Raw genomic sequence first — 54,617 nt, forward strand, 5'->3', positions numbered from 1 at the left:
TCGGATCGCCGTCCTCAGCGTGGGGGCGGTGCTGCTGCTGCTGTTCGGCGTGCTCGGCACGACCGTGCCCGTGCCCTACGTGGCGCAGGTCCCCGGTCCCACCTACAACACCCTCGGCGACATCGAGGGCGAGCCGATCATCGCCGTCCAGGGCCGGGAGCGGAACGACGCCGAGGGCAACCTCAACCTGACGACCGTCGGGGTGAGCCGCGGTGGCCTCTCCCTCGTGCAGGCGGTGCGCGGCTGGTTCGACGACGAGGTCGCGGTCGTCCCCGAGGAGACGGTCTACCCGCCCGACCGCAGCGAGGAGGAGACGCGGCGGGTCAACCGCGAGGCGTTCGTGACCTCCGAGCAGGCGGCGGAGAGCGTCGCCCTGGGCGAGCTCGGCTTCCCGCAGAAGGTCGTCGTCCGCGACGTGCCGGAGGCCTCGCCGTCCGAGGGGCGCCTGGAGGAGGGCGACGCGCTGGAGGCGGTGGCCGGGCAGCCGGTGCCCGACTCCCAGGTGCTCGCCGAGGTGCTGACCGACATCCCTCCCGGCACGCCGGTCACCGTCGACTTCACCCGGCTCGGGCAGCCCGGCACGGCCACCGTGACCACCCGGGCGGCCGACGAGCGCGAGGGCTCCCTGCTCGGCGTCTCGGTGCTGGACCAGCCGTCGGCCCCCTTCGACGTCGACATCCAGGTCGCCGACGTCGGCGGTCCGTCGGCGGGCCTGATGCTCACCCTCGGCATCCTCGACCTGGTCGGGGAGGAGGACCTCACCGGCGGCAAGGTGGTGGCCGGGACCGGCACCATCAAGCTCGACCGCACCGTGGGCCCGATCGGTGGGATCGCGCTGAAGATGGTGGCCGCCCGCGAGATCGGTGCCGAGCTCTTCCTGGTCCCGGCCGACAACTGCGCCGAGGCCGCGGCCGCCCCGGACACCGGGGTGCCCATGGCGCGGGTCGCCACGCTCGACGACGCCCTCGAGGCCCTCGCCGACCTGCGCGCCGGCCGGGCCCCCGAGAGCTGCTGACGGAGGTCGGCCCGCACGCCGCGGCGCCCGCGCGGCACGACCTCGCCCCGGTGGGGGAAGCTGGGGCCGGCCCACCGGGAACCCCGCGCCGCCCGGTGCGTTGTCCTGGGAGGGCCGGGGGAGCATCCCGCGTGCACCACCCGACCTTCGCGGTCGATCGTCGCGTGGCCGGTGGCCACGCCCGCAACTGAAGGAGACCGCTCGTGGCCATGCGGCCCCCTGTGCCGGTGCCGACGCTGTCGCGGCGCGCGAAGCTGGCCATCGGCGCCATCGCCGTGCTGCTCGTGCTGTTCACCGTGGTGGGCAGCCTCACCAACGTGTACGTCGACTTCCTCTGGTTCGAGGAGACCGGCTTCACCGAGGTCTTCTGGACCGAGCTGCAGACCCGTGCGCTGCTGTTCGCCGTGGCCGGTGTCGCGACCGGCGGGCTCACCGCCCTGGCCGTCTACCTGGCCTACCGCTTCCGGCCTGCGTTCCGGCCCATGTCGCTCGAGCAGCAGAACCTCGAGCGCTACCGGCAGTCGCTCGAGCCGCGCCGCGGCCTGGTCCTCACCGCCATCGCGGTCGTCCTGGGCCTGTTCGCCGGGTTCACCGCCCAGGCGAGCTGGGAGACCTGGCTGTCGTTCCGCAACAGCACCGACTTCGGCCGGACCGACCCGCAGTTCGGCGTCGACGTGTCGTTCTTCGTCTTCGACTACCCGTTCTACCGGCTGCTCCTGGGCTTCGGGTTCGCGATCGCCATCCTGTCGCTGATCGGGTCCCTGCTCACGCACTACGTGTTCGGCGGCCTGCGCCTGCAGACCCCCGGCCAGAAGCTGACCGCGGCCGCGCGGGTGCAGCTGTCGGTCCTCGTCGGCGTCTTCGTGGCGCTGAAGTCCGCCGCCTACTGGCTGGACCGCTACGGGCTGGTCTACTCCGAGCGGGGCGGGGAGTTCACCGGCGCCAGCTACACCGACGTCAACGCCCTGCTGGTCTCCAAGACCATCCTGGTCTGGGTGGCCGGCGTCTGCGCCGTCGCCTTCTTCGCCAACATCGTGGTGCGCAACTTCCTGCTGCCGGCCATGGCGCTGGTGCTCCTGCTGGTCTCCAGCCTGGTCATCGGCGTGGCCTACCCGGCGATCGTGCAGCAGTTCGTGGTGAAGCCGAGCGCCAACGAGAAGGAGGCGCCCTACATCGAGCGCGCCATCGCCTCGACCCGTGAGGCCTACGGGCTCGAGGACATCGACTACGTCGACTACGCGCGCGACACCGGCGAGCAGGTCGACCCCGAGAAGGCGCTGGCCGAGGTCCGCGCGAACGCCGGGACGATCGAGAACGCCCGCCTGCTGGACCCCAACGTCCTCGAGGGCACGTTCACCGCGCGCCAGCAGATCCGCAACGTGTACGGCTTCCCGGAGAAGCTGGACATCGACCGGTACACGCTGCCCGACCCCGAGACCGGTGAGCCCCGGACCCAGGACTACATCGTCGCCGCGCGCGAGCTGAACAGCGCCGGGCTGTCGGAGAACCAGGCCAGCTGGATCAACCGGCACACCGTCTACACGCACGGCAACGGGTTCGTGGCCGCGCCGGCCAACGAGATCATCGCCGCGCGCGAGGGTGGTGTCCCCGACTTCACCACCCGGGACCTGCCGACCCGGGGCAACATCCAGGTCGACCAGGGCCGCATCTACTACGGCGAGCTGATCCAGGACCAGGGCCAGGACGTCTACTCCGTCGTCGGCGCCCCGGAGGGCAGCGAGCCCCGCGAGTTCGACCGTCCCGAGGACGGGTCCGACGAGGGCCAGATCAACAACACCTACGACGGCGAGGGTGGCGTCGCGGTCGGCAGCTTCTTCCGCCAGCTGACCTTCGCCATCTACTACCGGGAGCGGAACTTCATCCTCTCCAGCGCGGTGAACGACGCGTCGAAGGTGCTCTACGTCCGCGACCCGCGGGACCGCGTGGAGAAGGCGGCGCCCTTCCTGGAGGTCGACGGCGACCCGTACCCGGCGGTCATCGACGGCCGGGTGACCTGGATCCTCGACGGCTACACGACGTCGGACTCCTACCCCTACGCCGAGCAGCGCCAGCTCGGCGAGGTGGCGGCGGACGCCCTGACCGGCACGGGCACGACGGCGCTGCCGGACGAGACCTTCAACTACATCCGCAACTCGGTGAAGGCCACCGTCGACGCCTACGACGGCACGGTCACGCTCTACGCCTGGGACACCCAGGACCCGGTGCTGCAGACCTTCATGAAGGCCTTCCCCGGTGTCGTGGAGCCGCGCGGCGAGATGTCCGAGGAGCTGGTCAGCCACGTCCGGTACCCCGAGGACCTGTTCAAGGTGCAGCGGGACATCCTGACCCGGTACCACGTGGACAACCCGCAGGACTTCTACAACAGCAACGACCGCTGGCAGGTGCCCGACGACCCGACCCGGGGTGGCCAGGCCGACGCGCAGCCGCCGTACTACATCCTGGCCCAGCGGCCGGGCGAGACCGAGGCGACGTTCCAGCTGACGAGCGCGCTCAACGCGTTCAACCGGCAGAACCTCTCGGCGTTCGTGTCCGCGTCCAGCGACCCGGAGAACTACGGCAAGCTGCAGGTGCTCCGGCTGCCGGGCAACACGCCCTTCAAGGGGCCGCAGCAGGTGCAGCAGTCGTTCAACACCGACGACGACGTCGCGCGCGACCTGAACCTGTTCCGGAGCGCGGACTCCAAGCCGGTGTTCGGCAACCTGCTGACGCTGCCCGTCGGCACCAACGGCCTGCTCTACGTGGAGCCGCTGTACGTCGAGGGCACCGGGGAGAACTCCTTCCCGCTGCTGCGGAAGGTGCTGGTCAACTACGGCGACCGGGTCGGCTACGCCGACACGCTCGACGAGGCGCTCGACCAGGTGTTCGGCCCCGGCGGCGGCGACTCCGCGACCGACAGCGAGGACTCGCCGGACACCCCGGCGCCCCCGCCCGCGCAGCCCACCGACCCGGCGACGCCGACCACGCCGCCCGCCGACGGCGGTGGCGACGCCCCGGCGCCGGACCTCGACGCCGCGGTGGCCGACATGAACGCCGCGCTCGGCCGGCTGGCCGACGCCCAGCGCTCCGGTGACTTCGCCGCGCAGGGCCAGGCGCTGGCGGACCTGCAGCGGGCGGTGGAGGCCTACCAGAGCGCGCAGCAGGCGGGCGGCGGCGGCTGACCCGTGGCCGGGACCGGTGGCTTCCCCCTCGGGGGAGCCCACCGGTCCCGGCGCCTGGTAGGCTGTTCCTACCGACGCGGGGTGGAGCAGCTCGGTAGCTCGCTGGGCTCATAACCCAGAGGTCGCAGGTTCGAATCCTGTCCCCGCTACCACCACGAAGGCCCGGTCCCCCAGGGGACCGGGCCTTCGTCGTCGTCGGGGTGCCGCGCTCAGACCGTGCTCAGGCGCTCGTCGTGCTCGTCCCAGGAGTGCTCCGCGGTCCAGCCACGGGACCACGCGTCGGCCTGGTCGACCGGGGTGCGCCGGTACGGCGTGGGCCGCGGCCGGGCCGGTGCGGCAGGGGTCGACGTCCGGGCCGCCGGAGGGGCCGCCGGGGCGGGGACGGGCGAGGCGACCGGCCGGGGCGCGGCCGGCGGGGCGAGCACGTGCGCAGGCTTGCCCGGCCGCGCGCTCAGCCCGGTGAAGTGGTTGTTCGGACGGGTCCGGTCGTCGTCCTCGACGGGTGCCCCCGCGAGGGCCCGGGCCGGGGCGGCCGGGTACGGCTCGCGCCGCGGCGGGTGCGCGGGGTCGGGCAGGCGGAGCTCGGAGAGGTCCTTCCACGTCGAGTGCCGCAGCCCGTCGACGGTGCACCGCACCCGCGCGGACACCAGGCCGTCGGGGGTGTGCCGCCAGCCCAGCAGCTCGCCGGAGTACCAGATCCCGCGGTGGTGGATCTCCACCGGCTGCGGGTCACCGACGAATGCGCTCGTCGTCATGTCCCCCGCCACGAGCCGGACTGTAGGCGCGGGGGAGAGGCCCGCCGGGAAGGCGCGCACTTCTCCTGAGGCGGGTGTGACGGGGCTGCCCCACGGTCCGCAGGAGCACTCGGCGGACGGGCCCGGCCCCGTCGGGGCAGGTGGTCGGGGCGTCGCCGTCGGCGCGGCCGGGGGCCGAGGTCGGCCAGGCCCCCGGAACGGGGTCCGGAACGGGGTCCGGCACGAGTGCTACAGTGGTCCTACCGACGCGGGGTGGAGCAGCTCGGTAGCTCGCTGGGCTCATAACCCAGAGGTCGCAGGTTCGAATCCTGTCCCCGCTACCACCACGAAGGCCCGGTCCCGGCAGGGACCGGGCCTTCGTCGTCCCACCCCGTTCCGTCGCGTGCACTCTGCAACCTTCTTGGGGCGGATGTGGCGTTGTGTGTTGTGCGTCACCCGGGTCGGCTTCTAGCGTGCGGGCACGTCCGATCGCAGGGGAGTGACAGGTGTCCGTCGACGCAGCACCCACGCAGGGAACCGTTCCGCCGCCGCGACGCGCCGGGGCGGAGGACCTCGGGATCGATCTCTCCGACCGCGACTTCTGGCTGAGCCCGCCGGCCGAGCGGCACGCGGTGTTCGACCGGCTGCGGCAGGAGCGCCCGCTCGCGTTCTTCGCCGAGCCGGAGATCCCCAACATGCAGAGCGGCCCGGGCTACCACGCGGTCACCCGGTACGCGGACCTGGAGGCGATCAGCTCGCAGCCGACGGTGTTCTGCTCGGGCAACGGCGCCGTGTCCATCCAGGACATCCCGGCCGACCTCAACGAGTTCTACGGCTCGCTGATCAGCATGGACGACCCGCGGCACGCGCGGATCCGGCGCATCGTCTCCAAGACCTTCACGCCGCGGATGCTGGAGCGGGTCGTCGGCTCGGTGGAGCTCGTGGTCGACGACGTCCTGGCCGAGGCGAGGCGCAAGGCGGCCGGCGGCGACGGCACCATCGACGTCGTCGCCGACATCGCCGCCCCGATCCCGCTGCGGGTCATCTGCGACATGATGGGCATCCCCGCCGAGGACCGGGCGATGGTGCTGGCCAAGTCCAACGTGATCCTCTCCGGCGGCGACCCCGAGCTGGTCGAGGACCAGGACGACCCGCTCACCGGTCTGCTCATGGCCGGCATCGAGCTCGCCGGCCTCATGGAGCGGCTGGCCGCCGAGCGCGTCGTCGAGCCGAAGGACGACCTCACCACGGCGCTGGTCACGACCGAGGTGGACGGCGAGAAGCTCAGCCACCAGGAGATCGCGTCGTTCTTCATCCTGCTGCTGGTCGCCGGCAACGAGACCACCCGCAACGCCATCTCGCAGGGGCTGCTCGCCCTGCAGGAGCACCCGGAGCAGCGCGCCCGGTGGGTCGCCGAGCCGGAGCTGACCCGCACCGCGGTCGAGGAGATCGTGCGCTGGACCAGCCCGATCACCTGGATGCGGCGGACCGCGACGCAGGACACCGAGCTCAACGGCTACCCGGTCCAGGCCGGCGACAAGTTCCTGCTCTTCTACGCCGCGGCCAACCGGGACCCGGAGGTGTTCGCCGAGCCGCACCGGTTCGACCTGGCGCGGGACCCCAACCCGCACGTCGGGTTCGGGTCGAAGGGCCCGCACTTCTGCCTCGGGGCGCACCTGGCCCGGCGGGAGCTGGCGGTCACCTTCCGCAAGGTGTTCGAGCAGCTGCCGGACCTGGAGATCACCGGCCCGCCGGCCAGGCTGCGGTCCTCCTTCGTCAACGGCCTCAAGCGGCTGCCCGCCCGGCTCGGGGGCGCCGCATGACCCGGATCGCCCTGGACGGGGAGCGGTGCGTGGGGTCCGGTGCCTGCGAGTCGCTGGCGCCGGACTTCTTCGAGGTCGGTGACGACGGCATGGTGGCCGTCCTGCGCGCCGAGCCCGGGCCCGGCGAGGAGCGGGACGTGGCGGCGGCGGTGCAGCAGTGCCCGACGCGGGCGCTGGCGCTGGTGGAGGAACAGCCGGCGGGTGCCGCCGGTTGAGCACGCACATGGAGCCCACCGTCATCGACGTCCCCGAGTCCGACCGGTTCGAGATCCGCGACGGTGATCGCGTCCTGGGCCTGGCCGCCTACCAGCGCAGCGGCGACACCCTCGTCTTCACCCACACCGAGGTCGACCCCGACGCCGGCCAGTCGGGCCTGGGCAGCACCCTGGTGCGGGCCGCGCTCGACGAGGTGCGGGCCAAGGGCGGGCACGTCGTGCCCCGCTGCTCGTTCGTCGCCGGCTGGATCGAGCGCCACCCGGAGTACGCCGACCTGGTCGCCGACCGCAGCTGATCCGACCACCGCCGAGGGCGGGACGGCCCAGGCCGTCCCGCCCTCGGTCGTCTCAGAGGACCTGGTGGCCGTACATCTCGCCGAGCGGGTCGGCGATGAGCTCGATGCGGGCGCCGTCGGGGTCGCGGAAGTAGACCGAGACGCCGCTGTGCACCTCGTGCTCGACGCCGGCCTCCGTGAGCCGCTCGACCAGCTTCTCCCAGCGCTCGGGGTCGACGCTGATGGCCATGTGGTGCAGCCCGCCGAGCACCTCGGCGTAGGGGCCGACGTCCAGGCCGGGGAAGTCGAAGAACGCCAGCAGGTTGCCGTTGCCGATGTCGAAGAAGAAGTGCGACGAGCCGGGGTAGTCGCGGTTCTCGATCAGCTCGGTGAGCGGGAAGCCGAGCACGTCCTGGTAGAAGCGCACGGTCCGCTCCACGTCGCTGCTGATCAGCGCCGTGTGGTGGAGGCCGCGCGCGGTCGAGGCGGGGCGCTCGCCGGCCGGGCGCAGGTGCGCCTCGCGGATGCGGGCGCGCGCGGCCTCGAGCGCGTCCAGGTCACGGGTGCTCTCGGTGGTGCTCACGCGGGAGGTCCTCCTCGAAGTCGGCGTCTGACCGGCTGAACTCCTCGTCGCGCGGAGTCCTTCCCGGATGGCTCAGGCGGTGAGCGCCGCGCCGTCCGTGGGCGCGGCGAGGTCCTGCACCAGCCCGTCCAGGGGCAGGTCGAGCGCGGCGGCCAGGGCGGCGACGGTGAAGAACGCGGGCGTCGGCACGCGCCCGGACTCGATCTTGCGCAGCGCCTCGAGGCTCACGCCCGAGGCGGCCGACACCTCGGCGGGGGTCCGGCGGCCACGGGCCTCGCGCAGCAGCGCCCCGAGGCGCCGGCCGCGCTCGCGATCCTCGGCGCTCAGCGGGGGACGGACCATGGCCGTGATAGTAATACCGGGATAGCTTTACCGGAACCCATCGAGGAGAGTGCCGTGATCGAGCTCCGCACCCCCGGCGAGCTGGACGCCATGCGCGCCGCCGGAGCGGTGGTCGCCGACATGCACGCCGCGGTCCGCGCGATCGCGGCACCGGGCGTGCGCCTGACCCAGCTCGACGCGGTGGCCCGCGACGTGCTCGCCGACGCGGGCGCCACCTCGCCGTTCCTCGGCTACGCGCCGCTGCCGACCACCCCGCCGTTCCCGGGGGTGCTGTGCCTGTCGGTGAACGACGTCGCCCTGCACGGCATCCCGACCCCGGACACCCTGCAGGACGGTGACCTGCTCAGCGTCGACGCCGGCGCCGTCCTCGACGGCTGGGTCGGCGACGCGGCCATCACCTTCCCGGTCGGCACCCCCCGGCCCGAGGACCTGGAGCTGGTCGCCACCACCGAGCGCGCACTGGCGGCCGGGATCGCGGCGGCGGTCGTCGGCAACCGGGTCGGCGACATCTCGGCCGCCATCGGCGCGGTCGGGCGGGCCGGCGGCTGCGGCATCAACACCGACCAGGGCGGGCACGGTGTGGGCCGCACCATGCACGAGGCGCCGTCGGTGCCGAACGAGGGCCGCGCGGGGCGTGGCGTGCCGCTGCGGGCCGGGCTGGTCATCGCCATCGAGCCGTGGTTCCTCGCGGGGGGCGACGACGGCTACACCGTCGACGCCGACGGCTGGACGCTGCGCAGCGCCGACGGCAGCCGCGCCGCCCACGTCGAGCACACCGTCGCCGTCACCGCCGACGGCCCGAGGATCCTCACCGCACCTCGCTGACCGCCGGCTCCGGGACAGGTCCCGCAGCGGGACTCGTCCGGCGGACGCCACGACCGGGATGCGGAGCGGGTCTGAGAGGGTCATCGCATGGGCCTCGACCGTGCGGTGCTCTTCCGGATGGCCACCAGCGCGCGGCTCGAGCGTGCTGTGCGGTCCCGCGCGACCGGTGAGCGGCTCGCGTGGCGGGCAGCGTCCCGCTACGTCGCCGGCCGGACCCGCTCCGACGCCCTTGCCGCCGTCGACCGTCTGCTGGCGCAGGGGCACGGCGTGAGCGTGGACCTGTTCGGTGAGCTCGTGACCGACGTGGGCACCGCGACCGACGTGGTCGAGCACTACCGCTCGCTGGCGGTGGCGCTGCCTCCGCCCCCTGCGGAGGTCTGGCTGTCGGTGGACCTCACCCATCTCGCGCTGGACGTCGACCCACCGGGTACGGCGGACCGGCTCGCCGCGATCGCGCAGGCCCTGCCACCGGGACGGCGGCTCCAGGTCGGTGCGGAGGACCTGCGCCGCACCGACGCCGTGCTGTCCTGCGTGCTCGACGTCGCCGGTCGCGGGCTGGCGGACAGGCTCGGAGCCACGGTGCAGGCCAACCTGGTCCGCTCACCCGCCGACGCGGACGCGCTGGCCGCCGCCGGGGTGCACGTCCGCCTGGTCAAGGGGGCCTACGTGGAGGCCTCCGGAGTGCACGCCTACGGGGAGCCGACCGACGTCGCCTACCTCCGTCTGGCCTTCCGCCTGGCCGAGCAGCGTGCCGCATGGTCGATGGCCACCCACGACGGCCGGCTGCGCGAGGCGCTGCTGCTGGCCGTCGGGCCGGTGACGGTGGAGCAGCTGCTCGGGGTGCGGCCCGAGACGCTGGGCGACCTGCGGGAGCGCGGAGTCCCCAGCCGGGTCTACGTCCCCTACGGCCAGGACTGGTTCCGCTACTGGATGCGCCGAGTGGCCGAGTCGCGGGGCGCGTAGCCGAGCCACCGCCCGGCGCCGACCTGCGCGCCCCTGCGCCCGTTCCGGCCGGACCCCGCGGCACGGCCCGTGCCAGCTGACCGGATCAGCCCAGCGCCTGCTCCAGGTCGGCGAGCAGGTCCTCGACGTCCTCGATGCCGACCGACAGCCGGACGAGGTCGGCCGGCACCTCCAGCGGTGACCCGGCGGCGCTGGCGTGGGTCATCCGGCCCGGGTGCTCGATGAGCGACTCCACGCCGCCGAGCGACTCGGCCAGGGTGAACAGCCGCGTGCGCTCGCAGACCCGCAGCGCCGCGTCCTCGCCGCCGGAGAGGCGGAAGGAGATCATCCCGCCGAAGCCGGACATCTGCTTCGCCGCGACCTCGTGGCCGGGGTGGTCGGGCAGGCCGGGGTACAGCACCGTCGCGACGTCCGGCCGGCCGACGAGGAACTCCGCGACCCGGGCGGCGTTCGCGCAGTGCCGGTCCATCCGGACGCCGAGCGTCTTGAGGCTGCGCAACACCATCCAGGAGTCGAACGGTCCGGCGACCGCGCCCATGGCGTTGTGGTTGTAGGCCAGCTGCTCGCCCAGCGCGGCGTCCCGGGTGACCAGGGCGCCCCCGACGACGTCGGAGTGGCCGCCCAGGTACTTGGTCGTCGAGTGCACGACGACGTCGGCGCCGAGGGTCAGCGGCCGCTGCAGGTACGGCGAGGCGAACGTGTTGTCGACGACGAGCAGCGCCCCGGCCTCGTGGGCGATCGCCGCCGTCGCCTCGATGTCGGTGATGTTGAGCAGCGGGTTGCTGGGGGTCTCGCACCAGACCACCCGGGTCGTCGGGCGGATCGCCGCGCGCAGCGCCTCGGGGTCGGCCAGGTCGACCGGAGTGTGCTCCAACCCCCACTCCGACAGCACGCGGGAGATCAGCCGGAACGTGCCGCCGTAGGCGTCCCCGCCGAGGACGACGTGGTCGCCCGACCGGCAGGCGGTGCGCAGCAGGGTGTCCTCGGCGGCCAGGCCGGAGGCGAACGCCAGCGCCGTCGTGCCCTCCTCCAGGGCGGCCAGCGCGGCGTGCAGGGTGTCCCGGGTCGGGTTGCCGCTGCGGCTGTACTCGTAGCCCCCGCGCAGCCCGCCGACGCCGTCCTGCTTGTAGGTGGTCGTCAGGTGCAGCGGCGGGATCACCGCGCCGGTGGCCGGGTCGGGGTCCTGGCCCGCGTGGATGGCGCGGGTGTTGAAGCCGGTCATGCCCCGACCGTAGGCGCGGGGCCGGCGGACGACACACCGGCGAGGTGCCCGAGCACGTCCTGGCGGGTGACGACGCCGGCGGGCTTGCCGTCGACGTGCACCAGCAGCGCGTCGGCGTGCCCGAGCTCGTGCACCGCCACGGTCACCGGCTCGCCCGAGCCGATGATCGGCAGCGGGGGCGACATGTGCTTCTCCACCCGGTCCGACAGCGTCGCCCGCCCGGCGAACACGGCGTCCAGCAGCGTCTTCTCGTCGACCGAGCCGACCACCTCACCGGCGGTGACCGGCGGCTCCGCGCGGACGACCGGCAGCTGGCTGACGCCGTACTCGCGGAGGATGTCGATGGCGTCGCGCACCGTCTCGTTGGGGTGCGTGTGCACGAGCGGCGGGGTCTCGCCGGACTTGTCCAGCAGCTCGCCGACGGTCGTGCCCGACGTGGCCTCGAGGAAGCCGTAGTCGGCCATCCACGTGTCGTTGAAGATCTTGTTCAGGTAGCCGCGGCCACCGTCGGGCAGCAGGACCACCAGGACGTCGTCCTTGGTCAGGCGCTCGGCCACCCGCAGCGCGGCGGCCACCGCCATCCCGCAGGAGCCGCCCACGAGCAGCCCCTCCTCGCGGGCCAGCCGGCGGGTCATGGCGAAGGAGTCGCCGTCGGAGACCGCGACGATCTCGTCGGCGACCTCCTGGTCGTAGGTGGACGGCCAGAAGTCCTCGCCGACGCCCTCGACCAGGTACGGGCGTCCGGTGCCACCGGAGTACACCGAGCCCTCGGGGTCGGCGCCGATGACCTGCACGCGCCCGCCGGACTGCTCCTTGAGGTACCGGCCGACGCCGCTGATCGTCCCGCCCGTGCCGGCCCCGGTGACGAAGTGGCTGATCCGGCCCTCGGTCTGCGCCCAGATCTCGGGGCCGGTGGTCTCGTAGTGCGACCGCGGGTTGTTCGGGTTCGAGTACTGGTCGGGCTTCCAGGCGCCGGGAGTCTCGCGGGCCAGCCGGTCGGACACCGAGTAGTAGGACCGCGGGTCGGCGGGGTCGACCGCGGTGGGGCAGACGACGACCTCGGCGCCGTAGGCCTTGAGCACGTTGATCTTCTCCTGCCCGACCTTGTCGGGGCACACGAAGATGCAGCGGTAGCCGCGCTGCTGGGCGACCAGGGCCAGGCCGATGCCGGTGTTCCCGCTGGTCGGCTCCACGATCGTGCCGCCGGGCCGCAGCTCGCCGCTGGCCTCGGCCGCGTCGACCATCCGCACGGCGATCCGGTCCTTCACCGAGCCGCCGGGGTTGAAGTACTCGACCTTGGCCAGCACCAGTGGGGCGTCGGGGCCCAGGTCGCGGGTCACCGAGGTGAGCCGCACGAGCGGGGTGTTGCCGACGAGCTCGATGACGTTCTCGGAGTACTGCACGTCCCCATCCCACCAGACGACGCGGTGGCGGGTGGCGGAACCGGGCGACGAGGATGCGGCCATGACCTCTCCTGCGGGCCCTCGCACCCTCGGCGACCTCACCGTCTCCGCCCTCGGCCTCGGCTGCATGGGCATGAGCCAGATGTACGGCACCGCCGACCGGACGGAGTCCATCGCGACCATCCACCGCGCGCTGGACCTCGGCGTCACCTTCCTGGACACCTCCGACGTCTACGGCGACGGGCACAACGAGGAGCTCGTGGGGGAGGCGATCGCCGGGCGCCGCGACGAGGTCCAGCTGGCGACGAAGTTCTCGCTGTCGCGGACGCCCGACGGCGGGATGCGCATCGACGGCCGCCCGGAGAACGTCCGCGCGTGCGCCGAGGCGAGCCTGCGCCGGCTGGGGGTCGACGTGATCGACCTCTACTACCAGCACCGGGTCGACCCCCGGGTGCCGATCGAGGACACCGTCGGCGCCATGGCCGAGCTGGTCGAGCAGGGCAAGGTGCGCCACCTCGGCCTCTCGGAGGCCAGCGCCGCCTCGATCCGCCGCGCGGTGGCGGTCCACCCGATCGCCGCGCTGCAGAGCGAGTGGTCGCTGTGGACCCGTGACCTGGAGGTGGCCGGCGACGGCGGGGAGACCGTCCTGGGGGTGGCCCGCGAGCACGGCATCGGCATCGTGCCGTTCAGCCCGCTCGGCCGCGGCTTCCTCACCGGCGCCATCACCAGCCCCGACGACTTCGCCGAGGACGACTGGCGCCGCGGCCACCCCCGCTTCACCGGCGAGGCGTTCCGGAGCAACCTGCGGCTGGTCGAGGCCGTCCGCGAGCTCGCGGCCGCGAAGGGGGTCGCCCCGGGCCAGCTCGCCCTCGCCTGGGTGCTGGCGCAGGGCGAGGACGTCGTCCCGATCCCCGGCACCAAGCGGCGCAGCTACCTGGAGGAGAACGCGGCCGCGGTGGCCGTCGAGCTGTCCGCGGACGACCTGGCCCGGCTGGACGCCATCGCCCCGCCCGGGGTCGCCGCCGGTGGCCGCTACGTCGACTCCGGCTACGCCTACGGCAACAGCCCCGAGCGGTGAGCCGGGACGTCGTCCTCGGCGCCGACCTGGGCACCAGCGGGCTGAAGCTGGTCGCGCTCGACGTCGCCGGTGCCGTGGTGGCCGAGGCGGAGTCCGGCTACGCGCTGGAGCGCCCCGCGCCCGACCGGGCCGAGATCGAGGTCGCCGTCTGGCGGGGGGCGTTCGACTCGGCCCTGGCCGCCCTCGACCTCGAGGGCGGCCAGGTGCTGGCGCTCGGCCTCTCGGGGCAGATGCACGGTGCCGTGCTGGTCGACGACGCCGGCCGGCCGCTGCGGCCGGCCGTGCTCTGGCCCGACGCCCGTGCCGCGGCGCAGCTCGCCCGGTGGCGCCGGCTGCGGCCGGACGACCGCGCGGCGCTGGCCAACCCGCTGGTCCCCGGCATGACCGGGCCGGTCCTGGCCTGGCTGGCCGAGCACGAGCCGGCGCTCGTGCGCCGTGCCGCCAAGGTCCTGCTGCCCAAGGACGCCCTGCGCGCCTCGCTCGTCCCGGGCGGGCCGCTGGGCACCGACCGCAGCGACGCCTCCGGGACGCTGCTCTGGGACGTCCCCCTGGACGCGTGGTCGGGGGCGGCGGCCCGGTCGGCGGGGGTCCCCTTCGACCTGCTGCCGGGGGTGCTGCCCTCGACGGAGGTGGTCGGGACCGCGCCGCTGCCGGTGGGGGAGGTGCCGGTCGTCGTCGGCGGCGCGGACACCCCGCTGGCCCTCCTCGCCGCCGGCACCGGTGACCAGCTGCAGGTGAACCTGGGGACCGGCGCGCAGGTGCTGCTGCCGGGCTGGGCCCCCGCGCCGGCCGACGACCCCGTGGTGCACGGCTACGCCGACACCGGCGAGGGCTGGTACGCGATGGCCGCGCTGCGCAACGGCGGCTCGGCCTGGGAGTGGGTGTGCGGGGTGCTCGGGCTCTCCTGGCCGGAGCTGTTCGCCGCCGCGGCGTCGGTGCCGGACGCCGGGGGAGCGGTGTTCCGGCCGTTCCTCACGGGTGAGCGCGGCGGTGTGGCCGGCCCCGACGACCGCGGGGGGTGGGACGGCCTCGGCGCCGGCACGACCCGGGCGCACCTGGCCCGGGCCGCCGTCGAGGGCGTGGTCCGTGCGGTCGGGGCGGCGGCCGCGCTGCTCGACGCCCCGGACGACGGCGCACCGGTGGTCCTCACCGGTGGGGGCACCCGGTCGGCGCTGGTGCAGCAGCTCCTCGCCGACGACCTGCGCCGCCCGGTGCGCCACCTCGCGCTGCGCAGCGCCTCGGCGGTCGGTGCGGCGCTGCTGGCGGCGTCGGCCGCCGGTCTGCCCGTCGAGCCGGAGCGGGCGCCGGGCCCGGTGGTCGAGCCGCGCGGCTGAGCGCGGCGCATGGAACCCGTGCGCCCCGGGCACCGTTTCCCCACCAGCGGGGCCGACCACGGCTCCGGCGAGGAGAGGAGGCGAGCTTCCCATGGCGTCGCTGTTCAACAAGGTCGTCCAGTTCGCCAACAGCCCCAAGGGCAAGCAGGCGATCCAGCAGGCCACGACCAAGGCGCAGGAGCTGGCCAAGGACCCGAAGACGCGGGCGAAGATCGACGACGTCCGCCGGCGGTTCCAGGGCGGCGGCCGCGGTACCGGGGGCGGCACCGCGCACTGACCGGTCGGGGCCGGCCCGCCGCTCAGGCGGGAGCGGGCCGGCCCGGCGGCCGCAGCAGGCCCAGGGCGGCGTCGTGCAGCTTGCCGTTGCTGGCCAGGGCGCTGCCCCCTGCGGGGCCCGGGGCGCCGGTGACGTCGGTGAACCGGCCACCGGCCTCCCGCACGATCACGTCCAGCGCGGCGAGGTCCCACAGCGAGACCTCGGGCTCGCAGGCGACGTCGACCGCGCCCTCGGCGAGGAGCACGTAGCTCCAGAAGTCCCCGTAGGCCCGGGTCCGCCAGACCGAGCGGGTCAGGTCGAGGAACCCGTCGAGCAGCCCGCGCTCCTCCCAGCCGGAGAGGCTGGAGTAGCTGAGGCTCGCGTCCTCCAGCGCACCGACGTCGGAGACGCGGCAGCGGGTCGCTGACTCCAGCCGGCGACCGGTCCAGGCCCCGACGTCCTTGGCCGCCCACCACCGGCGGTTGAGGGCGGGCGCGGACACCAGGCCCACCACGGGCTCGTCGCCGTCGACCAGGGCGATCAGCGTGGCCCACACGGGGACGCCGCGGACGAAGTTCTTCGTGCCGTCGATCGGGTCGAGGATCCAGCGCCGGGACCCGTGCCCCGTGGTGCCGAACTCCTCGCCCATGACGGCGTCACGGGTGCGGGCGCGGCTGAGCGTGATGCGCAGCTGCTCCTCGACGGCCCGGTCGGCGTCGGTCACCGGCGTCAGGTCGGGCTTGGTGTCGACGGTCAGGTCCTGCGCCTTGAACCGGTCCATGCTGATCGAGTCGGCCTGGTCGGCCAGCACGTGTGCCAGCCGCATGTCCTCTGAGAAGCCCCGACCCGACGTCATGGGCACCCAACCTAGCGGTCGGTCAGTCGAAGACGGCGGAACTGACCCCGCTCGGCCCCTCGTACTCGCGGTCGTCGATCTTCCTCAGCGCGTCGAGCACCTCGCCCGCGCCGCCGTTCCGCTCGGCGTGCTGGACGATCTGCTCCTTCGACGCGGGGTAGTCCATGCCGGACAGGGCCTTCTGGATGTCGATCGGGCTCACCATGCACCGGGTCCTACCCGGGGGCCCCGCCGGGATGCACGGATACCGTCGGGCACGTGGACGCAGCGACGATCGCGGGGCTGCTGGCCGACCCCGTCCGGCTGAAGGTGGTGGCCGCGCTGGCGCTCGGGGCGGGGACCATCGAGCAGGTGGCCGAGGCCTCCGGGCTGGGCCTGAAGGAGGTCGCGCTGGCCGCGCGGCGGCTGGCCCGCGGCGGGCTGGTGCACCGCGACGGGCACGCGCTGGCGCTGAACACCGACCGGTTCGGTGCCGCGGCGCGGGCGGCGGCAGAGGCCGCGCCCCCGCCCGAGCCGCTCTCGGACGACCCGGCGCAGGACGCCGTCCTCTCCGCCTTCGTGCGCGACGGCCGGCTGACCTCCATCCCGGCGCAGCGCAGCAAGCGGCTGCTCGTGCTCGACCACCTCGTGCGCGTCTTCGAGCCCGGCGTCCGCTACCCCGAGCGCGAGGTCAACGCGCTGCTGGCGGTCTGGCACCCCGACGTCGCCGCGCTGCGCCGCTACCTGGTCGACGAGGGGCTGCTGACCCGGGACGCCGGCGTCTACTGGCGCAGCGGTGGGTACGTCGAGGTGTGAACCCGCTCGTCAGCAGGGCGGCGCCCGCGCAAACTGGCCCGGTGCCCGCGCCCGACGCCTTCGCCGCCCTCGCCCGGTCCTCGCCGTGGCGCTGGTCGACGCTGCGCTTCACCGTGAGCTGGCCGCAGAACCCGCACCGGCCGGAGGCGGTGCGCGCCTGGGTCCGGCGACCGGACCTGCTGCGGGTCGAGTCAGCCGGCGGGGAGCTGCTGCGGGCCGAGCGCACCCGCCCGCAGACGGTGGCCGGCTACGGCCCTCGCGGCGGGTCCGTCCACGTGATGACGTGGGCGTCGCAGTCCCCTCCGCCGCCGCTGCGGCCGGACGGGCTGGTCGACGTGCGGCCGGAGAACCCGCTGCTGAGCTACGACGACCCGATGCACAACAGCTACGACTGGGTCGCGATGCTCGACCCGGCGGAGCTCGCCGACGGCCGGGACCAGGACACCTGGGACCGTGCCCCGGCGGTCGCCGCACGGTCGGTGACCGAGGTGCGGCACGCCGGCCGCCCGGCCTGGGAGGCGGTGGTCGTCCCGACCGCGACCTACGAGCCCCGCTGCGGCTGCTGCCCGCTGCTGCGGACCCGGGAGGTGGACCGCCGCGAGTGGGACGGGGACCACCTGCTCGACCGGTACGCGGACGCCTACCGCGTCCGGCTGGACGTGCAGACCGGCGTCTGCGTGCTCACCGAGGAGCTGGGTGGGGAGCGGCCGGGGTTCGGGCACGACCTGCGCATCGAGGCGGTCGACGAGCCGATGGCCGACCGGCTCTTTCAGTAACCGGGCCCGACCTGCCCGACGGCGGCCAGCAGCACCCGCAGCGCGTCGAGCTGCTCCCGCCGTCGCTCCGGTCCCTGGGCCGCCCACGCGTCGAGCGCGCAGTCGGGGTCCTCGGCGGTGTGCCCGCACCCTGGCGGGCACTCGGTCGCGGCCTCGGCGATGTCGTCGAAGGCCACGAGGACGTCGTCGGCGGTGACGTGGGCAAGGCCGAAGGACCGGATGCCGGGGGTGTCGATGACCGTGCCGCCGCCGGGCAGGTCGAAGAGCACGGCCGAGGACGACGTGTGCCGCCCCTTGCCGATCTTGCTGACGTCGCCGGTGGCCCGCAGGGCGTCGGGCACCAGCCGGTTCACCAGGGTCGACTTCCCGACGCCCGACTGCCCGACGAAGACGCTCATCCGGTCGCGGATCCGGTCGAGCAAGTCGTCCAGGGGCAGCTCGCGCGACATCGGGACGGCCTCCAGGTGCAGCCCCGCGTAGCGGTCCAGCAGCGGCTGCGCGGACGCCAGGTCGGTCTTGGTGAGGCACAGCAGCGGCTCGAGCCCGCCGGCGTAGGCGGCGACCAGGCAGCGGTCGAGGAAGCCCAGCGCCGGCTCGGGGTCGGTGACCGCGGTGACGATCACGAGCAGGTCGGCGTTGGCGACGACGACGCGCTCGGTGGGGTCGGTGTCGTCGGCGGTGCGGCGCAGCGCCGTCTGCCGCTCCTCGATGGTCACGATGCGGGCCAGCGAGTCGGTCCGGCCGCTGGTGTCGCCGACCAGCCGGACCCGGTCGCCGACGACGACCCCGTGCCGGCCCAGCTCGCGCGCCCGCATGGCGGTCACGTCGACCGGCCCCTCGGGGCCGTCGATGCGCACGGTCATCCGGCCGCGGTCGACGGCGACGACCAGCCCCGGGACGGCGTCCTCGTGCGCGGGGCGGGTGCGGGTGCGGGGCCGGGTGCCGCGCCGGTTGGGGCGGACCCGGATGTCGTCCTCGTCGACGCGGTGGCCGCGGCGGTTGGTGCTCAGCGGGTCGCTCCGATCGGGTCGCCGAGCAGCCCCGCCCAGCGCTCGCGGAAGTCCGGGAGCGTCTTGGTCACCGCGCCGGGGTCGGCCACGGTGACGCCGTCGACCGCCAGCCCGAGGACGGCGGCGGCCATGACCATGCGGTGGTCGGCGTAGGAGTCCAGCCGGGCCGGGCGGCCGGGGCCGGGCTCGATCTCCAGGCCGTCGGGCAGCTGCCGCACCCGTGCGCCGACGGCGGTCAGGACCTCGTCGAGGGCCTGCAGCCGGTCGGTCTCGTGGCCGCGCAGGTGGGCGATGCCGGTGAGCCGGGAGGGCCCGTCGGCCAGGGCGCACAGCGCCGCCAGCACCGGGGTCAGCTCGCCGACCTCGCCGAGGTCGGCGACCAGGGGGCGGACGGCGCCGGTCCCGGCCACCCGCAGCCCGCCCTCGGCGGTCCGCTCGACGTCGGCGCCCATGTCGGCGAGCAGCCGGTCGAGCTGGGCGCCGGGCTGGGTGGTGACCTCCGGCCAGTCCCGCACCGTGACCTGCCCGCCGGTCACCAGCGCCGCCGCGAGGAAGGGGGCGGCGTTGGAGAGGTCGGGCTCGACGACCCGGTCCAGCGGTGCGACCGGGCCGGGGGCGACCCGCCACCCACGGTCGGTGGCGGCGACGTCGACGCCGTGCTCGCGCAGCGTCGTCACCGTCATCTCCACGTGCGGCATAGACGGGACCCCGCCGGCCAGGGCCAGGTCGACGCCCTCGTCGAAGCGCGCCGCGGCCAGGAGCAGCCCCGAGACGATCTGGGAGGACTCGCTCGCGTCGACGGTCACCGCGCCGCCGCGCACCCGCCCGGTGCCGCGCACGGTGAACGGGGCCCGCCCGCGGCCGTCGTCGTCCACCCCGACCCCGAGGTCGCGCAGCGCCGCGATCAGCCCGGCGTTGGGCCGCTCGCGCAGCCGCGGGTCGCCGTCCACGGTCACGTCGCCGTCGGCGAGCGCGGCCACCGGCGGGAGGAACCGCAGGATCGTCCCGGCCAGGCCGGCGTCCACCGTCACCGGCCCGCGGAGCGGGCCGGGGGTGACCAGCCAGTCGTCGCCGTCGGGCTCGACCCGCACGCCCATCGCCCGGAGCGCGCCGGCCATGAGGTCGGTGTCGCGTGCCCGCAGCGGGCGGACGAGCCGGCTCGGCCCGTCGGCCAGCGCCGCCAGCACCAGCGCCCGGGCGGTCAGCGACTTGGAGCCGGGCAGGGTGACGACGGCGTCGACGGGAGCCGGGTGGTGCGGCGCGGACCAGACGTCTGACACGTGGCCAGTCTGCCCGGTCGCGCGCCGCACCCGATCAGCCCGCCTGCGGCTTGTCGGACTTCTTGGCCGGGACGGTGCGCAGCAGCCGCCGGTTGGCGAACTCGAACATCGCCATCTCCGACAGCTCGCGGCCGTAGCCGGACCGCTTGATCCCGCCGAAGGGCAGCTCGGGGGAGGAGCCGGTCGGCTGGTTGATCCAGACCATGCCGGCCTCGATCCGCTCGGCCACGGCGCGGGCCCTGTCGAGGTCGCTGCTCATGACGGTCGCGCCCAGGCCGTAGACGGTGTCGTTGGCCAGCGCGACCGCCTCGTCCTCGTCCTTCACCTTGTAGATGACGGCGGCCGGGCCGAAGAGCTCCTCGTGGTAGGCCCGCATGTCCGGCGTGACGTCGGCGAGCAGGGTCGCCTCGACGAAGGCGCCGGGCAGGTCGGGACGGCTCCCGCCGGCCAGCACGGTGGCGCCCTTGTCGATGGCGTCCTGGATCTGGGCGTGCAGGTCCGCCGCGGCCTGCTCCGACGACAGCGGGGCCAGCGACGTCGACGGGTCGGTCGGGTCGCCGGGCGCGAAGGTGGCGAACGCCTGCTGCATGCCGGCGACGAAGGTGTCGTAGACGTCCTCGGTGACGATCATCCGCTTGGCGGCGATGCACGCCTGGCCGCTGTTCTGCATGCGCCCGGTGGTCGCGGCCTTGACCGTGGCCGCCAGGTTCTCGGTGTCCAGCACGATGAACGGGTCGCTGCCGCCGAGCTCGAGCACCGACTTCTTGAGGTGCTTGCCGGCCAGCGCGCCGACCGCGCTGCCCGCGCGCTCGCTGCCGGTGAGGGTCACGCCGGCGATGCGCGGGTCGGCGATGACCTGCTCGACGTCCTCGATCTTCAGGAACGTGTTGGTGAAGACGCCCTCGGGGGCGCCGGCGTCGGTGAACAGCTGCTCGATCGCCTCGGCGCACTGCGGGACGATCTCGGCGTGCTTGAGGATGACCGTGTTGCCCAGCACGAGGTTCGGCCCGGCGACGCGGACGACCTGGTAGTAGGGGTAGTTCCACGGCTCGATGGCCAGTAGCGCGCCGACGGGCTGGGTCTCGACGACCGCCTCGCCCCCGCCGAACAGCGGCTGGATGGGGGTGGGCTGCAGGAAGCCGGGGCCGTTGTCGGCGTAGTACTTGAGGATCATCGAGCAGAGGAAGAGCTCGCCGACGGCCTCCTCCGTGCGCTTGCCCATCTCCTTGGTGGTCAGCGCGGCGAGGTCGTGGATGCGCTCGTCCATCAGCTCGGCGGCCCGGCGGACCACGGCGGCCCGGTCCTCGACCGAGCGCCCGCGCCACTCCTGGTAGGCGGCGTGCGCCCGCCCGATGATGCCGTCGATGGCCTCGGTCGGGGTGAAGTCGAACTCCTTCTCCGTCTCGCCGGTGAAGGGGTTGACCGTCGCGTAGCGGCGTGCGGCGCTGTCGCTGGCGGTCTTCGGCTGGTCGGTCGGTGGGTTCTGCGTCACGGTCACGCCGGTGATCCTCGTCTCTCGTCGGGCTTTGCGACAGAGGGCAACTGCCCGCGGCCCGGTGTGCGGCTCGCGCCGCTCGGACGTCGGTGCCCGCACCTAGAGTGCGGGGACGTCAGCCCAGCCCGTCGAGGAGGCGCCCATGTGCGGTCGCTACGCCGCCAGCCGCAAGCCGGAGGACCTGGCGCTGGAGTTCGAGGCCGTCCCCGCGCCGGGGCAGCCGCCGCTGGCCGCCGACTACAACGTGGCCCCCACCAAGGACGTCTACGTCGTGCGGCACGCCAAGGAGCGGGACGCCGAAGGGCGGCCGACCGGGGGAGGGCACCGCGAGCTGCGCGCCGTCCGCTGGGGCCTGGTGCCCTCGTGGGCCAAGGACGTCTCCGTGGGCAACCGGATGCTGAACGCGCGGGTGGAGTCGCTGACGGAGAAGCCGGCGTTCCGCAAGGCGGCGGCCTCGCGCCGGTGCCTGGTCCCGGCCGACGGCTGGTACGAGTGGGCCAAGCGCCTGGACTCACCGACCAAGCAGCCGTACTTCATCACCCCCGAGGACGGGTCGGTGCTCGCCTTCGCCGGGCTCTGGGAGGTCTGGGGGCAGGGCGAGGACCGGCTCTACACCTGCACGGTGGTCACCGCGCCAGCCGTCGGAGCGCTCACCGAGATCCACGACCGGATGCCGCTGGTGCTGCCGCCCGACCGCTGGGCGGAGTGGCTGGACCCGGCCCGCGAGGACGTCGCGGAGCTGGCCGCGCCCACCCCGCCGGAGGTCGTCGCCGCGCTCGAGCTGCGGCCGGTGAGCACGGCGGTGAACAACGTCCGGGTCAACGGCCCGCAGCTCACCGCGCGCGCGGAGTCGGTGGCCGAGCCGGCCGACCAGCCCGCCCTCTTCTGAGATGGCCGCAGCCGCCGACCAGCCCTCGACGGCCGGAGGGACCGCGCTGCCCGGGTGGGTGGCCGCGGCGATCACCTTCCTCTGCTCGGGCGCGGTCCTGGTCCTGGAGATCGTCGGGCTGCGCCTGATCGCGCCCTACGTCGGCGTCACGGTGCAGACCAGCACCGCGGTCATCGGCTTCGCGCTGGCCGCGATCGCGCTCGGGGCCTGGGTGGGCGGTGCCACGGCCGACCGCGCCGACCCCCGCCGGCTGCTCGCGCCGCTCATGGTCGCCGGCGGTGCCCTGGTGGTCGCGGTGCTCCCGCTGGTGCGGTTCACCGGCGAGCTGCTCTCCGGCGCCGACGCCGGGGGAGTGCTGCTCCTGGCCGCCGTCGCCGTGGTGGTGCCGGCCGCGCTGCTGTCGGCCGTCCCGCCGATGGTGGTGAAGCTGCAGCTGGCCAGCCTCGCCGAGACCGGGGCCGTGGTCGGGCGGCTGTCGGGCATCGGCACGCTCGGCGGGATCGCCGCCACCTTCGCCACCGGGTTCGTGCTCGTCGCCGTCCTCCCCAGCAGCGTGATCCTGGTGGCCACGGGTGCGGTGACGGCGGTGGCCGGGCTCGCCGTCGCGGTGCTCCTCCGGCGGGTGCCCGGGGCCGGCCGGGTGCCGGTCGCCCTCCTCGCGCTGGCCGTGGGCGGCGGGGCGCTGGCCGCCGTCGCGCCGACGCCCTGCGAGGAGGAGACCGCCTACCACTGCGCCCGGGTGGTGGCCGACCCCGAGCGGGACACCGGACGGGTCCTGCTGCTCGACACGCTCCGGCACTCCTACGTCGACCTCGCCGACCCGACCCACCTCGAGTTCGAGTACGTGCGGGCGGTCGCCGCCGTCACCGACGCCGCGTTCCCCGCGGGCGCCCCGGTCTCCGCGCTGCACGTCGGCGGCGGTGGGCTCACGCTGCCCCGCTACCTGGCGGAGGTGCGTCCCGGCACCCGCAGCCTGGTCCTGGAGGTCGACCCCGGGGTGGTCGCCATGGACCGCGAGCAGCTCGGCCTGGAGACGTCGGAGGAGTTGGGCGTGCGGGTGGCCGACGGCCGGGTGGGGCTCGCCGAGGAGTCCGCGGGGGAGCGGGACCTCGTCGTGGGCGACGCGTTCGGCGGGCTGTCGGTGCCCTGGCAGCTGACCACCCGGGAGGCCATGGCGCTCGTCGACCGCGCCCTGGCCGACGACGGCGTCTACGCGGTGAACCTCATCGACCACCCGCCGCTGGCCTTCGTCCGCGCCGAGCTGGCGACGCTGCGGGAGGCGTTCGCCCACGTCCTGCTGCTGGCCCGCGTGCCGGTGCTGGCCGGGGAGGACGGCGGCAACCTCGTCGCGGTCGCCTCGCAGCGCCCCCTCCCGGTGGAGGCGCTCACGCGGGCGCTGGGCGACCGCGGCCTCACCTGGCAGGTCGCGGAGGGGGACGAGCTGGACCGGTTCGTGGGCGACGCCGCCGTCCTCACCGACGACTTCGCCCCGGTCGACCAGCTCCTGACCCCCTACGGCTCCTGACCGGCCCCTCGGCCGGCCCCCCTCCCGACCGCTGTCCGGTTCGCGCCTGTTGCCGCGCGGGTCAACCCGCGCGGCCGTCCCCGGAGCCGCGCCGTGGCGCGGCTCGAGGGTCGGCGGTCCGGGTCGAGCCGGGTCAGCGTCCGATGGCCGCGGTGCGCGCCCGGGTCAGGCACACCAGGTCGGCCGGGGCGAGCTCCAGCTGCAGGCCGCGCTTGCCGGCGCTGACCATCACGGTGCCGAACCCCAGGGCCGAGGAGTCGACGACCGTCGGCAGCGCCTTCTTCTGGCCCAGCGGGCTGATGCCGCCCAGCACGTAGCCGGTGGCCCGCTCGGCGTCGGCCGGGTCGGCCATGACCGCCTTGCGGCCGCCCACCGCCGCGGCGAGCGCCTTGAGGTCGAGGGTTCCGCTGACCGGGACCACGGCGACGGTGAGCGCGCCGTCGACGCGGGCGACCAGCGTCTTGAACACCTGCCTCGGGTCGGCGCCCAGCGCGGCCACCGCGGCCTCGCCGTGGCCCTGGTCGGAGGGGTGCTCGGGGTCGTACGGGTGCAGGGTGTGGGCCACTTTCGCCCGCTCCAGGACCCGCACCGCCGGGGTAGCCGCCACGGCGCGGGAGCGTAGCCAGTTCCGCCCCACCGGGAATGACCGCGCCGACGGACGCCGTTGCACCGGCCGTGAGCAGCACCGTCTCCAGCGCCCGCCCGCGGGCCGCGCACCGGCGTCCCCCGGGCCGTCCTGATGCCGCGCGGCTAGGATCGATCGATGTGGCGCCCCGCGTCCCGGGGCTCCGGAGAGGACGGTCGGTGCCTGAAGAGTCCGCGGTGGAGAACCCTGGCCAGCTGCCGGAGGCCGCACCCGTAGAGGTGCCCGAGGCCCGCGAGGGCGGGAGCCGCACGGAGCTCGCCGAGACCCGCGCCGAGCGCGACGCCCGCTTCGAGCGGGACGCGCTGCCCTACCTCGACCAGCTCTACCCGGCGGCTCTGCGGATGACCCGCAACCCGGCCGACGCCGAGGACCTGGTCCAGGAGACGTTCGTCAAGGCGTACTCCGCGTTCCACCAGTTCGCCGAGGGCACGAACCTCAAGGCCTGGCTGTACCGGATCCTGACGAACACCTACATCAACAGCTACCGCAAGAAGCAGCGGCAGCCGCAGCAGTACCCCACCGAGCAGGTGCAGGACTGGCAGCTCTACGCCGCCGAGGAGCACAGCTCCACGGGCCTGCGTTCCGCCGAGATCGAGGCGCTGGACCACCTGCCGGACTCCGACATCAAGGAGGCCCTGCAGCAGCTGCCCGAGGACTTCCGGCTGGCGGTGTACCTCGCCGACGTCGAGGGGTTCGCCTACAAGGAGATCGCCGAGATCATGGGCACGCCCATCGGCACGGTGATGTCCCGGCTGCACCGCGGGCGCCGCGGGCTGCAGAAGCTGCTGGCCGACTACGCCCGTGAGCGCGGCTTCGTCCGCGCCGGAGCCGGTGAGGAGGCGAGCAAGTGACGAGCGACGACGCTGCGCGCGCCGGTGAGCCGATCGAGATCAACTCCTGCGACGACGTCCTGACGCACGTCTTCGAGTTCCTCGACCACGAGACGAACGACGCCCGGCGGGCGGTCATCGCCGAGCACCTCGAGGACTGCTCCTCCTGCCTGCGCGAGTTCGGCATCGAGCAGGAGTTCAAGGCGCTCGTGCGCCGCCGGTGCGGTGGCGACAAGCCGCCGTCGGGCCTGCGCGACCGGATCAAGATGCAGCTGACCAGTGTGTCGTTCGAGGAGGACGGCACCCAGATCAGCGTCGAGCGCGTCACCATCGAGCGCACCGGCGACTAGCCCCCGGACACGCGAACGCCCCGCTCCCGCGCTGCTCGCGGGTGCGGGGCGTTCGTACGTCCGCGGCCTGGGATCAGGCGTTGGGGCGCTTGCCGTGGTTCGCCTTGTTCCCCTTGCGGGAGCGACGCTTGCGTCCGCGCTTGGACATCGCTGCCCTCCTCTCACGTTGCAGGTGGGCCGGGCGGCCCTGGTTCTCGCGGGGCCGGAACGCGGCGCACGTATCGTGCGCGGCGTCGCCGAACCCGCCAAGCTGACGCGACAAGCCTCTCACGGGGAGTCCGGCCGCCGTGCCGGGCAGGGGACAGCAGGAGGAAACACCAGTGCCACAGCTCGACATCGAGAGCGTCCTCGTCGCGGGACGGGGACCGGCCGGCTGTGCCGTGATCCGGGCCTGCGAGCGCTCCGGCGTGAAGGCGGTGGCGGTGCACAGCGAGTCCGAGCGCAGCGCCCGGCACGTCCGCCTGGCCGACGACGCCGTCCTGCTGGGGCCGGCCCCCGCCGCCGAGAGCTACCTGGCCGTGGACCGCATCGTCGAGGCCGCGCGGCGCAGCGGTGTCGAGGCCGTGCTGCCCGTCCCGCCGGCCCTCGCGGGCAACGCCCGGCTGGCCGCCGCCGTCATCGGAGCGGGGCTGCGCTGGGTCGGGCCGGACCCGGAGGTGCTCGAGCGCCTCGGCGGGGACGGTGTCGAGCCGGCCAGCGAGCGTGGGTTCCTCGCCTGGGTCACCGAGGAGGGGCTGCGCTTCACCACCCCGGTCGCCCGCGACCGCGCGGCCGGCATCGCCCGCGTCTCCTGGACCCCCGACGCCTCCGAGCAGCTGCCGGCGGCCGCCCGGCGGCTGCCCGAGCTCGGCTGGCGCGGCCTGGTCACCGTGGGGATCTCACCGGACGGCGAGCTCGCCGAGGTCGCGGCCGGCTTCTCCCTCGACATGGCGGTGCTGGAGCGGGCGCACGGCGTCGACGCCGTGGAGCTCGCCCTGCGCAGCGCCGCCGGCCCCCGGGCCACCGCCGCCGGGCCGCGGGGCTCCGGGCCGCGGTCGGCCGTCGCCGTCCAGCTGCGCTCGACGCTGCCGCCCGGCACGGAGGGGCGGGTCAGCGGCCGGCTCCCCGGCTCCGGCCGGCCCCCGGAGGCGCCGTCCGGGGTGAACCTGGTCGCGGTGACCGGCTACGACCCCGGCGACCGCCTGGACGGCTGGTACGACGCGCTCCTGGCCACGGTCAGCGCCGGGGCGCCGGACGCCGCGACCGCTGCCCGGGCGGCCTCCGAGGCGCTGTCGGGCCTGCCGGAGATCGGCGTCCCGCACGACGGGCCCGAGGTCTGCGCCGTGCTCGGCAGACTCGCCGAGGACCCGGCTCTGCCGCGGCCCTGACGCCGGGGACGCGTGCTTGGATGAGGGCTCGCGAACGGTTGTGATCAGGAGGTCGCGGTGGCGGTCGAGGAGATCCACGCGGAGATGGTCTCCAGCGTCTGGAAGGTGCTCGTCACCCCCGGAGCCGAGGTGTCCGCCGGCGACACGCTGGTGATCCTCGAGTCCATGAAGATGGAGATCCCGGTGCTCACCGAGCACGCGGGGACCGTGCAGGAGCTGCACGTCGTCGAGGGCGAGGTCCTCCAGGAGGGCGACCTCATCGCCACCGTCGCGGCGGCCTAGGACAGCTCGCGGGCGTAGACCACCAGGTCGATGCCCGGCACCGGCGCCCAGTCCCGCTCCGGGAGCCGGGTGAAGCCGAGCCGCTCGTAGAGGCGGTGCGCCGTCGTCATGCGCGTCCCGGTGGAGATGACCACCCGCCGCTTGCCGGCCGCCCGGGCCCGGCCCAGGCACTCCCGGACCAGCGCCGCGCCGATGCCGCGCCCCTGCGCCGCGGGGTCCACCACCAGCATCCGGAAGCCGGCCTCGTCCTCGGACTCGGTGACCTCGCCGAAGTCGCCCTCGAGCACGAGCGCCACGCTGCCGACGACCCGCCCGTCGTGGTCGCGCACGACCAGCAGCTCGGCGCGGGACGCGCGACCGGCGACGTCGGCCAGCTCGGCGGCGTACCCGGCGGAGGCCAGCCCGCCGTCGACGTAGACGCCGACGGTCAGCTCGGCGATGCGGTCGAAGTCCTCGGGGGTGGCCCGGTCGATGCGCACGGCGGGGACTGACACCACGTCCGCAGCCTACGGAGGTGCCGCGCCTAGGCTCGCGGGCACCATGAGCAGCCTCTCCGAGCGCCTCACGCGCGGCACGGCCTCCGACCCCGCCCACGTCGACCACGCCCGGCGGCTGGTCGCCGACTGGCAGCTGCTGGCCGACCTCGCCTTCGCCGACCTGACGCTGTGGGTGCCGCTGGAGTCCGGCGCCTGGTGGTGCGTGGCCCAGGTACGGCCCCTGACGACGTCCACGAGCCGGCCCGAGGACATGGTCGGCGAGGAGCTCGACGGCGCCGCCGCGCAGCCGTTCGCCGTCGCCTACCGGGACGGCCGGCCGGTCACCGACGGCGAGCCGGACTGGTCGGGGCCGGTCCCGCGACGACGGGAGGTCATCCCGGTGCGGCACGAGGGCGCGGTGATCGCCGTCCTGGCCAAGGACACCAACCTGGCGGTCACCCGGTCACCGTCGACGCTGGAGCTGACCTACCTCGACATCGCCGCCGACCTCTGCCTCATGGTCTCGGCGGGCTCCTTCCCGCCGGCCAAGCTCCAGGACGCCGAGATGGGCCCGCGCGTGGGCGACGGCCTGCTGCGGCTCGACGCGACCGGCGCGGTGACCTACGCCAGCCCCAACGCGGTGTCGGCCTACCGCCGGATCGGCGTCACCCGCGACCTGGGCGGCGCGAACCTGGCCGACGTCACCTGCCGCTCGATGACCGACCGGGTGTCGGGCGAGGCGGCCGCGGCCGCCGTGTCCGCGGCGGTGGCCGGCCGCTACCCCGACCCGATGGACGTCGAGGCCGACAGCGCCACCCTGCTGCTGCGCGCGCTCCCGCTCCTGGGCCCGGACGGCGAGCCGGGGGCGCTGGTGCTGGTCCGCGACGTCACCGACGTCCGCCGGCGGGACCGGGCGCTGCTCACCAAGGACGCCACGATCCGCGAGATCCACCACCGCGTGAAGAACAACCTGCAGACGGTGGCGGCGCTGCTGCGGCTCCAGGCCCGCCGCATGACGGAGCCGGCGGCCCGCGCGGCCCTGGAGGAGTCGGTGCGCCGGGTGGCCTCCATCGCCGTCGTCCACGAGACCCTGGCCGGCAGCCGGGAGGACGTCGTCGACGTCGACGACGTCCTGGACCAGGTGCTGCCGATGCTCGGCGACCTGACCTCGGTGGGCCCCGCGGCGCGGACGCGGCGCACCGGGTCCTTCGGCGAGCTGCCCGCCGCGGCGGCGACCCCGCTGGTGCTGGCGGTCACCGAGCTCCTGCACAACGCCGCGGAGCACGCCTTCCCCGAGGGGGAGCCAGGCATCATCGAGCTGGTGGCGCAGCGGTCCGGCGACGACCTCGTCGTGCGGGTGCGGGACAACGGGCGGGGGCTGCCGGAAGGCTTCGACCCGGCGGCCAGCGACGGGCTGGGGCTGCAGATCGTGCGCACGCTGGTGACCAGCGAGCTCGGCGGCACGCTGACGATGGGCGCACCCGAGGACGCGCAGGGCACCGAGGTCGTGCTCGGCCTCCCCGGGAGCGCCTGGCCGCGCCGCTAGCGGCGCAGGCGCCGGAAAGCGCCGAGGCCGGCCCGGGAGCTCCCGGGCCGGCCTCGTGGCGGTCAGTGCGATCGCGGTGGTGCGTGGGCTGCTCGGCAGCCCGTCGTGCCGGTTCTCAGGCGGTGCGGACCCGGGTCCGAGCCTGACGGCGCTTCAGCGCGCGTCGCTCGTCCTCGGAGAGACCGCCCCAGACCCCGGAGTCCTGGCCCGAGCGGAGAGCCCAGTCCAGGCACGACTGCACCACCGGGCAGCGCTGGCACACGGCCTTCGCCTGCTCGATCTGGACGGTGGCCGGGCCGGTCGTCCCGATCGGGAAGAACAGTTCCGGATCCTCGTCCCGGCAGAGCGCGCGGTGGCGCCAGTCCATGGCTTCGTACTCCTCGATGTCGTCTAGCGTTCGGTGCGTCAGTCGCCTGCTCGGTCCGCCTCGCCGGGCCGACACCGGTTACCCAGCGCCATGGCGGCAGCGACTGCCTGCCTTTGTTACCGGCAGGTTGCGTTCCTCCAGCGATGTTTTCACGGGAAAGTCGCAAGTCAAGGGAATCAGCCCCACCCCGGACCCCCGCGTGAGCAACCTCACCACGCGCGTGATAGGCCCGCCACTCGGCGGGGGGAATGCCCTCGCGAAACGCTCAAGAACCTGCTCAGGCGACCACGCGCAGCGCGTTCGGGACGTCCTGGATCCGCACCCCCGTGGCCGTTCCCAGGTGCTCGCCGTCGACCTGCCAGCCCTGCGGCCGGACGGCGCTGAGCGAGAGCTCCGGGAGGTCGTGCCAGCGGTGCAGACCGCGGCCGCGCAGGTCCGGCTCGCGGGAGAGCGTCTGCCGCAGCGCGCGCAGCATGCGGGTGGTGCTCGTCCGGCCGAGGGCGAAGACGTCGAGGCCGGTCTCGAAGGACGCCTCGGGGGTCGGGTTCACCGGCCGGGCGCCCAGGTAGGTCCAGGGGCTGACATTGGACACCAGGCAGAGGAACAGCTCCTCCACGGAGGGCTCGCCGGGGACCTGCAGGGTCATGGCGGGGCGCCGCCGCTCGCGGCCGAAGAGGAAGGCGCTGGTCGCCTCGCGGACGTAGAGGGCGCCGGTGGAACGCCGGCCCTCCGCCCGCCGCGCCTCGACCCGGGCGATGACCTCGGCGTCGAAGCCGAAGCCGGCGGCGAAGACGAACCAGCGGGGCGCCGTCCACTCGTCGTCGCGCCGGTCGGCGTCGGCCTCGGCCGCGCCGGGGGCCACGCCCGTGACGGCGGCGGTGCTGGTGCCCGCGGCGCTGATCGTCCCGAGCGAGACCAGCCGGGTGCGGCCGGCACGGAGGGAGGCCAGGATCTCCGCGGTCGCCTCCACCGGGTCGCGCGAGCGGCCCAGGGCCCGGGAGAAGACGTTGGTCGACCCGCCGGGCACGACGGCCAGGGTCGGCAGCCCGGGGCGCGGTCCGCCGCTGAGCAGCCCGTTCACCACCTCGTTGACGGTGCCGTCGCCACCCACGGAGACCACGACGTCGACGCCGTCGGCCGCCGCGCGGGCGCCGAGCTCGCGGGCGTGCCCGCGGTGGGAGGTCTCGGCGACGTCGAGCTTGAGCTCGCTGGCGAGGGCGCCGACCAGCACGTCCCGCATCTTGGCGGAGGTGGTGGTCGCCGCCGGGTTGACGACCACGAGCGCGCGCATGCGGCCAGGCTAACCAGCGCGGACCCGTCCTCGCGGGAGGACGACGGGGCAGCGAGGGCCGGGTGGCGTCGGCCCCCGCGTAACCTCGGCGCCGTGACCGAGGACCGAGGGGCGCCGTCGAAGCCGCCCCGCAGGCTTGCCGACCGGCTGTTCGGCGCGGCCGCCGCGGAGCCCGCGCCCCGTCCCGCACGCCCGGTGGCCGTCGCCCCGCCGTCGCTGCGCCGCGCCGCGCTCGTGGTCGGTGTGGAGGCCGCCGCGTTCGCCGTCGGCACCCTGGTCCTGCTCTACCTGACGGTGACCGGCGACCCGGACAGCACCGCCCGGGCACTGGCCGAGGTCGTCCTCGCCGCGCTCGCGGCTGGCGTCCTCGGGGCCGGCGCCGTCGGCCTCTCGCGGGTCTCCGAGTGGGCCCGCGGCCCCGTCATCGCCCTGCAGCTGTTCCTGGGCATCGCCGGGTTCACCCTGGCGTTCTCGGCGCAGCTGCCGCTGGTCGGGCTGCCGGTCCTGGCCCTCGTGGTCGCCGTGCTCTACCTCCTGGCCGCGCCGGAGTCCCGGCTGGCCTACGAGGACCGCTAGCGCTCAGACCAGCTCGATCACGTCGGCGTTCGACGTGCAGACCCGGCTGGGCCGGAACGGGAAGCGGCTGACCTCCTCGGCCGAGGTCGACCCGGACAGCACCAGCACGGTCTCCAGACCGGCCTCGATGCCGGCCACCACGTCGGTGTCCATCCGGTCGCCCACCATGATCGTGGACTCCGAGTGGGCCTCGATCCGGTTCATGGCGCTGCGGAACATCATCGGGTTGGGCTTGCCCACGAAGTAGGGCTTCGCGCCGGTGGCGGCGGTGATCATGGCTGCCACCGAGCCCGTCGCCGGCAGCGGCCCCTCCGTCGAGGGGCCGGTGACGTCGGGGTTGGTGGCGATGAACCGGGCGCCGTCGCCGACCAGCCGGATGGCGCGGGTGATGGCCTCGAACGAGTAGGTCCGGGTCTCACCGAGGACGACGTAGTCGGGGGCGGTGTCGGTCAGCGTGTAGCCGGCCTCGTACAGCGCCGTCGTGAGGCCGGCCTCCCCGATGACGTAGGCCGACCCGCCGGGCAGCTGCGAGCTGAGGAAGTCCGCCGTCGCCAGGGCCGAGGTGAAGATCGCCTCCTCCGGCACCTGCAGGCCACCCCGGGCCAGCCGGGCGGCGAGGTCGCGGGGCGTGAAGATCGAGTTGTTGGTCAGCACGAGGAACCGGCGACGTCGCTCGACGAGGCGGTCCAGGAACTCCTTGGCGCCGGGGAGGGCCAGGCCCTCGTGGACCAGCACCCCGTCCATGTCGGTGAGCCAGCACTCGATGGGTCCGCGGTCGGTGGTCATCCAGGTCCTCCGGTGGTCATGGCCAGATGCGCGGGTCGGCGTCGGACTCGTCGGGCTCTCCCAGCGTCACCGTGCGGCGCAGGAGGCGCCGCCCGAGGGAGTACGGCGTACGGATCCGCAGCTGACCCTCGCAGGCGCGGTGCTCGAGGTCGACCCGGACCGCGTCGGACCCCAGCCAGGTGATGTCCATGACCAGGGCCACTGCCCGCAGATCGTCGCGGGCGGCCAGCAGGCTGCCCTCCACGACGTCGATCGCGTCGAGCGGGGTGAGCCGGCGTCCGGGCACCGGGTCGGGCAGGTGGTACTCGAGGGTCCCGGAGCGGTCGATGGACAGGCCGACGGGGAAGAAGCCGCCACGCCGTTGCAGGGAGGTGACGGCGGCCCGGAGTGCCGCGGACCGCAGGTGCGCGACGTCCTCGCACACGGCGGCGGGAACCGCGGGGCTCCGAGTCGTCACACCCCGAACTTCGGCACCTGCGCCAGGATCTTGATCCGGGCGGCGCAGTTCGCGGGCTAGCGCGCCGCGGCGGCGAAGGTGCTCAGGGCGTCGTCGGTCAGCCGGAAGACCGTCCACTCGTCCATGGGGACGGCGCCGGCGGCGCGGTAGAAGTCGATCGACGGGGTGTTCCAGTCGAGCACCGACCACTCCAGGCGCGAGTAGCCGCGCTCGACGCAGACGGCGGCCAGCGTGCGCAGCAGCTCCCTGCCCAGCCCGCTGCCGCGGTGCTCCGGGGAGACGTAGAGGTCCTCGAGGTAGATGCCGTGGGTGCCGCGCCAGGTGGAGAAGTTGAGGAACCACAGGGCGATGCCCACGACCCGGCCCTCGTGCTCGGCGACGTGCCCGAAGAGGGCGGGGGAGTCGCCGAAGAGGCAGGCGGTGAGCTGCTCCTCGGTGAGCCGGACCTCGTGCAGCGCCTTCTCGTACTCGGCGAGCTCGCGCACCAGGCCGACGACGGCGGGCACGTCCTCGCGCCGCACCGGGCGCACGCTCACGACAGGGCCTCCCTCAGCCGCGCCGGCACCAGCTTGGCCAGGGGTGCGACGACCGGCACCAGGATCGGCGCGAGCAGGTAGCCGTAGGCGAGCACGATCCCGGTGACGACGGGGGCGACGGCGAAGCCGACCACCAGCAGCACCGCTGTCGCGACCAGCCCGTAGGGGCGGCCGCTCTTCGGGCTGACCAGCGACCGGAACGACCGGAAGCGGATGTTCGTGACCATCAGCAGCGCCGGCACGGCGACGATGAGCAGCACCCACAGCCGGTCGCGGCCCTGCATGTCGTCACCGAAGGCGAAGACCGAGGCGAGGACCACGCCGGCGGCCCCGGGGCTGGGCATGCCGATGAAGTACCGCTTGTCCGCCGTCGGGTCGATCGTGGTGTTGAACCGGGCCAGCCGGATCGCCGCGCAGGCCACCCACAGGAAGCAGACCACCCAGCCGAGCGGGTCCCACCCGTCCTGGCCCTCGGAGAACAGCGTGAAGGCCAGCAGCGCCGGTGCCAGGCCGAAGGAGACCAGGTCGGCCAGCGAGTCGAACTGCAGGCCGAAGGGGGTCACCGCGCCCACCAGCCGGGCCACGGCGCCGTCGGTGATGTCGAAGAGCACCGAGAGCCCGACCAGCACCGCGGCCAGCGTGTGGTCGCCCCGGATCGACACCAGGATGGCGAAGAACCCGCAGAACATGTTCCCGAGCGTGAAGAGGCTGGGCAGGCTGGCCAGCGCCCGTCGCCGGCTGCCCCGGACCGATCCCCGGACGAACTCGACGGTCGCCGTGCGCCGCGTGGGCACCGCGGGCCTCAGCGGGTCGAGGGCCAGCGGGCGATGACGGTCTCGCCGCCGCGCACGCGCTGCGCCTTCGTCACGGTGATCTCGCACTCCGGGGGGAGGAAGACGTCCATCCGGGAGCCGAACTTCATCAGGCCCATCCGCTCGCCGGTGGCCAGCGTCTGGCCGACGCCGGTGCGGGTCACGATGCGGCGGGCCAGCACGCCGACGATCTGGCGGAAGACCACGGTGCGGTCGGCGGGGCCGCTGGAGTCGCGCAGCCACAGCTCGCTGCGCTCGTTCCGGTGCGCCGACTCCTTGCGGTAGGCGGCCAGGAAGCTGCCCCTGCGGTAGGAGCTCTCCACGACCTCACCCCGGTACGGCGAGCGGTTGACGTGCACGTCGACCACCGACAGGAAGATGCTGACCTGCTGCCACGTCCCCTCGGGCGCGACGCCCTCCTGCGGCTCGCCGGACACCATGACGACGCCGTCGGCGGGGGAGAGGACGACGTCCGGGTCCGGCGGCGTCACGTCGCAGCGCCGGTCCGGGTCGCGGAAGAAGAGGGCCATGTAGGCGGAGAGGCCCAGGAACGGCCACGCCGCCGCGCGCGCCCAGCGGCGGCCGGTGAGGCGGCCTCCGGCGGCGAGCAGGGCGGCAGGGGCCAGCGGTCCGGTGATGAAGGGCCACCCGGCGGGGTCGATGCGCATGGTCCTCGAACCGTACCGGGCGGGCGGGGGTCGTCACCCGCTGTGCCGCCGTCGGTCGGCGCGCCGGAACGCGAACGGCGCCGGTCGGTGGCGATCCACCGGCCGGCGCCGTCCGCGTGCGCGGGAGGTCAGGCAGCTGCCTTGGTCTCCCAGAAGATCTTGTCGATCTCGGCGATGTAGTCGAGCAGCTTCTGGCCCTCGGCGGGGTCCATGCTGCCCTTGCCGCCGGCCGCACCGGCCTGCTTGGTGGCCTTGTTGAACAGCTCGTGCAGGTGCGGGTACTTCTCGAAGTGCGGGGGCTTGAAGTAGTCGGTCCAGAGCACCCACAGGTGGTGCTTGACCAGGTCGGCGCGCGCCTCCTTGATCAGGACGGCGCGCATCTTGAAGACCTCGTCGTCGCTGGCCTGGTACTTCTCCTGGATGGCCTTGACCGACTCGGCCTCGATGCGGGCCTGGGCGGGGTCGTACACGCCGCAGGGGAGGTCGCAGTGCGCGGTGGCCTCCACGGCGGAGAACATGCGGGTGAGACGCATGGAGGTGCCTCCGGGGTTCGTGGGGATCTGTCGTCTGCGACCCTACTCGCGGTGATCCAGGAGGACAGCGCGAGAGAGCCCACGGCGGGCCTGCCGACCCCGTGGGCCCTGGTGCGGGTCAGCGGGCCGTCGATGTCGCCGACCGTCCGCGACGGCGACCGGCTGATGGCCCGGCGGGTGCCGGACCCCGCCCGGGTGCGTCCCGGGGACGTCGTCGTCGCCCGGTTTCCCGCGCGGCCGGAGCTGCTGGTCGTCAAGCGGGTGCGCCGCGCCGTCGACGGCGGGCACTGGGTCGAGGGCGACAACCCGTTCCTCACCGACGACAGCCGCTCCTTCGGGCCCGCCGTCGTCGTGGGTCGCGTGCTGGGCCGGCTCTGGCCGCGGCCGGGCCGGCTGGCGGCCCGGCCCGACCTCGGCTCAGACCTGGCGTAGCTGCGCGTAGCGCGCGGCGCACTCCTCCATCGTCGGCAGCAGCCCCTGCTCCCGGGCCTGCGCGAGGGTCGGGGCGGCGCGGTCCTTGGCCGACAGCTCCAGCTGGACGTCCGACGGCCACGGGAGGGCGAGGTCGGGGTCCATCGGGTCGACGCCGAACTCGCGGGAGGGGTCGTAGCCCGAGGACACCAGGTAGGTCACCGAGCTGTCGTCGGCCAGCGCGAGGAAGGCGTGGCCGAGCCCCTCGGCCAGGTAGACCGCACGCGGCTGGTCGCTGTCGAGCACCACCGCGTCGTGCACGCCGAAGGTGGGCGAGCCGACCCGCACGTCGACGACGACGTCCAGCACCCGCCCGGCGGGGCAGTAGACGTACTTGGCCTGCCCGGGAGGCACCAGGGCGAAGTGCACCCCGCGCAGGACCCCCCGCGCCGAGACGCTGTGGTTGGCCTGCGCGAGCGGAAGTGCGTGTCCCACTGTCTGGGAAAGAGCGTCGGCCCGGTACCACTCGGTGAAACGCCCCCGCGTGTCGCCGTGCGGCACGAGGTCGACGACGTAGCTGTCGGGGACGGCGAGCTCGGTGATCTCCACGACGGCACCGTAGCGACAGGCGCCCCGACGGGCCGGTCTACTCTGCTGTGCCCATGAGCGGAAACCCGGCGCCCGAGCAGCCCACCGACCGCTTCGCCGACGACCCGGCGTTCGCGGTGCACGAGGGCGGCAAGCTCTCCGTGGCCTCGACCCGCTCCATCGGCTCGATCGACGACCTCGCGCTCACGTACACCCCCGGCGTCGCCCGCGTCTCCAGCGCCATCGCCGCCGAGCCCGAGCTCGCGCGCCGGTTCACCTGGGCCCCTCGCGTCGTCGCAGTCGTCTCCGACGGCACCGCGGTGCTCGGCCTCGGCGACATCGGGCCGGCCGCGGCGCTGCCGGTGATGGAGGGCAAGGCCTGCCTGTTCAGCGAGTTCGCCGGCCTCTCCTCGGTGCCGATCGTGCTGAGCACCACCGACGTGGACGAGATCGTCGACACCGTCATGGCGATCGCGCCGTCCTTCGGCGGCATCAACCTCGAGGACATCAGCGCCCCGCGCTGCTTCGAGATCGAGGACCGGCTGCGCGAGCGGCTCGACATCCCCGTCATGCACGACGACCAGCACGGGACGGCGATCGTCGTGCTGGCCGCCCTGCGCAACGCCGCCAAGGTCGTGGGCCGCGAGATCGGCGACCTGCGGGTCGTCGTCTCCGGGGCCGGAGCCGCGGGCGTGGCGTGCACCAAGATCCTGCTCGAGGCCGGCGTCGGCGACATCTCCGTCGCGGACTCCCAGGGCATCCTGCACGCCGGCCGCGAGGTCACCGGCAGCAAGCAGTGGCTGGTGGAGAACACGAACCAGGCCGGCTTCGCGGGCACCATGGTGTCCGCGCTCGAGGGCGCCGACGTCTACCTCGGCGTCTCCGGCGGCTCGGTGCCCGAGGCGGCGATCGCCTCGATGGCCGAGAACGCGATCGTCTTCTCGCTGGCCAACCCGACGCCCGAGGTGGACCCGGAGATGGCGGCCAGGCACGCCGCGGTCGTCGCCACCGGCCGCAGCGACCTGCCCAACCAGATCAACAACGTGCTGGCCTTCCCCGGCGTCTTCCGCGGCGCCATCGACGCCGGCGCCACGAAGATCACCGAGGAGATGAAGCTCGCGGCCGCCACCGCGATCGCCGACGTCGTCGGCGAGGACCTGCGGCCGGACTACATCGTGCCCAGCCCGCTGGACCGGCGGGTCGCCACCGCGGTCGCCGAGGCCGTGGCCGCCGTCGCCCGCGAGCAGGGCGTCACCCGCTGAGGTCCGGCGTCAGTCGCCCTTGACGTTCACCAGCTGGCGCAGCGTGTGCCTGATCTCGACCAGGTCGGCGGCGTCCCTCATGACGACGTCGACGTCCTTGTAGGCAGCGGGGATCTCGTCGAGGAAGGCGTCGCTGTGCCGCCACTCGATGCCCGTCATCGCCTTCTCCAGCTCGGCGCGGGTGAACGTGCGCCGCGCCCTGCTCCGCGAGTACACCCGGCCGGCGCCGTGCGGTGAGCTGTTCAACGACTCCGGGTTGCCCCTGCCGACGACCACGTAGCTGGCCGTGCCCATCGAGCCGGGGATGAGGCCGGGCTGGCCCTTCCTCGCCTCGATGGCCCCCTTGCGGGAGACCCACAGGTCGACGCCGTCGTGCCGCTCCTGCTGGGTGAAGTTGTGGTGGCAGTTGATCCGCTCGAGCTCGGGCGTGCTGTCGGCCCGCATGTGCGCCGCGAGCGCGTCGGCGACCCGGTCCATCATCTCCTCGCGGTTGAGCAGCGCGAAGTGCTGCGCCCAGCGCAGCTCGGCGATGTAGCGGTCGAACTCCGGCGTGCCCTCCTCCAGCCAGGCGAGGTCCCGGTCGGGGAGGTCCAGGTGCTCGTCCCGCGCCCGCTGCTGGGCGATGGCGATGTGCTTCTGGGCGATCTTGTTGCCCACGCCCCGGCTGCCGCTGTGCAGGAAGAGCCACACCCGCTGCTGCTCGTCGGCGGTGACCTCGATGAAGTGGTTGCCCGAGCCCAGGCTGCCGAGCTGCAGCTGCCAGTTCGGGGCGGTGCCGGTGACCGAGCCGAGCACCTTGGGGCCGAGCTCCTCGGCCTTGGCCTCCAGCTCCTCGACCCGGCGCCGGGCGGTCGCGGTCAGCTTCTTGTTGTACCTCCCGGCCGACAGCGGCACGTTCCGCTCGATGTCGCCCCGCAGCGGCGCCAGCGACCCGCGGCCGCGCACCTCCTCGACCGACCACGGCGTGCGGACGGCGATCATGCCGCAGCCGATGTCGACCCCGACCGCGGCCGGGATGATCGCCCGCTCCGTCGGCAGCACCGAGCCGACGGTCGCACCCTTGCCGAGGTGCGCGTCGGGCATGAGCGCCACGTGGGGGCGGATGAAGGGCAGCGTGGCGGTGCGCTCGGCCTGCCTCAGCGTCTCGTCGTCGAGGATGCTGGCCCAGTTCAGCAGCTTGTCCGACAGTCGTTCCACAGCGACGAGTCTGCGGGGCGCGGGCGGCGACCGCTTCGCGGGCGTCAGCCGCCGGCGAGGACGCGCTGGACGATGGGGTCGACGGCGACGTGCAGGCCGGTGTTGGCGTAGGCGAAGAAGCACGCCGCGATGCCGAAGGCCGGGACCAGCGCCACCTTCTCCAGGGTCGCGCCCGTGCGCAGCGGCAGGACCGTCAGCCGGCGGCGGGTGACCAGCCACAGGACCGGCACCGGGACGCCGGCGGTGGTGAGCGCGTCGCCGAGGACGTGGGTGAGCACCCCGGCGGCCACCGCCCACGGCAGCCAGCCGGGAGTGGGCATGTGCGTCAGCAGCAGCCAGGCGCCGCCCCAGGAGAGCACCAGGTTGCCCAGGATCGTGGTCTCCGCGCGGCCGGGGATCACGAAGTGCAGCGCGTGCAGCGCCAGGCCGATCGCCAGCGCCAGGACCAGCAGGCTGGACCAGAAGGCGTTCGCGGCCAGCATCGCCAGGGCGCCGAAGGCCAGCGGCGCGAGGACGGCATCGTGGGTGCCCCAGCGGTGGCCGCCGGTGACGGCGCCGATCCCGCCCGAGGGGACGTCGGTGACCGGCCCCCACATGTCCGACACCGTGGAGCCGCGGTGGTCCAGGTCGGGCAGCATCGCGAAGCCGCCCACCGCCGCGATCCAGGCGCCCTGCGCTACGGCGCCGTGCACCGGCGCCCAGGGCAGCGTGGCGGCGCCGACGGCGAGTCCGGAGAGCGCGTGGGTGTGGCCGAGCATGCACCCAGGGTCGCGCCGGGCCGTCCTCCGGGCCGGGAGGCGCGCTGGCGGTCAGTCCGGGAGCAGGTGGCGCAGCAGCCGCTGGGGGTCGTCGAGGAACGCCCGCCAGTCCTGCACGAGGTCCAGCCGCTCCCACTCGCACGGGGCGAAGCCGTCGTCGTCGAGCTCGTACACCAGCGCGCCGGGCAGCGCGGCCAGCAGCGGCGAGTGGGTGGCCAGGAGCACCTGCGAGCCGGCCGCCACGACGCCGTCCAGGAGGGCCAGCAGCCGCAGGCACGAGGAGAACGACAGCGCGGACTCCGGCTCGTCGAGGACCCACAGCCCGCGCTCGGTCTTGCGCTCCTCCAGGAAGGCGAGGAAGCCCTCCCCGTGCGACCGGGCGTGCAGCGGCCCACCGAAGGCGCGCACCCCGTGCGGTCCCTCGTCCAGGGAGCTGAAGTGACCGTGCATGGCCTCCGCGCGCAGGAACGCCCCGCCCTGCGGCCGGGGGAGCTGCCCGTGCAGCTCGAGCTCGCCCCACAGGTCCGACTCGTCGGGGGAGGGGAGCGGGCCCCAGTGCTTCACCGCAGCGGTCAGCGACCGCTGCCACGCGCGGGCGACGGCCTCCACCAGCGTGGACTTGCCGCTGCCGTTCTCACCGACCAGGACGGTGACCGGGGCCAGGTCCATACCGTCGGCCCGCAGCTGCGCGACCGCGGGCACGTCCCAGAACCAGGCACCGGGCGACCGGAGGTCTCGACGCACCTCGGCCCGCGCCAGCGGCAGGGGTGCCGCCGGCGCGGGTCCGTTCATTCGTCGAGGTCGTCGTCGTCCGTGCCGCCGCGGGCCAGCCAGGTGGCCAGCCGCTCGACGGGAACCTCGAAGTCGGGGTTCTGGTCGACGAACGCCTGCATCTGGTCGGCCAGCCAGGCGAGGCTCACCTGCTCCTCGCCCCGCCGCTGCGCCAGCTCCTCGAGCCCCCGGTCGGTGAAGTACACGTGCAGCCCCGAGGTCAGGAGGTGGCGAAGGCCTCGGCGACCAGCTTGCGCTGCTCGACCTCGTGCACCTTCGCCGACCCGACGGCCGGGCTGGCCGACGCGCGACGGCTGACCCGGCGCAGCGTGCGACCCTCCGGCAGCTCCTCGGGCAGGTTGACCGCCATGAACTGCCAGGCGCCCATGTTCGCCGGCTCCTCCTGCACCCAGACGACGTCCGAGGCGTTCGGGTAGCGCTCGAGCTCGGCCCGGATCTGCTCGGCCGGCAGCGGGTACAGCTGCTCGACGCGCACGATCGCGGTGTCGGCCGTGCCTTCGGACTCCCGCTGCGCCATCAGGTCGTAGGCGACCTTGCCGGAGCAGAGCAGCACCTTGCGGACCGCCGAGGCGTCCAGCGGCTCGCCGCCGACCCCGGTGTCGGGGAGGACCGGGCGGAAGCTCTGCTCGGTGAAGTCGGCGACCGCGCTGACCGCCACCTTCGCCCGCAGCAGCGACTTCGGCGTGAAGACGACCAGCGGCCGGTGCACGTCCGACAGCGCCTGGCGGCGGAGCAGGTGGAAGTAGTTGCCCGGCGTCGTGCAGTTGGCGACCGTCATGTTGTTCTCGGCCGACAGCTGCAGGAACCGCTCGATGCGACCGCTGGAGTGGTCGGGGCCCTGGCCCTCGAGGCCGTGCGGCAGCAGCATGACCACGCCGGAGCGCTGGCCCCACTTGGCCTCGCCGGAGCTGATGAACTCGTCGATGACCATCTGCGCGCCGTCGACGAAGTCGCCGAACTGCGCCTCCCACAGCACCAGCGCCTTGGGGTTGGCCACCGAGTAGCCGTACTCGAAGCCGAGCGCGGCGTACTCGCTCAGCAGCGAGTCGTAGACGAAGAACTTCGCCTGGTCCTCGGTGAGGTTGGCCAGCGGCGTGTACTCCGAGCCGTTCTCCCGGTCGATGAGCACCGAGTGGCGCTGCACGAACGTGCCGCGGCGGGAGTCCTGGCCGGCCAGCCGGACCGGGACGCCCTCCATGAGCAGCGACCCGAAGGCCAGCAGCTCGCCCATCGCCCAGTCGATGCCGCCCTCGCTGGCCATCGCCGCGCGGCGCTCCAGCATCTTCTGCAGCTTCGGGTGCGGGGTGAAGTCCGGCGGGAACGAGACGTGCGCGTCGCCGATGGCCTTGAGCACCTCGGGCGTGATCGCCGTCTTCACCATCGACTGCTGCGGCGTGCGCGGGTCCATGACCGGCTCCGGCTTGGAGGCGTCCTTGGCGTCGTGCGTCTCGGCGAAGGCCCGCTCCAGCTGGTCGCGGTAGTCCTTCAGCGCCTCCTCGGCCTCCTGCAGCGTGATGTCGCCACGGCCGACGAGCGCCTCGGTGTACAGCTTCCGGACCGAGCGCTTGCGGTCGATGATGTCGTACATCTGCGGCTGGGTCATCGACGGGTCGTCGCCCTCGTTGTGCCCGCGGCGGCGGTAGCAGACGAGGTCGATGACGACGTCCTTCTTGAACGCCTGCCGGTAGTCCACGGCCAGCCGCGCCACGCGGACGCAGGCCTCCGGGTCGTCACCGTTGACGTGGAAGACCGGCGCGTTGACCATCCGCGCGACGTCGGTCGAGTAGAGGCTCGACCGGGCCGAGGCCGGGCTGGTGGTGAAGCCGACCTGGTTGTTGACGACGACGTGCACCGTGCCGCCGGTGCGGTAGCCGCGCAGCTGGGAGAGGTTCAGGGTCTCCTGCACCACGCCCTGGCCGGCGAACGCGGAGTCGCCGTGCAGCAGGACCGGCAGCACGGTGAAGCCGCTCTCGCCCTTGTCGATCATGTCCTGCTTGGCCCGGACCACGCCCTCGAGGACGGGGTTGACCGTCTCCAGGTGCGAGGGGTTGCTGGCCAGCGAGACGGCGATCTCGGCGTCGAGCTTGAACGGGTTGGTGAACGTGCCCGTGGCGCCGAGGTGGTACTTCACGTCGCCGGAGCCCTGGACCGTGCCGGGGTCGATGTTGCCCTCGAACTCGCCGAAGATCTTGGCGTAGCTCTTGCCGAGCACGTTGGCCAGCACGTTGAGCCGGCCGCGGTGCGGCATGCCGATCGCGACCTCGTCGAGGCCGTGGTCGGTACCGGCGAGCAGGACCTCGTCGAGCACCGGGATGAGCGACTCGCCGCCCTCGAGGGAGAAGCGCTTCTGGCCGACGTACTTGGTCTGCAGGAAGGTCTCGAAGGCCTCGGCGGCGTTCAGCCGGCCCAGGACGTGCTTCTGCTTCTCACGCTCGGGCTGCTCGTGCTTGACCTCGATGCGCTTCTGCAGCCACTCGCGCTCCTCGGGGTCGGTGATGTGCATGTACTCCACGCCGACGGTGCGGCAGTAGGAGTTGCGGAGCACGCCGAGGATGTCGCGCAGCGCCATCAGCTTCTCGCCGGCGAAGCCGCCGACGGGGAACTGCCGGTCGAGGTCCCAGAGGGTCAGACCGTGCTGGAGGATGTCGAGGTCGGGGTGGGTGCGGACCTTGAACTCGAGCGGGTCGGTGTCGGCCATGAGGTGGCCGTTGCGCCGGTAGGCCTCGATGACCTCGATGACGCGGGCTTCCTTGTCGATCTGCCCCTCGCGCGTGATCCGCACGTCCGGCATCCAGCGCACCGGCTCGTAGGGGATGCGCAGCGAGCGGAAGACCTCGTCGTAGAAGCCGTCCTCGCCCAGCAGCAGGGCGTGCAGCCGGCGCAGGAAGTCGCCGGACTCCGCGCCCTGGATGATCCGGTGGTCGTAGGTCGAGGTCAGCGTGATGATCTTCGAGACGGCCATCTCGGTGAGCGCGTCGGGGTTCATCCCCTGGAACTCGGCCGGGTACTCCATGGCACCCACGCCGATGATCGCGCCCTGGCCGGCGGTCAGCCGCGGCACCGAGTGGTTGGTGCCGATCGTGCCCGGGTTGGTCAGGCTGATCGTGGTGCCGGAGAAGTCCTCCATCGTCAGCTTGTTCTGCCGGGCGCGGCGGATGATGTCCTCGTAGGCGGCCCAGAACTGGGCGAAGTCCATCTCCTCGGCGGCCTTGATGGAGGCCACGACCAGCGAGCGCGAGCCGTCGGGCTTCGGCAGGTCGATGGCCAGGCCGAAGTTCACGTGCTCCGGCGTGACGAGCACCGGCTTGCCGTCGACCTCGGCGTAGCTGTTGTTCATGTTCGGGAACGCGTCCAGCGCGCGGACCAGCGCGTAGCCGATCAGGTGCGTGAACGAGATCTTCCCGCCCCGCCCGCGGGCCAGGTGGTTGTTGATGACGATGCGGTTGTCGGCCAGCAGCTTGGCCGGCACCGCGCGCACGCTCGTCGCCGTCGGCACGGTCAGCGACATGTTCATGTTCTTGACGACGGCCGCGGACGCACCGCGCAGCGGCGACTGCTTGCCGGCGCCCACCGGAGGCTTCGGGGCGGCGGCGTTCGAGCTGGTGGTCTGCACGGGTGCGCTCCCCGTCGGCTGGGACCCGGCGGCGGCCGGGCGCTGGACGTCGGGCTTGGCGGGGGCGGGCGCCTGCTGCGGGGCCGCCTGCTTCGCGGGCGCCTGCTGGGCGGGCGCCGCGGGCTGGGCCGGGGCGGCGCGCTTGGCCGGCGCGGCCGCGGCAGCGCCGTTGCCCTTGCCCGCGTCCTCGCGGTCGCCGCCGTCGACCGGGCTGCCCGGGCGGTAGTCGGCGAAGAACTCGTGCCACGCCTGGTCCACGCTGGACGGGTCGGCCTGGTACTGCTGGTACATCTCCTCGACCAGCCACTCGTTGGTGCCGAAGCCGGCGACCTGGGACGAGGGGGACGAGGGCCGGGATGAACTCACGCTTGACACGGGGTCGAGTGCCTTCTTCGTCTTGGGGCTGCGTCTGAGGGGCGTCGCTGGACCGGGTGGCGAGTCTACGCCCGTGGGCGGCGGTCGTCCGGGTGCGGATGAGGACAGGCGTGCCTCGCCCACCGGACCGTCAGTGCGTCGCGCCGTGCGCGACCAGGAGCTCGACCAGGGCGTCGTTGCCGGTGGCCGCCTGCTCGTCGGCCCGGCGGTGCCGGGCGGCGGCCACGCGGCTGATGTCGAGGGCGCTGGCGCCGTCGTGGGTGGTGGCGTCCACGTCGGCCCCGGAGTCCAGCAGCAGCCGCACGATCTCCGGCGCGTCGCCGGCGGCGCCGGCCGCCACCGCCGAGTGCAGCGGGGTGCGACCGGTGTCGGCGTCCCGCCCGTCGACGTCGGCCCCGGCCTCCAGCAGCAGGCGGACCAGCTCCAGGTGCCCGGCCGTGGTGGCCGCGTGCAGGGCCCCGCCGTCGGCGTCGGCGCCGCGGTCCAGCAGCAGCCGGGCGGTGCCGGCTGCACCGCCGAAGGCGGCCCAGGCGAGCAGGTCGACGCCGGTGGTCGGGTCGGTCAGGGCGGCACCGCCGTCGAGCTCGGCGGTGAGCCGCTCGACGTCGTCCAGGTAGGCCGCGCTGGGGGCGTCGACGGGGGCACCGCGCGAGACGAGCAGCGGGACCAGGTCGGGCGCGTGCTCCAGGGCCACGTGCAGCGGGGTGCGGTGGTGCTCGGTCCGGGCCGAGAGGTCCGCGCCGGCGTCCACGAGGACGTCGACCACCTCGGCCCGGCCGCCGGCGACGGCGAGGTGCAGGGGGGTCCAGCCGTCCTGGCCCTCGTGCTCGACGGTCCCGGTGAGCAGCCGCGGCGCCTCGGCGACGGCTGACCGGACGGCCTCGACGTCCCCGTCGGCGATGAGCCGGCCGAGCCGCTGGACTGTCATGCGGGTGGTCACGCGGTCTCCAGTTCTCCCGGGCGGGGGCTCAGCCGACGTCGCGGCGGACGGCGAACAGGGCCCCCAGCAGTGCGGCCACCAGACCGTAACCGAGGAGCAGCAGGGCGCCCTGCCACGGTTCGAGCAGCTCCGGTGCCTGGAAGTCGGAGGTGACCGCCTGGACCGCGCCGCCGGGCAGCCACTTGTAGACGCCCTGGATGGCACCGATGAGGGCCACCAGCGGCTCCACCACGTACAGGTAGACCAGGGCACCCACGACCGCGCCGACCTGGCTGCGGACGAGCGCGCCCACCCCGACCCCGATCACCGTGAAGAGCACCAGGACCAGGCCGGACATGGCCACGGTCCGCACGTTGTCACCGGTCAGCGAGGGGGCGTCGCCCCGGGCGCCCGCGGCGACGGCGACGACCGCGACGTTCACCGCGAGGAGCAGCAGCGTGAACGGCACCGCCACGACGGCGTAGGCGAGCAGCTTGGCGGCGACCACCCGGCCGCGGTCCGGGGTGGTCAGGAAGGTCGGGACGGCGGTCTTGTGCCGGTACTCCTGCGTCATCCCGATGATCCCGAGGATCAGCAGGAAGACGCTGGCGTTGGCGGCGACGGAGAGCGCGAGCTCCTCGAACGCCGGGGTGCCCACCTCCGGCAGGGCCGGCTGCCCCTCCTGCGCCACCCCGGCCAGCGCGGTGAACAGCACCGAGAAGCCGGCGGTCATCAGGCAGCCGCCGATCAGCACCCCGATCCAGAAGCGGGTGGAGAACAGCTTCAGCCACTCCGCGCGCACCAGCCCGGTCATCGCGTGCCCTCTCCGGCGGCAGGGGCCGCGTACTGCTCCTGGCCGGCCGTCAGCTGGAAGTAGATCTCCTCGAGCCCGCTGCTGTGCGGGCGGAGCTCGTGCAGCTCCACGCCCGCCGCGAAGGCCCGGGCGCCCACGTCGGCGCTGCTCCGGCCGTGCACGGTCAGCCCGCCGTCCTCGCCGGCGGACACCTGCACGCCCTCGGCCCGCAGCAGCTCGGCGAGCCGCGCCGCCTGCGGGCTGCGCACCAGGACCGTCCCGGCGCCCTCCGCGCCGGAGCGGAGCTGGTCCATCGACCCCTCGCGGACCAGCCGGCCGGCGCCGACGATGACCACGCGGTCCACGGTCTGCTCGACCTCCGACAGCAGGTGGCTGGACACCAGCACCGTCCGGCCCTCCTCGTGCGCGAGGTAGCGGAGGAACCCGCGCAGCCACTGGATGCCCTCGGGGTCCAGGCCGTTGGCCGGCTCGTCGAGCACCAGGACGGCGGGGTTGCCCAGCAGCGCCGTGGCCAGCGCCAGGCGCTGCCGCATGCCGAGCGAGTAGCCGCCGGCGCGGCGGCCACCGGCGTCGGTCAGGCCCACCTGGGCGAGCACCGCGTCGGCGCGCTCCTGGGGCAGCCCGGCGGCGCGGCAGTACACCCGCAGGTGGTTGAGGCCGGACCGCGCCGGGTGGAACGCGGTCTCCAGCACCGCACCGACGGTGTGCACCGGTGCGGGCAGCGCCGCGTAGGGGACGCCGTCGAAGGTCGCCGTGCCGGAGTCGGGCCGGACGAGGCCGAGCAGCATCCGCAGCGTCGTGGTCTTTCCGGCGCCGTTGGGGCCGAGGAAGCCCGTGACCGAGCCCGGCTCCACGGTGAACCCCAGGTCGGACACCGCGCGCACCGCGCCGAAGGACTTGGTGAGCCCGCTGACCTCGACCCGCACGGGGCCTGGCGCAGGGGCGTGGGCGGTCGGAATGGCGCACTCCTCGTCGTCGGCGGGACCGGTACCGCCATCCAATCGCACCGAGAGGCCGGTACGGGGTCATTTGGGTGAGCGGGGGCACACGACACGCCGACGTCACATAGAGTGCGCGCCGTGAGCGATGCCGCGAGCACCTACTCCACGGTCGTCGTCGGAACCGACGGGTCGGAATCGTCCCTGCGCGCGGTCGGCCGCGCCGGGGCCCTCGCCGGCGCGTGCGGAGCGACGCTGGTGATCGCCTGCGCCTACCTGCCCCTGGAGGGCGGGGACCGGGAGATGGCCCGCGCGCAGGACGTCCTGGGCGACGAGGCCTACCAGGTGGTCGGGTCCCACCCCGCCGAGGACACCGTGCGCACCGCGGCCGACCGTGCCCGCGCGGCCGGGGCGAGAGAGGTCCGCACCGTCGCCGTCGTCGGCTCGCCGGTGGAGGCCCTCCTCGACGTGGTGCGGCGGGAGGACGCCGACCTGCTGGTCGTCGGCAACCGCGGGCTGAACGGCATCAAGGGCCGGCTGCTGGGCTCGGTGCCGGCCGACGCCACCCGCCGGTCCCAGTGCGACGTGCTCGTCGTGCACACCACCGACTGAGGTCTCCGACGGGGATGGACGAGGCAGGGGCCCCGCTCCCGGGCCCCGGTGCGCGGGAGGCCCTGGAGCGGCTGCTGCTCGGGGGCCCGCGGCGGTACACGCGGCTGCAGGTCGGCGCGCAGGCCGGCATGCCGCCGGAGCGCACGCAGCGGCTCTGGCGGGCGCTGGGCTTCCCGGACGCCTCCGACGACGACCCCGCCTTCACCGATGCCGACGTCGCGGCGCTGGGGGTCCTCTCCACGCTGATCGACTCGGGGTTCATCGGCCCGGACAGCGAGGCCTCGATCGCCCGCGCCATGGGGCAGTCGCTGTCCCGGCTGGCCGACTGGCAGACCGACATGCTGGCCGACGCGCTCTCCGGCAACGCCGACCGCAGCGGCCGGGAGGTGAGCACCGAGGAGGCCGTGGACGCCGCCGAGGCGCTGCTACCGCGGCTGCGGGAGGTGCAGGACTACGTCTGGCGCCGGCACCTGGCGGCCAACGTGGACCGGCTGCTCGCCGCCGGCGGTCCCGGTGACCGGCGGGAGCTCGCGGTGGGGTTCGCCGACCTGGTCGGCTACACCTCGCGCAGCCGCGGCATGGGCGGGCGCGAGCTCGGCGCCATGGTCGAGGACTTCGAGAGCACCGCGGCCGAGGTCATCGCCCGCCACCACGGCCGGGTGGTGAAGACGGTGGGCGACGGCGTGCTCTTCACCGCCGCCTCGGCCACCGACGCCGCCGACATCGGGTTGGAGCTGCCCCACGCCTGGGACGCCGCCGAGCGCCCGCCGCTGCGGGTCGGCGCCGCCTACGGTGCGGTCCTGACCCGGCTGGGCGACGTCTACTCGCCGGTGGTGAACCTGGCCAGCCGGCTCACCTCGCTGGCCCGGCCGGGCGCGCTGCTGGTCGACCGCGAGCTCGCCGACCGGCTGCGGGAGACCGAGCGCTACCGGGTGCGGCCGCTGCGCCGGGTCTCCGTCCGCGGCTACGACCACCTGCAGCCCTGGCTCGTGCGCCGGCCGCGGACGACGGGCGACGCCGACCACGACGGCGGCTACGACGAGGACGCCTTCGACCCCGGGGACGGGCCCGGCGACTGACCGCGGGTGAGGGCCGGTGGACCGGCCTTGGCAGGCTGTGGGGGTGAGCGCCACCCTCGTCGCGCGCGGACTGGCGGCCGGACACGGCGCCCGCGTGCTGTTCTCCGGCCTGGACCTCGTCGTCGCCCCGGGCGACGTCGTGGGGCTGGTCGGCGTCAACGGAGCCGGGAAGTCCACCCTGCTGCGCACCCTCGCCGGGGAGATCCCCGCCGAGGCCGGCAGCATCGCGCTCAGCCCGCCCAGCGCCACCCTCGGCTACCTCCCGCAGGAGCACGAGCGGCGCGAGGGCGAGACGGTGCTCGCCGCGCTCGCGCGGCGCACGGGGGTGGCCGCCGCGCAGGAGGCCATGGACGCCGCGACCGAGGCGCTGGCGGCCGGCGAGCCGGGCGCCGACGACGTGTACGGCGACGCCCTCGAGCGGTGGCTGGCCCTCGGCGGGGCCGACCTGGAGGAGCGGGCCGCGGAGGTGGTCGCCGAGGTCGCCCCCGGCGTCGCCCTGGACGCGCCGACCACCGGCCTCTCCGGCGGGCAGGCGGCCCGGGTCGGCCTGGCGACGCTGCTGCTGTCGCGCTACGACGTCCTGATGCTCGACGAGCCCACCAACGACCTGGACCTGGCCGGCCTGGAGCAGCTCGAGCGGTTCGTCACGGGCGCGCGGTCCGGGGTGGTCGTGGTCAGCCACGACCGCGAGTTCCTCGCCCGCACGGTGAACCGTGTCGTCGAGCTGGACCTCGCCCAGCAGCTGGTGCGGGTGCACGACGGCGGCTACGAGGCCTACCTGACCGAGCGCGAGGTGGCCCGCCGGCACGCGCGCGAGGAGTACGAGGAGTTCGCCGACACCAAGGCGGCGCTCGAGGCCCGCGCGCAGATGCAGCGGAACTGGATGGCCAAGGGCGTCCGCGACTCGATCAAGAAGTCGAAGGACGGCGACAAGCACATCAAGGCGGCGAACCGGGCGTCCTCGGAGAAGCAGGCCGCCAAGGCCAGGCAGACCCAGCGGATGATCGAGCGCCTCGACGTGGTCGAGGAGCCCCGCAAGGAGTGGGAGCTGCGCATGGAGATCGCTGCCGCCCCGCGGTCCGGCGCGGTCGTCGCGACGCTGCGCGGCGCCGTCGTCCGGCGCGGCGGCTTCACCCTGGGGCCGGTGGACCTGCAGGTCGACGGGGGTGACCGCGTCGCCATCACCGGGGCCAACGGCTCGGGCAAGTCGACCCTGCTGGCCGCCCTCCTCGGTCGCGTGCCCCTGGACGAGGGGACGGCCTCGCTGGGGCCGTCGGTGCAGGTCGGCGAGATCGACCAGGCCCGTGGCCGGTTCTTCGGCGCCGAGCAGCTGCTGGACGCCTTCGGTGCCGAGGTGCCCGACTGGCCGACGGCGGAGGTGCGCACCCTGCTGGCGAAGTTCGGGCTGACCGCCGACCACGTGCTGCGGCCGGCCGTGACGCTCTCGCCCGGCGAGCGGACCCGTGCGGCCCTGGCGCTGCTGCAGGCGCGCGGGGTGAACGTGCTGGTCCTCGACGAGCCGACCAACCACCTGGACCTGCCGGCTATCGAGCAGCTGGAGCAGGCGCTGGCGGGCTACACCGGCACGCTGCTGCTGGTCACCCACGACCGCCGGATGCTGGCGGCGGTGCGGACCGACCGCCGGCTGGAGGTCGACGGCGGGCGGGTCACCGAGCGCTGAGAGCGGTCCCGCGCGGCGCGCCCACCGCGACCGCGAGGGTGGCCGCGGCCAGGCCGGCGGCGCCGAGCAGCAGCACCCAGTAGGGGACCAGTGCGGCCAGCAGCGAGAGCAGCACCGGCGCGGCGAAGCCCACGTAGGTGAGCGCGTAGTAGACGGCGGTGAGGCCGGCGAGCTCGCCCGGTGCCGCGATGCGCTGGGTCTGGATCAGCCCCGAGACCAGGCAGCAGCCGTACCCCGTGCCCAGGACGACGGCGGCCGTCGCCACGAGCCAGGGCGACGTCGTGGCCGCGGCGGCGGCCGCGGTGCCGAGGCCGACGACGACGGCGGCGAGCCCGCACACCACGCCGCGGCGGGGGGAGGCGGCGGCGATCCGGCGCGCCGTCGGCTGGACGAGGAAGCCGGTGCCCAGCGTGACCCCCGCGACCAGCGAGCTGAACGCGACGGTCCAGCCGGCGGTCGTGCCGGTCACCAGCCCGGGCAGGACGGCGATGGAGATCGTGGCGGCGCCGAACACCCACGGCGCGACGGGCGCCACCGAGCGCCGGAACCGCGGGTCGGCGGCCGAGCGGACGCGCAGCCGGGCCAGCGGCGAGCCCGCGGCGGGGGAGACCCGCGCCGGGTCCACCGTCTCCGGCGCCCGCCACAGTGGCACGAGCACCGCGAGGACGACGACCAGGTGCGGCAGGTAGGCGGTGACCAGCGGGGCGGGCGCCCACTGCGCCAGGAGGCCGGCCACCACCGGCCCGAGGCAGAACCCGGCGGTCAGCGACATCGCCGCCCGGCGGGCACCGGCCCCCTCGCGGGCGTCGGGGTCCCAGTGCTTCGTGGAGAGCTCCTCGACCCAGGCGCTGCCGGCGGCGAAGGCGGCGCCGCTGGCCAGCCCGGCGAGCAGCCGGCCGGCGTAGAGCGCCCACAGGTCGCCGACCATCAGCACCGCCGTCGCCACCAGCGACACCACCGCGGCGGCGCGCAGCACGGGGGTGCGGCCCCGGCGGTCGGAGATCGGCCCGAGCACCAGCAGCGCGGGGATCAGGCCCAGCGCGTAGGCGCCGACCAGGGCGTCGACGGTGCTGACCGAGAAGCCGGAGCGCTCGCGGTAGGCCACCAGCAGGCTGACGAACTGGTTGGCGCCCCAGCCGATGGCGAACATCGTCAGCGCCACCGGGAGCCAGGCGCGGCGGGTGGACCGGGGAGGAGCGACCGTCACCGGGCCAGCGTGCCGCGCGGGCGCCGCCCGGTCTCAGGCGGGGTCGGGTGCGCCGTCGCCGTCGAGCGCCTCGGGCAGCCCGAGGGTGTCCATCGCCGACCAGGTGGCGTCGACCCGGTGGGCGAGCACCAGGAGGTCGCGCAGCTGCCCGGACCGGTCGCGGATGTGGTCCTCCAGCAGCGCCTCGCCGCGGAAGCCCAGTGCCGTGAACAGCGCCAGCGCGGCGCCCTGCTCGGCCACCACCTCCACCACGAGCTTGGTGGCGCCGGAGGCGATGGCCTCGGTGACCGCGTGCCGGGCCAGCACCCGGCCGAGCCCGGACCCGCGGCGGCGGGGACCGACGACCAGCCGCAGCTCCGCGACGTGGTCGGACCAGCCGGAGAGCCGGCGGACCGCCACGTAGCCGTCGATGCCGCCGTCCGGCCCGGTCGCCACCCAGCGGGCGGTGCCGTCCTCGGCCCACGCGCGCACCGTCGCGGGGTCGGTGACGTCCTCCTTGATGAACGTGCGGTCGCCCTCGGGCAGGCCGGCGAAGAAGCGCTGCAGCGCGTCGGCGTGCCCTGCGCCGAGGGCCTCCACCGTCACCGACGGGGTCTCCACGTGGTCGGTCACCTCAGGCTCCCCTCGCCAGGTCCGGCCGGTCCACGGCGTCGCTGCGCCGCCGCAGGAAGTCGATGATCGTGGGCACCGTCGTCTTCGCCGCGGTACGGCCCACGACCAGCCCCATGTGCCCGGCGGGCAGCACCAGCTCGTGCTTGTCCGGTGACCCGACGAGGTCCATCAGCGGGGCGCTGGCCGCCGTCGGCACGATGTGGTCCCGCTCGGCGCGCACCGTCAGGAAGGGCACCCGGATGTCGGACAGGTGCACCGGGTCGCCGCCCACGGACAGCCGGTCGTTCACCATGCCGTTGTCGCGCACGAGCATCCGCACGGTCTGCCGGGCGGCCCGGCCGGGGAAGGGCACGTGGTCGTCCGACCAGCCGGTCATGGCCTGGTAGGAGGCGACGTACTCGTCGTTCCAGAGCCGCTCCCACAGCGTCACGTACCGGGTCACCTCCGCCGTGGGGGTGAGGGTCCGGAAGCCCTGGACGACGACCTGCGGCGGCACGTTGCCGTTCTCGTCGACGACCGAGTCGACCTCCAGGCCGCCGACGGCGAAGACGTCGGCCAGCGGGCCCATGTGCCGGAAGTCCACCGGCGTGGCCAGGACCGTGAGGCTGCGCAGGGGCGAGTCGGGGTGGTGCGCCGCGTGCAGCAGCGAGAGGTCGCCGCCGAAGCAGTAGCCGAAGAGGTTCACCTCGTCGGCCCCGGAGAGCTCGAGCACCCGGTCGATGGCGGCCGGGATGTAGTCGTCGGCGTAGTCCTCCAGCCCGTTCCCGGCGTCGCGCTCGTCGGGCTCGCCCCAGTCGACCAGGTACACGTCGAACCCGGCCCGGAGCAGCTGCTCGACGAAGCTGTTGCCCGGTGACAGGTCGAGGATGTAGCTGCGGCTGATCAGGCTGAAGACCAGCAGCAGGGGAGGGGAGTGCCGCACCCCGCCGTGGGTCTCCGGGTCGTTGCGGTAGTGCCACAGCTGGGTGCGGCCGCGCTCCCAGACGACGTCCTTGGGCGTGCAGCCCACGCCGGGGCGGTCGACGCCGGCGACCAGCCGGATCCCGTTACGTGCCCGTAGGGCGTTGCGCTCCACGTCGCGCCGGACGCGGTCGAGGATCGTCTGCGGGCTGGGCACGGTCGGCATGGCTGTCCTCCGGGGTCCGGGGCTCGGCGGGTCGTGCGGGGAGCGCGCGGCGTCGTTCGGCCTCGAGGGCCACGGTCAGCCGGCGGACCTCCCGGTCCAGCGCACCCACCTGGGCGCGGAGCCGGTGGACGTCGCTCCCGGCGGGCAGGTTCACCAGGTGCCAGGCCCGGGCGGTGAGGTCCTGGGCGGAGGACCGCGCGACCGTCGTCGCCCGCCGCAGCAGCGCCACCCCCAGGGCGAAGCCGGGGGTGCGCACCAGGTGCTCCGCGCGCGGGGTGACCGCGCGGTCGACGGCGTCGTAGGCCTGCCGCCAGAGGGGTGGCTCGCTCACCGGGACCCCACCTCGGCCGGCACCTCGACCGCGCGGCGGAGGATCTTGCCGGTCGGGCCCTTGGGCAGGGCGTCGACCAGCCACAGGTGGCGCGGGTACTTGTAGGCGGCCACGCGGGCCTTGACGAACTCGCGCAGCTCGTCGGCCTCGGCGGTGGCACCGGGCTTGAGCGCGACGGCCGCGGCGACCTCCTCGCCCAGGTCGGGGTGGGAGACGCCGATGACGGCGACCTCGGCCACGGCCGGGTGCTCGTAGAGGGCTTCCTCGATCTCCCGCGGGTACACGTTGTACCCGCCGCGGATGATCATCTCCTTCTTCCGGTCGACGATGAAGTAGTAGCCGTCGTCGTCCCGGCGGGCCAGGTCACCGGTCCGGAACCAGCCGTCCGGGATCGCCTTGGCCGTCTCCTCCGGCCGCTGCCAGTAGCCCTTCATCACGTTCTCGCCGCGGATGGCGATCTCGCCGACCTCGCCGGGCGGCACGTCGTTGCCGTCGTCGTCGACCAGGCGCATCTCCACCCCGCGGATCGGGGTGCCGATCGAGCCGGGCTTGCGCTCGGCGTCGGGGTGGTTGAAGGAGGCCACCGGCGAGGTCTCCGACAGCCCGTAGCCCTCCAGCACGATGCAGCCGAACCGCTCCTCGAAGGCCCGCATGATCTCCACCGGCATCGCCGAGCCGCCCGAGACGCACAGCCGGAGGCTGGAGACGTCGTGCTGCTCGGCGTCGGGCTGGTGCAGCATGGCGGCGAACATCGTCGGCACGCCCTGGAAGATCGTCACCCGGTCGCGCTCGATGACCTGCAGCGCCTTGCCGCCGTCGAAGCGGGGGATGAGGGTCAGGCAGGAGCGGGCGATCACGCCGGCGTTGAGCGAGCAGGTCAGGCCGAAGACGTGGAACAGGGGCAGG

General features: G+C 74.3%; 59 protein-coding genes and 2 tRNA genes (2 of these 61 running past the window's edge). 27 read left to right on the forward strand and 34 right to left on the reverse strand.

Features of this window, described 5'->3' with window-relative positions; genetic code table 11:
* The 3 genes from E4P43_RS06470 to E4P43_RS06480 all read left to right on the forward strand — a co-directional run.
* A protein-coding gene (locus E4P43_RS06470) for a S16 family serine protease (protein WP_135144592.1) crosses the window boundary here: on the forward strand, positions 1–1,015 show its 3' portion. Its footprint begins 8 nt before the window's first position; the window shows 1,015 of its 1,023 coding nt (coding positions 9–1,023); its start codon lies off the left edge, out of view; its stop codon occupies positions 1,013–1,015.
* Positions 1,016–1,224: 209 nt separating this feature from the next.
* Positions 1,225–4,194 carry a UPF0182 family protein gene (locus E4P43_RS06475; protein WP_245158975.1) on the forward strand — a complete coding sequence of 990 codons (2,970 nt, stop codon included), beginning with the start codon at positions 1,225–1,227 and terminating at the stop codon, positions 4,192–4,194.
* A gap of 75 nt (positions 4,195–4,269) precedes the next feature.
* Positions 4,270–4,346: transfer RNA gene (locus E4P43_RS06480), tRNA-Met, on the forward strand.
* Positions 4,347–4,403: 57 nt separating this feature from the next.
* On the opposite strand, the gene E4P43_RS06485 is transcribed toward E4P43_RS06480, so the two are convergent.
* Positions 4,404–4,949, reverse strand: a complete 546-nt coding sequence (locus tag E4P43_RS06485) for a hypothetical protein (RefSeq protein WP_135144594.1) — start codon at positions 4,947–4,949, stop codon at positions 4,404–4,406.
* 246 nt (positions 4,950–5,195) lie between these two features.
* Between E4P43_RS06485 and E4P43_RS06490 the strand changes: the two genes are divergently transcribed.
* The 4 genes from E4P43_RS06490 (at position 5,196) to E4P43_RS06505 (ending at position 7,262) form a co-directional block, all read left to right on the forward strand.
* Positions 5,196–5,272: transfer RNA gene (locus tag E4P43_RS06490), tRNA-Met, on the forward strand.
* 162 nt (positions 5,273–5,434) lie between these two features.
* On the forward strand, positions 5,435–6,751 hold the full coding sequence (locus E4P43_RS06495) for a cytochrome P450 (RefSeq protein WP_135144595.1): 1,317 nt from the start codon (positions 5,435–5,437) through the stop codon (positions 6,749–6,751).
* Entirely contained in the window at positions 6,748–6,966 is a 219-nt protein-coding gene (locus E4P43_RS06500; protein WP_135144596.1) for a ferredoxin, read from the forward strand. Before E4P43_RS06495 ends, E4P43_RS06500 begins: the two co-directional genes overlap by 4 nt.
* An 8-nt stretch (positions 6,967–6,974) precedes the next feature.
* Positions 6,975–7,262, forward strand: a complete 288-nt coding sequence (locus tag E4P43_RS06505; RefSeq protein WP_135144597.1) for a GNAT family N-acetyltransferase — start codon at positions 6,975–6,977, stop codon at positions 7,260–7,262.
* A gap of 52 nt (positions 7,263–7,314) precedes the next feature.
* Here E4P43_RS06505 and E4P43_RS06510 read toward each other — a convergent pair whose 3' ends face one another.
* Positions 7,315–7,824 (reverse strand): VOC family protein, encoded by a 510-nt coding sequence (locus E4P43_RS06510; protein WP_135144598.1) that lies wholly within the window; start codon positions 7,822–7,824, stop codon positions 7,315–7,317.
* Between the two features lie 72 nt (positions 7,825–7,896).
* Complete coding sequence (locus tag E4P43_RS06515; protein ID WP_135144599.1) at positions 7,897–8,166, reverse strand: helix-turn-helix domain-containing protein; 270 nt, start codon at positions 8,164–8,166, stop codon at positions 7,897–7,899.
* Between the two features lie 54 nt (positions 8,167–8,220).
* Between E4P43_RS06515 and map the strand changes: the two genes are divergently transcribed.
* Positions 8,221–8,991, forward strand: coding sequence for a type I methionyl aminopeptidase (map, locus tag E4P43_RS06520; RefSeq protein WP_135144600.1), 771 nt, complete (start codon positions 8,221–8,223; stop codon positions 8,989–8,991).
* An 87-nt stretch (positions 8,992–9,078) separates the two neighbouring features.
* On the forward strand, positions 9,079–9,954 hold the full coding sequence (locus E4P43_RS06525; protein ID WP_135144601.1) for a proline dehydrogenase family protein: 876 nt from the start codon (positions 9,079–9,081) through the stop codon (positions 9,952–9,954).
* An 85-nt stretch (positions 9,955–10,039) separates the two neighbouring features.
* Here the strand turns inward: E4P43_RS06525 and E4P43_RS06530 are convergent, their stop codons facing one another.
* Entirely contained in the window at positions 10,040–11,176 is a 1,137-nt protein-coding gene (locus E4P43_RS06530) for a cystathionine gamma-synthase (protein ID WP_135144602.1), read from the reverse strand.
* Complete coding sequence (locus tag E4P43_RS06535) at positions 11,173–12,579, reverse strand: cystathionine beta-synthase (protein WP_135144666.1); 1,407 nt, start codon at positions 12,577–12,579, stop codon at positions 11,173–11,175. Before E4P43_RS06535 ends, E4P43_RS06530 begins: the two co-directional genes overlap by 4 nt.
* 61 nt (positions 12,580–12,640) lie before the next feature.
* Between E4P43_RS06535 and E4P43_RS06540 the strand changes: the two genes are divergently transcribed.
* The 3 genes from E4P43_RS06540 to E4P43_RS06550 all read left to right on the forward strand — a co-directional run bounded on the left by E4P43_RS06540 (position 12,641) and on the right by E4P43_RS06550 (position 15,268).
* Positions 12,641–13,657 (forward strand): aldo/keto reductase, encoded by a 1,017-nt coding sequence (locus E4P43_RS06540; RefSeq protein ID WP_135144603.1) that lies wholly within the window; start codon positions 12,641–12,643, stop codon positions 13,655–13,657.
* Positions 13,654–14,991 carry an FGGY family carbohydrate kinase gene (locus E4P43_RS06545; protein ID WP_135144604.1) on the forward strand — a complete coding sequence of 446 codons (1,338 nt, stop codon included), beginning with the start codon at positions 13,654–13,656 and terminating at the stop codon, positions 14,989–14,991. Before E4P43_RS06540 ends, E4P43_RS06545 begins: the two co-directional genes overlap by 4 nt.
* 91 nt (positions 14,992–15,082) lie before the next feature.
* Positions 15,083–15,268: a hypothetical protein gene (locus tag E4P43_RS06550; RefSeq protein WP_135144605.1), complete on the forward strand. Its 186-nt coding sequence runs from the start codon at positions 15,083–15,085 to the stop codon at positions 15,266–15,268.
* 22 nt (positions 15,269–15,290) lie between these two features.
* On the opposite strand, the gene hisN is transcribed toward E4P43_RS06550, so the two are convergent.
* Together hisN and E4P43_RS06560 are read right to left on the reverse strand one after the other, a co-directional pair.
* Positions 15,291–16,103 carry a histidinol-phosphatase gene (gene hisN / locus E4P43_RS06555; protein WP_135144606.1) on the reverse strand — a complete coding sequence of 271 codons (813 nt, stop codon included), beginning with the start codon at positions 16,101–16,103 and terminating at the stop codon, positions 15,291–15,293.
* Between the two features lie 22 nt (positions 16,104–16,125).
* Positions 16,126–16,308: a DUF2795 domain-containing protein gene (locus E4P43_RS06560; protein ID WP_135144607.1), complete on the reverse strand. Its 183-nt coding sequence runs from the start codon at positions 16,306–16,308 to the stop codon at positions 16,126–16,128.
* Between the two features lie 53 nt (positions 16,309–16,361).
* Here E4P43_RS06560 and E4P43_RS06565 point away from each other — a divergent pair, with 53 nt between their 5' ends.
* Both E4P43_RS06565 and E4P43_RS06570 read left to right on the forward strand, forming a co-directional pair.
* Entirely contained in the window at positions 16,362–16,898 is a 537-nt protein-coding gene (locus tag E4P43_RS06565) for a DUF2087 domain-containing protein (RefSeq protein WP_135144608.1), read from the forward strand.
* A 41-nt stretch (positions 16,899–16,939) separates the two neighbouring features.
* Complete coding sequence (locus E4P43_RS06570; RefSeq protein WP_209313754.1) at positions 16,940–17,674, forward strand: hypothetical protein; 735 nt, start codon at positions 16,940–16,942, stop codon at positions 17,672–17,674.
* Here E4P43_RS06570 and rsgA read toward each other — a convergent pair.
* The 3 genes from rsgA to E4P43_RS06585 form a co-directional block, all read right to left on the reverse strand.
* Positions 17,668–18,537, reverse strand: coding sequence for a ribosome small subunit-dependent GTPase A (gene rsgA / locus E4P43_RS06575; protein ID WP_245158969.1), 870 nt, complete (start codon positions 18,535–18,537; stop codon positions 17,668–17,670). The genes E4P43_RS06570 and rsgA overlap by 7 nt on opposite strands.
* Before the next feature lie 143 nt (positions 18,538–18,680).
* Positions 18,681–19,964 carry a 3-phosphoshikimate 1-carboxyvinyltransferase gene (gene aroA, locus E4P43_RS06580; protein WP_135144610.1) on the reverse strand — a complete coding sequence of 428 codons (1,284 nt, stop codon included), beginning with the start codon at positions 19,962–19,964 and terminating at the stop codon, positions 18,681–18,683.
* Between the two features lie 34 nt (positions 19,965–19,998).
* On the reverse strand, positions 19,999–21,462 hold the full coding sequence (locus tag E4P43_RS06585) for an NAD-dependent succinate-semialdehyde dehydrogenase (protein WP_135144611.1): 1,464 nt from the start codon (positions 21,460–21,462) through the stop codon (positions 19,999–20,001).
* A 139-nt stretch (positions 21,463–21,601) separates the two neighbouring features.
* On the opposite strand from E4P43_RS06585, the gene E4P43_RS06590 reads away from it, so the two are divergent.
* Positions 21,602–22,348 carry an SOS response-associated peptidase gene (locus tag E4P43_RS06590; RefSeq protein WP_135144612.1) on the forward strand — a complete coding sequence of 249 codons (747 nt, stop codon included), beginning with the start codon at positions 21,602–21,604 and terminating at the stop codon, positions 22,346–22,348.
* Between the two features lies 1 nt (position 22,349).
* Positions 22,350–23,873, forward strand: a complete 1,524-nt coding sequence (locus tag E4P43_RS06595) for a fused MFS/spermidine synthase (protein ID WP_135144613.1) — start codon at positions 22,350–22,352, stop codon at positions 23,871–23,873.
* A 133-nt stretch (positions 23,874–24,006) separates the two neighbouring features.
* On the opposite strand, the gene ybaK is transcribed toward E4P43_RS06595, so the two are convergent.
* Positions 24,007–24,480, reverse strand: a complete 474-nt coding sequence (ybaK, locus tag E4P43_RS06600) for a Cys-tRNA(Pro) deacylase (protein ID WP_135144614.1) — start codon at positions 24,478–24,480, stop codon at positions 24,007–24,009.
* Positions 24,481–24,677: 197 nt separating this feature from the next.
* Here ybaK and E4P43_RS06605 point away from each other — a divergent pair, with 197 nt between their 5' ends.
* The 4 genes from E4P43_RS06605 to E4P43_RS06625 all read left to right on the forward strand — a co-directional run bounded on the left by E4P43_RS06605 (position 24,678) and on the right by E4P43_RS06625 (position 27,348).
* Positions 24,678–25,370, forward strand: a complete 693-nt coding sequence (locus E4P43_RS06605) for a sigma-70 family RNA polymerase sigma factor (RefSeq protein WP_113798823.1) — start codon at positions 24,678–24,680, stop codon at positions 25,368–25,370.
* A complete protein-coding gene (rsrA, locus tag E4P43_RS06610; RefSeq protein ID WP_135144615.1) occupies positions 25,367–25,699 on the forward strand; it encodes a mycothiol system anti-sigma-R factor in 333 nt (110 codons plus the stop codon). Before E4P43_RS06605 ends, rsrA begins: the two co-directional genes overlap by 4 nt.
* A gap of 320 nt (positions 25,700–26,019) precedes the next feature.
* A complete protein-coding gene (locus E4P43_RS06620; RefSeq protein ID WP_135144617.1) occupies positions 26,020–27,066 on the forward strand; it encodes a biotin carboxylase N-terminal domain-containing protein in 1,047 nt (348 codons plus the stop codon).
* A gap of 57 nt (positions 27,067–27,123) precedes the next feature.
* Positions 27,124–27,348 (forward strand): biotin/lipoyl-binding carrier protein, encoded by a 225-nt coding sequence (locus tag E4P43_RS06625; RefSeq protein ID WP_135144618.1) that lies wholly within the window; start codon positions 27,124–27,126, stop codon positions 27,346–27,348.
* On the opposite strand, the gene E4P43_RS06630 is transcribed toward E4P43_RS06625, so the two are convergent.
* A complete protein-coding gene (locus tag E4P43_RS06630) occupies positions 27,345–27,845 on the reverse strand; it encodes a GNAT family N-acetyltransferase (RefSeq protein WP_245158970.1) in 501 nt (166 codons plus the stop codon). The genes E4P43_RS06625 and E4P43_RS06630 overlap by 4 nt on opposite strands.
* Positions 27,846–27,888: 43 nt before the next feature.
* Here E4P43_RS06630 and E4P43_RS06635 point away from each other — a divergent pair, with 43 nt between their 5' ends.
* Positions 27,889–29,370, forward strand: coding sequence for a sensor histidine kinase (locus tag E4P43_RS06635; RefSeq protein ID WP_135144619.1), 1,482 nt, complete (start codon positions 27,889–27,891; stop codon positions 29,368–29,370).
* Positions 29,371–29,485: 115 nt separating this feature from the next.
* On the opposite strand, the gene E4P43_RS06640 is transcribed toward E4P43_RS06635, so the two are convergent.
* Positions 29,486–29,737: a WhiB family transcriptional regulator gene (locus E4P43_RS06640; protein WP_113798835.1), complete on the reverse strand. Its 252-nt coding sequence runs from the start codon at positions 29,735–29,737 to the stop codon at positions 29,486–29,488.
* 277 nt (positions 29,738–30,014) lie between these two features.
* A complete protein-coding gene (locus E4P43_RS06645; RefSeq protein WP_135144620.1) occupies positions 30,015–31,028 on the reverse strand; it encodes a diacylglycerol kinase family protein in 1,014 nt (337 codons plus the stop codon).
* Positions 31,029–31,121: 93 nt separating this feature from the next.
* On the opposite strand from E4P43_RS06645, the gene E4P43_RS06650 reads away from it, so the two are divergent.
* Positions 31,122–31,604, forward strand: a complete 483-nt coding sequence (locus E4P43_RS06650; RefSeq protein ID WP_135144621.1) for a hypothetical protein — start codon at positions 31,122–31,124, stop codon at positions 31,602–31,604.
* 3 nt (positions 31,605–31,607) lie between these two features.
* On the opposite strand, the gene E4P43_RS06655 is transcribed toward E4P43_RS06650, so the two are convergent.
* The 6 genes from E4P43_RS06655 to sodN form a co-directional block, all read right to left on the reverse strand.
* Positions 31,608–32,390 (reverse strand): HAD-IIA family hydrolase, encoded by a 783-nt coding sequence (locus E4P43_RS06655; RefSeq protein ID WP_135144622.1) that lies wholly within the window; start codon positions 32,388–32,390, stop codon positions 31,608–31,610.
* Positions 32,391–32,406: 16 nt separating this feature from the next.
* Positions 32,407–32,847 (reverse strand): hypothetical protein, encoded by a 441-nt coding sequence (locus E4P43_RS06660; protein ID WP_135144623.1) that lies wholly within the window; start codon positions 32,845–32,847, stop codon positions 32,407–32,409.
* 56 nt (positions 32,848–32,903) lie between these two features.
* Positions 32,904–33,383, reverse strand: coding sequence for a GNAT family N-acetyltransferase (locus tag E4P43_RS06665; RefSeq protein WP_135144624.1), 480 nt, complete (start codon positions 33,381–33,383; stop codon positions 32,904–32,906).
* The gene (pssA, locus tag E4P43_RS06670) at positions 33,380–34,177 is read right to left on the reverse strand and encodes a CDP-diacylglycerol--serine O-phosphatidyltransferase (RefSeq protein ID WP_135144625.1); all 798 of its coding nucleotides are present in this window, start codon (positions 34,175–34,177) and stop codon (positions 33,380–33,382) included. Before pssA ends, E4P43_RS06665 begins: the two co-directional genes overlap by 4 nt.
* A gap of 8 nt (positions 34,178–34,185) precedes the next feature.
* Complete coding sequence (locus E4P43_RS06675) at positions 34,186–34,863, reverse strand: phosphatidylserine decarboxylase (RefSeq protein WP_135144626.1); 678 nt, start codon at positions 34,861–34,863, stop codon at positions 34,186–34,188.
* Between the two features lie 128 nt (positions 34,864–34,991).
* Positions 34,992–35,396 carry a superoxide dismutase, Ni gene (gene sodN, locus E4P43_RS06680; RefSeq protein ID WP_135144627.1) on the reverse strand — a complete coding sequence of 135 codons (405 nt, stop codon included), beginning with the start codon at positions 35,394–35,396 and terminating at the stop codon, positions 34,992–34,994.
* Positions 35,397–35,447: 51 nt separating this feature from the next.
* Between sodN and E4P43_RS06685 the strand changes: the two genes are divergently transcribed.
* Positions 35,448–35,828: a S26 family signal peptidase gene (locus E4P43_RS06685; RefSeq protein ID WP_245158971.1), complete on the forward strand. Its 381-nt coding sequence runs from the start codon at positions 35,448–35,450 to the stop codon at positions 35,826–35,828.
* On the opposite strand, the gene rfbC is transcribed toward E4P43_RS06685, so the two are convergent.
* Positions 35,814–36,416 carry a dTDP-4-dehydrorhamnose 3,5-epimerase gene (gene rfbC, locus E4P43_RS06690; RefSeq protein ID WP_135144629.1) on the reverse strand — a complete coding sequence of 201 codons (603 nt, stop codon included), beginning with the start codon at positions 36,414–36,416 and terminating at the stop codon, positions 35,814–35,816. The genes E4P43_RS06685 and rfbC overlap by 15 nt on opposite strands.
* A 53-nt stretch (positions 36,417–36,469) precedes the next feature.
* On the opposite strand from rfbC, the gene E4P43_RS06695 reads away from it, so the two are divergent.
* A complete protein-coding gene (locus E4P43_RS06695) occupies positions 36,470–37,657 on the forward strand; it encodes an NADP-dependent malic enzyme (RefSeq protein ID WP_135144630.1) in 1,188 nt (395 codons plus the stop codon).
* Between the two features lie 9 nt (positions 37,658–37,666).
* Here the strand turns inward: E4P43_RS06695 and E4P43_RS06700 are convergent, their stop codons facing one another.
* From E4P43_RS06700 to E4P43_RS06735, 8 genes are all read right to left on the reverse strand, one after another.
* Positions 37,667–38,854: an RtcB family protein gene (locus tag E4P43_RS06700; RefSeq protein WP_135144631.1), complete on the reverse strand. Its 1,188-nt coding sequence runs from the start codon at positions 38,852–38,854 to the stop codon at positions 37,667–37,669.
* Between the two features lie 44 nt (positions 38,855–38,898).
* The gene (locus tag E4P43_RS06705) at positions 38,899–39,612 is read right to left on the reverse strand and encodes a metal-dependent hydrolase (protein ID WP_135144632.1); all 714 of its coding nucleotides are present in this window, start codon (positions 39,610–39,612) and stop codon (positions 38,899–38,901) included.
* Between the two features lie 51 nt (positions 39,613–39,663).
* Complete coding sequence (locus tag E4P43_RS06710) at positions 39,664–40,404, reverse strand: ABC transporter ATP-binding protein (protein WP_167759092.1); 741 nt, start codon at positions 40,402–40,404, stop codon at positions 39,664–39,666.
* Positions 40,401–40,589, reverse strand: coding sequence for a DUF6104 family protein (locus E4P43_RS06715; protein ID WP_135144633.1), 189 nt, complete (start codon positions 40,587–40,589; stop codon positions 40,401–40,403). Before E4P43_RS06715 ends, E4P43_RS06710 begins: the two co-directional genes overlap by 4 nt.
* 14 nt (positions 40,590–40,603) lie before the next feature.
* The gene (locus tag E4P43_RS06720) at positions 40,604–44,383 is read right to left on the reverse strand and encodes a multifunctional oxoglutarate decarboxylase/oxoglutarate dehydrogenase thiamine pyrophosphate-binding subunit/dihydrolipoyllysine-residue succinyltransferase subunit (RefSeq protein WP_167759093.1); all 3,780 of its coding nucleotides are present in this window, start codon (positions 44,381–44,383) and stop codon (positions 40,604–40,606) included.
* A gap of 139 nt (positions 44,384–44,522) precedes the next feature.
* Positions 44,523–45,332 carry an ankyrin repeat domain-containing protein gene (locus tag E4P43_RS06725; protein ID WP_135144635.1) on the reverse strand — a complete coding sequence of 270 codons (810 nt, stop codon included), beginning with the start codon at positions 45,330–45,332 and terminating at the stop codon, positions 44,523–44,525.
* 28 nt (positions 45,333–45,360) lie between these two features.
* Positions 45,361–46,125 (reverse strand): ABC transporter permease, encoded by a 765-nt coding sequence (locus E4P43_RS06730; protein WP_135144636.1) that lies wholly within the window; start codon positions 46,123–46,125, stop codon positions 45,361–45,363.
* On the reverse strand, positions 46,122–47,051 hold the full coding sequence (locus E4P43_RS06735; RefSeq protein WP_245158972.1) for an ATP-binding cassette domain-containing protein: 930 nt from the start codon (positions 47,049–47,051) through the stop codon (positions 46,122–46,124). The genes E4P43_RS06730 and E4P43_RS06735 overlap by 4 nt, the downstream gene beginning before the upstream one ends.
* Before the next feature lie 153 nt (positions 47,052–47,204).
* On the opposite strand from E4P43_RS06735, the gene E4P43_RS06740 reads away from it, so the two are divergent.
* Genes E4P43_RS06740 through E4P43_RS06750 form a run of 3 tightly spaced genes read left to right on the forward strand, consistent with a single transcriptional unit; the run spans position 47,205 to position 50,435 of the window.
* The gene (locus E4P43_RS06740) at positions 47,205–47,675 is read left to right on the forward strand and encodes a universal stress protein (protein WP_135144637.1); all 471 of its coding nucleotides are present in this window, start codon (positions 47,205–47,207) and stop codon (positions 47,673–47,675) included.
* Between the two features lie 14 nt (positions 47,676–47,689).
* Complete coding sequence (locus tag E4P43_RS06745) at positions 47,690–48,754, forward strand: adenylate/guanylate cyclase domain-containing protein (protein ID WP_135144638.1); 1,065 nt, start codon at positions 47,690–47,692, stop codon at positions 48,752–48,754.
* A 43-nt stretch (positions 48,755–48,797) separates the two neighbouring features.
* Complete coding sequence (locus E4P43_RS06750) at positions 48,798–50,435, forward strand: ABC-F family ATP-binding cassette domain-containing protein (RefSeq protein WP_135144639.1); 1,638 nt, start codon at positions 48,798–48,800, stop codon at positions 50,433–50,435.
* Here E4P43_RS06750 and E4P43_RS06755 read toward each other — a convergent pair.
* The 5 genes in view from E4P43_RS06755 to E4P43_RS06775 are tightly spaced (at most 33 nt apart) and all read right to left on the reverse strand, a layout consistent with a single transcriptional unit that may run on beyond the window.
* Positions 50,422–51,642, reverse strand: a complete 1,221-nt coding sequence (locus tag E4P43_RS06755; protein WP_135144640.1) for an MFS transporter — start codon at positions 51,640–51,642, stop codon at positions 50,422–50,424. The two genes, E4P43_RS06750 and E4P43_RS06755, sit on opposite strands and share 14 nt — an antisense overlap.
* 33 nt (positions 51,643–51,675) lie before the next feature.
* Complete coding sequence (locus E4P43_RS06760; RefSeq protein WP_245158973.1) at positions 51,676–52,254, reverse strand: GNAT family N-acetyltransferase; 579 nt, start codon at positions 52,252–52,254, stop codon at positions 51,676–51,678.
* 1 nt (position 52,255) lies between these two features.
* Complete coding sequence (locus tag E4P43_RS06765) at positions 52,256–53,380, reverse strand: alpha/beta fold hydrolase (protein WP_135144641.1); 1,125 nt, start codon at positions 53,378–53,380, stop codon at positions 52,256–52,258.
* On the reverse strand, positions 53,301–53,711 hold the full coding sequence (locus tag E4P43_RS06770; protein WP_135144642.1) for a hypothetical protein: 411 nt from the start codon (positions 53,709–53,711) through the stop codon (positions 53,301–53,303). The genes E4P43_RS06765 and E4P43_RS06770 overlap by 80 nt, the downstream gene beginning before the upstream one ends.
* Positions 53,708–54,617 carry the 3' portion of a long-chain fatty acid--CoA ligase gene (locus E4P43_RS06775; protein WP_135144643.1) on the reverse strand. Its footprint extends 593 nt past the window's final position, so only the last 910 of its 1,503 coding nucleotides appear in the window; its start codon lies off the right edge, out of view; the stop codon is at positions 53,708–53,710. The genes E4P43_RS06770 and E4P43_RS06775 overlap by 4 nt, the downstream gene beginning before the upstream one ends.

This window comes from Blastococcus sp. TF02A-35 (assembly GCF_004571075.1).
Classification (GTDB): Bacteria; Actinomycetota; Actinomycetes; order Mycobacteriales; family Geodermatophilaceae; genus Blastococcus.

Bases quoted from the DNA above. Each gene is read 5' to 3' on its own strand.
- E4P43_RS06475 (WP_245158975.1), top strand. From the start codon at position 1,225: ATGCGGCCCCCTGTGCCGGTGCCGACGCTGTCGCGGCGCGCGAAGCTG.
- E4P43_RS06485 (WP_135144594.1), bottom strand. From the start codon at position 4,949: ATGACGACGAGCGCATTCGTCGGTGACCCGCAGCCGGTGGAGATCCAC.
- E4P43_RS06500 (WP_135144596.1), top strand. From the start codon at position 6,748: ATGACCCGGATCGCCCTGGACGGGGAGCGGTGCGTGGGGTCCGGTGCC.
- E4P43_RS06505 (WP_135144597.1), top strand. From the start codon at position 6,975: ATGGAGCCCACCGTCATCGACGTCCCCGAGTCCGACCGGTTCGAGATC.
- E4P43_RS06515 (WP_135144599.1), bottom strand. From the start codon at position 8,166: ATGGTCCGTCCCCCGCTGAGCGCCGAGGATCGCGAGCGCGGCCGGCGC.
- E4P43_RS06525 (WP_135144601.1), top strand. From the start codon at position 9,079: ATGGGCCTCGACCGTGCGGTGCTCTTCCGGATGGCCACCAGCGCGCGG.
- E4P43_RS06530 (WP_135144602.1), bottom strand. From the start codon at position 11,176: ATGACCGGCTTCAACACCCGCGCCATCCACGCGGGCCAGGACCCCGAC.
- E4P43_RS06540 (WP_135144603.1), top strand. From the start codon at position 12,641: ATGACCTCTCCTGCGGGCCCTCGCACCCTCGGCGACCTCACCGTCTCC.
- E4P43_RS06550 (WP_135144605.1), top strand. From the start codon at position 15,083: ATGGCGTCGCTGTTCAACAAGGTCGTCCAGTTCGCCAACAGCCCCAAG.
- hisN (WP_135144606.1), bottom strand. From the start codon at position 16,103: ATGACGTCGGGTCGGGGCTTCTCAGAGGACATGCGGCTGGCACACGTG.
- E4P43_RS06560 (WP_135144607.1), bottom strand. From the start codon at position 16,308: ATGGTGAGCCCGATCGACATCCAGAAGGCCCTGTCCGGCATGGACTAC.
- rsgA (WP_245158969.1), bottom strand. From the start codon at position 18,537: ATGACCGTGCGCATCGACGGCCCCGAGGGGCCGGTCGACGTGACCGCC.
- E4P43_RS06590 (WP_135144612.1), top strand. From the start codon at position 21,602: ATGTGCGGTCGCTACGCCGCCAGCCGCAAGCCGGAGGACCTGGCGCTG.
- E4P43_RS06595 (WP_135144613.1), top strand. From the start codon at position 22,350: ATGGCCGCAGCCGCCGACCAGCCCTCGACGGCCGGAGGGACCGCGCTG.
- E4P43_RS06635 (WP_135144619.1), top strand. From the start codon at position 27,889: ATGAGCAGCCTCTCCGAGCGCCTCACGCGCGGCACGGCCTCCGACCCC.
- E4P43_RS06640 (WP_113798835.1), bottom strand. From the start codon at position 29,737: ATGGACTGGCGCCACCGCGCGCTCTGCCGGGACGAGGATCCGGAACTG.
- E4P43_RS06645 (WP_135144620.1), bottom strand. From the start codon at position 31,028: ATGCGCGCGCTCGTGGTCGTCAACCCGGCGGCGACCACCACCTCCGCC.
- E4P43_RS06655 (WP_135144622.1), bottom strand. From the start codon at position 32,390: ATGACCACCGACCGCGGACCCATCGAGTGCTGGCTCACCGACATGGAC.
- E4P43_RS06675 (WP_135144626.1), bottom strand. From the start codon at position 34,863: ATGCGCATCGACCCCGCCGGGTGGCCCTTCATCACCGGACCGCTGGCC.
- sodN (WP_135144627.1), bottom strand. From the start codon at position 35,396: ATGCGTCTCACCCGCATGTTCTCCGCCGTGGAGGCCACCGCGCACTGC.
- E4P43_RS06695 (WP_135144630.1), top strand. From the start codon at position 36,470: ATGAGCGGAAACCCGGCGCCCGAGCAGCCCACCGACCGCTTCGCCGAC.
- E4P43_RS06705 (WP_135144632.1), bottom strand. From the start codon at position 39,612: ATGCTCGGCCACACCCACGCGCTCTCCGGACTCGCCGTCGGCGCCGCC.
- E4P43_RS06710 (WP_167759092.1), bottom strand. From the start codon at position 40,404: ATGAACGGACCCGCGCCGGCGGCACCCCTGCCGCTGGCGCGGGCCGAG.
- E4P43_RS06730 (WP_135144636.1), bottom strand. From the start codon at position 46,125: ATGACCGGGCTGGTGCGCGCGGAGTGGCTGAAGCTGTTCTCCACCCGC.
- E4P43_RS06745 (WP_135144638.1), top strand. From the start codon at position 47,690: ATGGACGAGGCAGGGGCCCCGCTCCCGGGCCCCGGTGCGCGGGAGGCC.
- E4P43_RS06765 (WP_135144641.1), bottom strand. From the start codon at position 53,380: ATGCCGACCGTGCCCAGCCCGCAGACGATCCTCGACCGCGTCCGGCGC.